Annotated in this window: 45 protein-coding genes and 5 pseudogenes (1 of these 50 running past the window's edge); 35 read left to right on the top strand and 15 right to left on the bottom strand. The window is 60.9% G+C overall.

Annotated elements, in window-relative coordinates; all coding sequences use genetic code 11:
- Nucleotides 1–2,389, bottom strand: partial view of a type VI secretion system ATPase TssH gene (tssH, locus tag NKK47_RS26690; RefSeq protein ID WP_352578844.1) — the 5' portion only. It extends 362 nt beyond the left edge of the window; 2,389 of the gene's 2,751 nt are visible here — the first part of the coding sequence; the start codon lies at nt 2,387–2,389; the stop codon falls past the left edge of the window.
- Between the two features lie 336 nt (nt 2,390–2,725).
- On the opposite strand from tssH, the gene tssA reads away from it, so the two are divergent.
- The 17 genes from tssA (at nt 2,726) to NKK47_RS26605 (ending at nt 22,877) form a co-directional block, all read left to right on the top strand.
- A complete protein-coding gene (tssA, locus tag NKK47_RS26685) occupies nt 2,726–3,904 on the top strand; it encodes a type VI secretion system protein TssA (protein ID WP_352578843.1) in 1,179 nt (392 codons plus the stop codon).
- A 6-nt stretch (nt 3,905–3,910) separates the two neighbouring features.
- On the top strand, nt 3,911–4,447 hold the full coding sequence (gene tssB / locus NKK47_RS26680; RefSeq protein WP_023678574.1) for a type VI secretion system contractile sheath small subunit: 537 nt from the start codon (nt 3,911–3,913) through the stop codon (nt 4,445–4,447).
- A 2-nt stretch (nt 4,448–4,449) separates the two neighbouring features.
- Nucleotides 4,450–5,952, top strand: coding sequence for a type VI secretion system contractile sheath large subunit (gene tssC / locus NKK47_RS26675; RefSeq protein WP_023678575.1), 1,503 nt, complete (start codon nt 4,450–4,452; stop codon nt 5,950–5,952).
- A 46-nt stretch (nt 5,953–5,998) separates the two neighbouring features.
- Nucleotides 5,999–6,460, top strand: coding sequence for an Hcp family type VI secretion system effector (locus NKK47_RS26670; RefSeq protein WP_023678576.1), 462 nt, complete (start codon nt 5,999–6,001; stop codon nt 6,458–6,460).
- A complete protein-coding gene (gene tssE / locus NKK47_RS26665; RefSeq protein WP_023678577.1) occupies nt 6,447–7,202 on the top strand; it encodes a type VI secretion system baseplate subunit TssE in 756 nt (251 codons plus the stop codon). Before NKK47_RS26670 ends, tssE begins: the two co-directional genes overlap by 14 nt.
- Before the next feature lies 1 nt (nt 7,203).
- Nucleotides 7,204–9,078 (top strand): type VI secretion system baseplate subunit TssF, encoded by a 1,875-nt coding sequence (tssF, locus tag NKK47_RS26660; RefSeq protein ID WP_352578842.1) that lies wholly within the window; start codon nt 7,204–7,206, stop codon nt 9,076–9,078.
- Complete coding sequence (gene tssG, locus NKK47_RS26655) at nt 9,042–10,103, top strand: type VI secretion system baseplate subunit TssG (RefSeq protein ID WP_023678579.1); 1,062 nt, start codon at nt 9,042–9,044, stop codon at nt 10,101–10,103. The genes tssF and tssG overlap by 37 nt, the downstream gene beginning before the upstream one ends.
- Nucleotides 10,100–11,569: a type VI secretion system-associated FHA domain protein TagH gene (gene tagH / locus NKK47_RS26650; RefSeq protein ID WP_352578841.1), complete on the top strand. Its 1,470-nt coding sequence runs from the start codon at nt 10,100–10,102 to the stop codon at nt 11,567–11,569. Before tssG ends, tagH (NKK47_RS26650) begins: the two co-directional genes overlap by 4 nt.
- Nucleotides 11,570–11,572: 3 nt before the next feature.
- Nucleotides 11,573–12,028: a type VI secretion system lipoprotein TssJ gene (tssJ, locus tag NKK47_RS26645; protein WP_352578840.1), complete on the top strand. Its 456-nt coding sequence runs from the start codon at nt 11,573–11,575 to the stop codon at nt 12,026–12,028.
- A 39-nt stretch (nt 12,029–12,067) separates the two neighbouring features.
- Nucleotides 12,068–13,402 (top strand): type VI secretion system baseplate subunit TssK, encoded by a 1,335-nt coding sequence (tssK, locus tag NKK47_RS26640; protein WP_352578839.1) that lies wholly within the window; start codon nt 12,068–12,070, stop codon nt 13,400–13,402.
- A 4-nt stretch (nt 13,403–13,406) separates the two neighbouring features.
- The gene (gene icmH / locus NKK47_RS26635; RefSeq protein ID WP_352452811.1) at nt 13,407–14,729 is read left to right on the top strand and encodes a type IVB secretion system protein IcmH/DotU; all 1,323 of its coding nucleotides are present in this window, start codon (nt 13,407–13,409) and stop codon (nt 14,727–14,729) included.
- Between the two features lies 1 nt (nt 14,730).
- Nucleotides 14,731–18,267, top strand: coding sequence for a type VI secretion system membrane subunit TssM (tssM, locus tag NKK47_RS26630; RefSeq protein ID WP_352578838.1), 3,537 nt, complete (start codon nt 14,731–14,733; stop codon nt 18,265–18,267).
- Nucleotides 18,264–18,791 carry a type VI secretion system-associated protein TagF gene (gene tagF, locus NKK47_RS26625; protein WP_352578850.1) on the top strand — a complete coding sequence of 176 codons (528 nt, stop codon included), beginning with the start codon at nt 18,264–18,266 and terminating at the stop codon, nt 18,789–18,791. The genes tssM (NKK47_RS26630) and tagF overlap by 4 nt, the downstream gene beginning before the upstream one ends.
- A 16-nt stretch (nt 18,792–18,807) precedes the next feature.
- On the top strand, nt 18,808–19,890 hold the full coding sequence (locus NKK47_RS26620; RefSeq protein ID WP_352578837.1) for a DUF2169 family type VI secretion system accessory protein: 1,083 nt from the start codon (nt 18,808–18,810) through the stop codon (nt 19,888–19,890).
- 182 nt (nt 19,891–20,072) lie between these two features.
- A complete protein-coding gene (locus NKK47_RS26615; RefSeq protein ID WP_352455467.1) occupies nt 20,073–20,906 on the top strand; it encodes a hypothetical protein in 834 nt (277 codons plus the stop codon).
- Nucleotides 20,907–20,909: 3 nt separating this feature from the next.
- On the top strand, nt 20,910–21,995 hold the full coding sequence (locus NKK47_RS26610) for a DUF4150 domain-containing protein (protein ID WP_352455466.1): 1,086 nt from the start codon (nt 20,910–20,912) through the stop codon (nt 21,993–21,995).
- A gap of 6 nt (nt 21,996–22,001) precedes the next feature.
- The gene (locus NKK47_RS26605; RefSeq protein WP_352455465.1) at nt 22,002–22,877 is read left to right on the top strand and encodes a hypothetical protein; all 876 of its coding nucleotides are present in this window, start codon (nt 22,002–22,004) and stop codon (nt 22,875–22,877) included.
- A 45-nt stretch (nt 22,878–22,922) separates the two neighbouring features.
- On the opposite strand, the gene NKK47_RS26600 is transcribed toward NKK47_RS26605, so the two are convergent.
- Genes NKK47_RS26600 through NKK47_RS26590 form a run of 3 tightly spaced genes read right to left on the bottom strand, consistent with a single transcriptional unit; the run spans nt 22,923 to nt 26,756 of the window.
- Nucleotides 22,923–23,993, bottom strand: a complete 1,071-nt coding sequence (locus NKK47_RS26600) for a hypothetical protein (RefSeq protein WP_352455464.1) — start codon at nt 23,991–23,993, stop codon at nt 22,923–22,925.
- Complete coding sequence (locus NKK47_RS26595) at nt 23,993–24,418, bottom strand: DUF6484 domain-containing protein (RefSeq protein ID WP_352455463.1); 426 nt, start codon at nt 24,416–24,418, stop codon at nt 23,993–23,995. The genes NKK47_RS26600 and NKK47_RS26595 overlap by 1 nt, the downstream gene beginning before the upstream one ends.
- A gap of 7 nt (nt 24,419–24,425) precedes the next feature.
- A complete protein-coding gene (locus tag NKK47_RS26590; RefSeq protein WP_352455462.1) occupies nt 24,426–26,756 on the bottom strand; it encodes a type VI secretion system Vgr family protein in 2,331 nt (776 codons plus the stop codon).
- 282 nt (nt 26,757–27,038) lie between these two features.
- Here NKK47_RS26590 and tagH (NKK47_RS26585) point away from each other — a divergent pair, with 282 nt between their 5' ends.
- From tagH (NKK47_RS26585) to NKK47_RS26540, 10 genes and pseudogenes are all read left to right on the top strand, one after another.
- The gene (gene tagH, locus NKK47_RS26585; protein ID WP_352578836.1) at nt 27,039–28,094 is read left to right on the top strand and encodes a type VI secretion system-associated FHA domain protein TagH; all 1,056 of its coding nucleotides are present in this window, start codon (nt 27,039–27,041) and stop codon (nt 28,092–28,094) included.
- Between the two features lie 289 nt (nt 28,095–28,383).
- Nucleotides 28,384–29,892, top strand: a complete 1,509-nt coding sequence (gene tssL / locus NKK47_RS26580; protein WP_352578835.1) for a type VI secretion system protein TssL, long form — start codon at nt 28,384–28,386, stop codon at nt 29,890–29,892.
- 22 nt (nt 29,893–29,914) lie between these two features.
- Entirely contained in the window at nt 29,915–33,478 is a 3,564-nt protein-coding gene (tssM, locus tag NKK47_RS26575) for a type VI secretion system membrane subunit TssM (protein WP_352578834.1), read from the top strand.
- Nucleotides 33,479–33,535: 57 nt separating this feature from the next.
- Complete coding sequence (locus tag NKK47_RS26570; protein WP_352578833.1) at nt 33,536–33,892, top strand: hypothetical protein; 357 nt, start codon at nt 33,536–33,538, stop codon at nt 33,890–33,892.
- 110 nt (nt 33,893–34,002) lie between these two features.
- Nucleotides 34,003–34,149, top strand: a pseudogene (locus NKK47_RS26565) (hypothetical protein); the annotation flags it as partial.
- A gap of 228 nt (nt 34,150–34,377) precedes the next feature.
- Nucleotides 34,378–35,151 (top strand): PP2C family protein-serine/threonine phosphatase, encoded by a 774-nt coding sequence (locus NKK47_RS26560; RefSeq protein ID WP_352455458.1) that lies wholly within the window; start codon nt 34,378–34,380, stop codon nt 35,149–35,151.
- 5 nt (nt 35,152–35,156) lie between these two features.
- The gene (locus NKK47_RS26555; protein ID WP_352578832.1) at nt 35,157–37,745 is read left to right on the top strand and encodes a protein kinase domain-containing protein; all 2,589 of its coding nucleotides are present in this window, start codon (nt 35,157–35,159) and stop codon (nt 37,743–37,745) included.
- Nucleotides 37,746–37,853: 108 nt separating this feature from the next.
- Nucleotides 37,854–38,264 (top strand): DUF1036 domain-containing protein, encoded by a 411-nt coding sequence (locus tag NKK47_RS26550; protein ID WP_352578831.1) that lies wholly within the window; start codon nt 37,854–37,856, stop codon nt 38,262–38,264.
- The gene (locus tag NKK47_RS26545; RefSeq protein ID WP_352578830.1) at nt 38,261–40,594 is read left to right on the top strand and encodes a M23 family metallopeptidase; all 2,334 of its coding nucleotides are present in this window, start codon (nt 38,261–38,263) and stop codon (nt 40,592–40,594) included. The genes NKK47_RS26550 and NKK47_RS26545 overlap by 4 nt, the downstream gene beginning before the upstream one ends.
- A 226-nt stretch (nt 40,595–40,820) precedes the next feature.
- Nucleotides 40,821–40,994 (top strand): annotated as a pseudogene (locus NKK47_RS26540) (HU family DNA-binding protein); the annotation flags it as partial.
- Between the two features lie 41 nt (nt 40,995–41,035).
- On the opposite strand, the gene NKK47_RS26535 reads toward NKK47_RS26540, so the two are convergent.
- From NKK47_RS26535 to NKK47_RS26525, 3 genes and pseudogenes are all read right to left on the bottom strand, one after another.
- A complete protein-coding gene (locus tag NKK47_RS26535; protein ID WP_352578829.1) occupies nt 41,036–41,473 on the bottom strand; it encodes a TA system VapC family ribonuclease toxin in 438 nt (145 codons plus the stop codon).
- Nucleotides 41,470–41,697 carry a CopG family transcriptional regulator gene (locus NKK47_RS26530; RefSeq protein WP_352458399.1) on the bottom strand — a complete coding sequence of 76 codons (228 nt, stop codon included), beginning with the start codon at nt 41,695–41,697 and terminating at the stop codon, nt 41,470–41,472. The genes NKK47_RS26535 and NKK47_RS26530 overlap by 4 nt, the downstream gene beginning before the upstream one ends.
- A gap of 146 nt (nt 41,698–41,843) precedes the next feature.
- Nucleotides 41,844–41,939 (bottom strand): annotated as a pseudogene (locus NKK47_RS26525) (cytochrome c biogenesis protein CcdA); the annotation flags it as partial.
- Between the two features lie 307 nt (nt 41,940–42,246).
- Between NKK47_RS26525 and NKK47_RS26520 the strand changes: the two are divergent.
- Nucleotides 42,247–42,654 (top strand): peptidoglycan-binding domain-containing protein, encoded by a 408-nt coding sequence (locus tag NKK47_RS26520; RefSeq protein WP_352578828.1) that lies wholly within the window; start codon nt 42,247–42,249, stop codon nt 42,652–42,654.
- Between the two features lie 94 nt (nt 42,655–42,748).
- Here NKK47_RS26520 and NKK47_RS26515 read toward each other — a convergent pair whose 3' ends face one another.
- A complete protein-coding gene (locus NKK47_RS26515; RefSeq protein ID WP_352578827.1) occupies nt 42,749–43,285 on the bottom strand; it encodes an OmpA family protein in 537 nt (178 codons plus the stop codon).
- A gap of 186 nt (nt 43,286–43,471) precedes the next feature.
- Here NKK47_RS26515 and NKK47_RS26510 point away from each other — a divergent pair, with 186 nt between their 5' ends.
- Entirely contained in the window at nt 43,472–44,065 is a 594-nt protein-coding gene (locus NKK47_RS26510; RefSeq protein WP_352578826.1) for a DUF6931 family protein, read from the top strand.
- A gap of 74 nt (nt 44,066–44,139) precedes the next feature.
- Here the strand turns inward: NKK47_RS26510 and NKK47_RS26505 are convergent, their stop codons facing one another.
- From NKK47_RS26505 to NKK47_RS26495, 3 genes are all read right to left on the bottom strand, one after another.
- Nucleotides 44,140–45,393, bottom strand: a complete 1,254-nt coding sequence (locus tag NKK47_RS26505) for a caspase family protein (RefSeq protein ID WP_352578825.1) — start codon at nt 45,391–45,393, stop codon at nt 44,140–44,142.
- A 10-nt stretch (nt 45,394–45,403) separates the two neighbouring features.
- Complete coding sequence (locus NKK47_RS26500) at nt 45,404–46,513, bottom strand: OmpA family protein (protein ID WP_352578824.1); 1,110 nt, start codon at nt 46,511–46,513, stop codon at nt 45,404–45,406.
- Between the two features lie 467 nt (nt 46,514–46,980).
- Nucleotides 46,981–48,063, bottom strand: coding sequence for a sensor histidine kinase (locus NKK47_RS26495; protein ID WP_352578823.1), 1,083 nt, complete (start codon nt 48,061–48,063; stop codon nt 46,981–46,983).
- 333 nt (nt 48,064–48,396) lie between these two features.
- Here NKK47_RS26495 and eglC point away from each other — a divergent pair, with 333 nt between their 5' ends.
- The 4 genes from eglC to NKK47_RS35245 all read left to right on the top strand — a co-directional run bounded on the left by eglC (nt 48,397) and on the right by NKK47_RS35245 (nt 53,284).
- Nucleotides 48,397–49,788: an endo-1,3-1,4-beta-glycanase EglC gene (gene eglC, locus NKK47_RS26490; protein ID WP_352578822.1), complete on the top strand. Its 1,392-nt coding sequence runs from the start codon at nt 48,397–48,399 to the stop codon at nt 49,786–49,788.
- Nucleotides 49,789–49,891: 103 nt separating this feature from the next.
- Nucleotides 49,892–51,637, top strand: a complete 1,746-nt coding sequence (locus NKK47_RS26485) for a type I secretion system permease/ATPase (protein ID WP_352578821.1) — start codon at nt 49,892–49,894, stop codon at nt 51,635–51,637.
- The gene (locus tag NKK47_RS26480; RefSeq protein WP_352578820.1) at nt 51,637–52,947 is read left to right on the top strand and encodes an HlyD family type I secretion periplasmic adaptor subunit; all 1,311 of its coding nucleotides are present in this window, start codon (nt 51,637–51,639) and stop codon (nt 52,945–52,947) included. The genes NKK47_RS26485 and NKK47_RS26480 overlap by 1 nt, the downstream gene beginning before the upstream one ends.
- Before the next feature lie 136 nt (nt 52,948–53,083).
- Nucleotides 53,084–53,284, top strand: coding sequence for a hypothetical protein (locus NKK47_RS35245; protein ID WP_502905049.1), 201 nt, complete (start codon nt 53,084–53,086; stop codon nt 53,282–53,284).
- Nucleotides 53,285–53,711: 427 nt separating this feature from the next.
- Here NKK47_RS35245 and NKK47_RS26470 read toward each other — a convergent pair whose 3' ends face one another.
- Entirely contained in the window at nt 53,712–54,137 is a 426-nt protein-coding gene (locus NKK47_RS26470; RefSeq protein ID WP_352578819.1) for a YidB family protein, read from the bottom strand.
- A 996-nt stretch (nt 54,138–55,133) separates the two neighbouring features.
- Here NKK47_RS26470 and istB point away from each other — a divergent pair.
- Together istB and NKK47_RS26460 are read left to right on the top strand one after the other, a co-directional pair.
- Nucleotides 55,134–55,691 (top strand): annotated as a pseudogene (gene istB / locus NKK47_RS26465) (IS21-like element helper ATPase IstB); the annotation flags it as partial.
- A 139-nt stretch (nt 55,692–55,830) separates the two neighbouring features.
- A complete protein-coding gene (locus NKK47_RS26460; RefSeq protein ID WP_352578818.1) occupies nt 55,831–56,013 on the top strand; it encodes a hypothetical protein in 183 nt (60 codons plus the stop codon).
- 164 nt (nt 56,014–56,177) lie between these two features.
- On the opposite strand, the gene xth is transcribed toward NKK47_RS26460, so the two are convergent.
- The 3 genes and pseudogenes from xth to NKK47_RS26445 form a co-directional block, all read right to left on the bottom strand.
- The gene (xth, locus tag NKK47_RS26455; protein ID WP_352578817.1) at nt 56,178–56,954 is read right to left on the bottom strand and encodes an exodeoxyribonuclease III; all 777 of its coding nucleotides are present in this window, start codon (nt 56,952–56,954) and stop codon (nt 56,178–56,180) included.
- 123 nt (nt 56,955–57,077) lie between these two features.
- Complete coding sequence (locus NKK47_RS26450) at nt 57,078–57,260, bottom strand: DUF3606 domain-containing protein (RefSeq protein ID WP_352578849.1); 183 nt, start codon at nt 57,258–57,260, stop codon at nt 57,078–57,080.
- Nucleotides 57,261–57,344: 84 nt separating this feature from the next.
- Nucleotides 57,345–57,558, bottom strand: a pseudogene (locus tag NKK47_RS26445) (transposase); the annotation flags it as partial.
- Nucleotides 57,559–57,671 lie beyond the last annotated feature (113 nt).

The following is a 57,671-nucleotide window of genomic DNA, read 5'->3' as shown; positions in this document are numbered from 1 at the left end:
ACGCGGCGTCCAGTTCGTCGAGCCCTGCCCGGACCGCACCATTCCGTGTCCGGTCCATGATCACTTCTGAGCCGACATTCGACGTGAGAAGGATCAGCGTGTTCTTGAAATCGATGCGTCTACCTTCACTGTCGTCCATCATCCCTTTATCAAAGACCTGGAAGAAGATTTCGTGCACGTCCGGGTGCGCCTTCTCGACCTCGTCGAGCAGGATCACCGAATAGGGTTTGCGTCGCACCGCCTCGGTGAGAATTCCTCCCTTGCCGTAGCCGACATAGCCGGGCGGCGCGCCCTTCAAGGTAGAGACCGTATGCGCCTCCTGGAATTCAGACATGTTGATCGAGATCAGGTTCTGCTCTCCGCCGTAAAGCGTTTCGGCCAGTGCCAAGGCGGTTTCGGTCTTGCCGACGCCCGAAGGGCCGCAGAGCAGGAATACACCCACCGGCTTTTCCGGAGCGCCGAGACCGGCGCGGCTGGTCTGCACGCGCTTGGCGATCATCTCCATGGCGTGATCCTGTCCGACAACGCGCTCGGACAGAGTGGCCGCGAGCCGCAGCGCCTTCTCGGTCTGACTCGACAGCATCCGCCCCGTCGGGATGCCCGTCCAGTCCTGGACCACGGCCGCCACGGCGTTGCGGTCGACCGATGGCAGGATCAGCGGTGTTTCGCCTTGCGCCTCGGCCAGTTCGCTCATCAGTTCGCGCAGCCGAGCGAGATCGGCAGCCGGATCGGGAGGAGAAGTACCGCCTCCCGCCGGAATCTTCGTCCCGGCGTTGGACCGTTCGGTCTCCGGCAGGTCCACGCTCTCTGTCTCAGTGGCGGCCTCCTGCCCTTTCACGGCATCGAGCGGCACGCCGTCGCCGCGCAGCCTGGCGCGCAGTTCGAGTATCTCGGCAACCAGCGCCTTTTCGCGCTCCCAGCGCTGTTGCGCGGCTGCTAGCGTGCGTTCGGTCTCGGCAAGCCCAGCCTCGACCCGTGCCTGCCGCTCAGCCACCTCGATGCCGATTGCAGCCTCGCGGCCGATGATGCCGCGCTCGACCTCCAGCGCCTGGCGACGGCGCATGATGTCCTCGACCTCGGCGGGCGTGGCGTGCTGCGATACGGCGACGCGCGCGCAGGCGGTGTCGAGAAGGCTGACCGCCTTGTCCGGCAACTGCCGCGCCGGGATGTAGCGATGCGACAGGGCGACCGCCGCGTCGATCGCCTCGTCCAATATCTGCACCTCATGGTGCTGTTCCAGGACGCCGGCCACCCCGCGCAACATGAGAATGGCCACCCCTTCCGACGGCTCGTCGATCTTTACCACCTGGAAGCGGCGGGTCAGCGCCGGGTCTTTCTCGATGTGCTGTTTGTATTCCGCCCACGTCGTAGCCGCTATCGTGCGAAGCTCGCCGCGCGCCAACGCCGGTTTGAGCAGATTGGCAGCGTCGCCGGTTCCGGCAGCACCACCGGCGCCTATCAGGGTATGGGCTTCGTCGATGAAGAGGATGACCGGCGCCTCGGACGATTGAACCTCGTCGATTACAGCCTTCAGCCGCTTTTCGAATTCACCTTTTACGCTTGCGCCTGCCTGCATCAATCCGACGTCGAGCATGCGCACGCTCACTCCCTGCAGTGGGGGCGGCACATCGCCTTTGGCGATGCGCAGAGCAAAACCCTCCACGACTGCAGTCTTGCCGACGCCCGCCTCGCCGGTCAGGATCGGATTGTTCTGGCGGCGTCGCATCAATATGTCGACAATCTGCCTGATCTCCGGATCGCGGCCGACGACCGGGTCGATCTTTCCGTCGCGGGCGCGCTGGGTCAGGTCGGTGGCATATTTGGCCAGTGCCGAATCCCCGCCCGAAGCCCGCCGCGGCGCCTCTGTCGCGGTGACCGTTGGCGCAGCGCCGGCTTCGAGTGAGCCCTCCGTAACATCGGCGAAGCGCGCCACGACGGCGTCGGCGTCGATCTTGTCGAACTCGCCGCTGATCTTCGACAGCAGGCCTTCCAGCACCGGTGTCTTCAGGCAAGCAAGCAGAACATGCGCGCTGCGGACCTCCTCCACGCCGAATTCCAGTGTTGCCAGATTCCAGGCCTCCTGGATGGCGTGGAAGATATGGTCGGAAAACTCTTCGATCGAGGTTGCGCCATAAGGCAGCTTGTCCACCGCACGCGTCATATCGGCCGTAAGTCGGCTCGCATCCAGTCCCGCATCGGCGATCATCATTTGCACATCCGAGCGGTCGGAGAGCACCAACTGCTCGATGAAGTGGACGAGTTCGACGTAAGGATTGCCGCGCAGTTTGGCACTGTCGGCCGCTGCCTTGAAGGCGCGCAACCCTAGAGGATTGAGCTTTCCGACCAGTTCCTTGCGCTTGAAACTCTGCGATGACCGGCGCTGTTCCATCGAAGTGCTCCTGCACTCTGCAAGTCGATAACCTGCCACATAAGCAGCCGCTTGACAAAGTACAGGATGAACAAAGGTTTCGATCCCCGATTATGCGGGCTCCCATCATTGGTGGAAGATCCTGCGTCGCCGGCTGCAAACAACCACGAGCCTGACATCCCAGGCACGACATTTCCGGTCCAGGGCTCGGCAATCACGCCTTTCGGATTCCACAATCAAGACAAGGCTGCATTAGCTTTTGTTAATTTTTTCCGCACTCGCTGAATTGTGGAAAAGCGCAACCGTGTGATAACGTAGGAGCAGGTCGGCCTCAGGGCCGGTGACTGGGGGATCGGTGTGATCGACGTCGCACTCTGGCTTGCTCCGCTCGACGGTGAAATTCCGTCGGGAGAGGATTTGCGTAACGATCCGGCGTTTCACGAACTGGAGCGCCTGACGGAGCCCCAGGTCAAGGTTGTCCATGACGGCAACAACAGGCCGGTCTCGCAAAGCACCATTCCCGTCGACTGGCCAGCAGTGCTCACCAAGGCCGAGGCATTGCGCGCGCGTGGTCGCGACCTGCGCCTGATTGTCATTGTCACACGCGCACTGGCCAACGAGCAGGGACTGGCCGGCTTGGCGCAGGGTCTGACGCTTATTGGGCGGACATTCGACCAGCATTGGGAATCCATGCACCCGGCGCTGCGGCCCAACACGTCGCCTCGCGAGGCCGCCTTGCGCCGCATCAACGCGCTGCTCGATCTTCAAAACGGTCAGGACGGGCTGCTGGCCAACCTGCGTCAAATGACTTTCTTTGCGCCACGCTCGATCGGGCCGATCAGCGGACGCGACCTGGAACACGCTGCACTCGACGACCGCGTCATGCTGCAAGAAGCAGCGTCAGGATTGAATGCGGCCGAAAAGGCAGCGCTTGTCAGTGCGCACGGACAACTGTTGAACCGGGTTCGTGCCGGGTGCGCGGCACAGGCGGATCAAGCCAATGAGGAAATGCAGTCGCTCATCGCCGATGCGCGCGCGGCGGTCGCGGCACTGGATACGGTCGAGACAGCCCTCAATGCTCGCCTTGAAGGCAGCGGCGGGACCACCATTCCGGAATTAAAACGGTTCCTGCAGCGTTTGCTGACAACCCTCGAGCGCAACTCGGCTGCCGGCGCGATGGCGAATGGCTCGGCAAAGCCGTCCCCTTTGCCTGCAGAACCGGTAATGCCTGCCCGAAACGGTCATGGAGCCGATACAATGGCAAGTGTGGCTAGCTACGCGGACTCGAGCACCGGACTCCCCGACCGGATTTCTTCGCGCGACGACGTGGTGAAATGCCTGGACCTCGTCGTCGCCTTCTATGACCGTACCGAACCGTCGAGCCCGATTCCCCACCTCGCCCGCCGTGTGCGCCGGATGGTGCATATGGATTTTGTTGAACTGATGGAAGACCTCGCCCCGTCGGGACTGAAGGAGTTCCGGCTTCTTGCCGGCGTTCCCGATGCCAAGAAGACGGCTCAGAAGGATGAAAGGTAGCAAGCAATGCCAGCCGAAAGCAAAGCCAAGGTCATCGAACGAAATCGCGCGCCGCGGGTGCAGATCGCCTATGACGTGGAAACCTATGGCAGTCCAACGACAATCGAGCTGCCGTTTGTCATGGCCGTCATGGCCGATCTTTCGGGGGCTTCGCAGACGAAGGAAGCGGCCAAGTCGGTGCTGGACCGCTCCTTGGTCGAGACCGATGCGAACCGGTTTCCGCGTTTCATGGAGGCACTTGGACCACGCGTGAAAGCCCGCGTGAAGAATACGCTGCCACAGGCTGAAGGCGCCGAGCGGGACGAGGAGCTGGCGCTCGACCTTACCTTCACCAAGATGGGCGATTTTGCGCCGGACAAGATTGCCGAGCAGGTGCCCCAATTGGCCGAAATCCTCAAGATGCGCCGCCAACTCGAGGAACTTCTCGGCTTCATGGACGGGCGCGTCGACGCCGAAAAGCGCATTGCGCAACTGCTGAACAATGAACCGCTTCTTGGCCAGATCGCCAGCCAGGCACTGGCGGACGACAAGGCAGGGGAATGACCATGGCCGAACAGCAAAAAACCGCCGCCGTCGCCGAGGCGGAAACCATCGATCTTGGAGAATTCAGCGGGCTCCTCGAGAAGGATTTCAAGGTCAAGAAGGACGACAGCGAAAAGCTGCAGCAATTGGTGCGCAATCTCGCACTTGCAGCGCAGACACGTTCCGATACCACGACCATCTCGTCGAATGCGATCAAGTCGATCAAGTCGCTGATTGCCGGAATCGACAAGATGCTTTCCGAACAGGTCAACGAGATCCTGCACGCGCCGGAAGTGCGCGAAATGGAGGGCACATGGCGTGGCCTGTGGTATCTCGTAAACAATACCGAGACGGATCAGAAGCTGAAGATCCGCGTGATGAACATCTCCAAGGAGCAGCTGGCCGACACGCTTGAGGATTATGAGGGCCAGATGTGGGATCAGAGCCCGATCTTCAAGAAAGTCTACACGGACGAGTATTCGATGCTTGGCGGCGAGCCGATCGGCTGTGTGATCGGTGCCTACGAATTCTCCAACCACCCGCGCGACGTCGGTCTGCTGCGCAACATCTCCGGCGTCTGCGCCTCAGCGCACACGCCTTTTATCGCAGCTGCCTCGCCTCGCCTGTTCCGCATGGATAGCTGGCAGGAATTGCCGAATCCGCAGGACCTGCAGCAGATCGTCTCCAACCCCGCCTATGCCTCCTGGCAGTCGCTGCGCGAGAGCGAGGATGCACGCTACATCGGCCTGACCATGCCTCGCGTTCTGGCGCGGCTGCCGTATGGTACCGATACCGTTCCGGTGAAGGGCTTCACCTTCGAGGAGGAGGTGCATGGCGACCACAACAAATATGTCTGGATGAACGCTGCCTTCCCGATGGGCGTGAACATAAACCGCAGCCACAAGCTCTATGGCTGGGGTACGCAGATCCGCGGCGTCGAAAATGGCGGCACGGTCCTCAACCTGCCAGTGCACAGCTTCCCGACCGATGATGGCTCGATAGCGATGAAATGTCCGACGGAGGTCGCCATCGACGACCGGCGCGAGGCGGAGCTGGCCAAGCTCGGCCTGATGCCCATCCTGCATCGAAAGAACACCGATCTCGCCGCGTTCATTGGCGCCCATTCGCTGCAGGACGACGAGACAAGGGCGGGACGGCTGGTCGACCCCGATGCGCAGGCCAACGAGCGGCTGAGCGCCAACCTGCCCTACCTTTTCCCGGTCTCGCGCTTTGCCCACTACCTCAAGGCGATCGCGCGCGACAAGGTCGGTTCGTTCAAGGAGCGCTCCGACATGCAGATCTGGCTGACCGAATGGATCAACCGGTATGTGCTGGCCAACCCGGCCTTTGCCGACGACAAGGCGCGCGCCAAGCGCCCGCTCGCCGCCGCCGAGGTTCAGGTGGACAGCGTGGAGGGACGCCCAGGCTACTACAATGCCCGCTTCTATCTGCGCCCGCATTATCAGCTGGAGGGTATCAATGCCTCGCTCCGGCTGGTTTCGGAACTTCCGTCCGTAAAGACTTGATTTGCAGCAACAACATCTTGGTTTTTGAAAGCGGTGGAGAAAGACAATGCCCACAAATACGAAGATTGATGGCTTTCTAAAGGTTCCGGATATCAAAGGCCCAAGCACTCGTGATGGCCATGAGGACGAAATCGAAATCCATGGCGTCGATTACAAGATGATCGCACCCTATGATCCAAACTCGCTCTCGCGCCGCGGTCGTGTGTCCTTGGGTATGATCAAGTTCACCAAGCATTATGACAAGTCCTCGCCCTACCTGAAAAAGGCGCTGTTCGAAAACAAGGCCCTGGACGAAGTCGTGTTTTCGGCACGGCGGACCATTGATGGCGAGACCAAGGATTACCTGGTCGTCACACTCACCGACGCCTCGATCATGGAATACGACATGTCGCAGGCCGAGGATGAGGAGGACCTGATCGAGGAAGAGGTCAGCTTTGCCTACAAGAAAATAAAGTTCGTCTACGACGACAACGACGAAATCGAAATGGATGTCTATGTCGGCAAGTGAGGCCCGGCGGCCCGGCGCGGACAAGTCGCTGGGTAGCGGCAGCTCGCGAGCAAAGCGCGAAGCCGTCCAGCCCTCTCTATGGGACCGCCTCGTAAACGATCTGCCGGGTATGACCTCCGAGATAGACGGGCTGCGCCAGGCACTGCAGGACGAGCTTGGCGCGGAGCGGCTGGACAATCTTGTTGCGGCCAGCGCGCGGCTCATCGACACCGACGCGGAGTTGACGGCCGACCAGAAGCGGCGTCTGCATCGCCTGGCCTTTCAGAGCCAGCACCGCGCTGAAATCGAAAGCCGCGGCGTGGTGGTGTCGGCGCGTGTGCTCAAGGAGGCCGTGCGGCGCGATGTCGAGGCTTTGTTCAATACCGAGCGCTTCGAGGCCGTTCCGCTGCTTTCCGACCTTGAAAGCGAACAGGCCACGGACAACCCACCGTCGCTCGCCGATTTTCCGGAGGTGCGTCGCAGCGTCGTCAATTACGGAGTGCCTTCCTTCTCGGGCCGTTCTTCCCGCGACTTTGATCGCGAGGCCCTTGCGCGCGAGATCCGCTCGGTGCTTGCCACCTTCGAGCCGCGTCTCAAGGACAGTACAACAAAGGTTGCGGTAACCCTTGGCGACAAAACCGTGGGCCTGAAGATCGAGATAGATGCGGTGTTGATCATGACGCCCACGCCCGAACGCATGCGCCTGCGCACCACGATCAATCTCGATAACGGCTTGGCTCGGACCGAATTTAGGGAAGCCTGAGATGGACCGGGTCTTCGTAGAATATTACGAGGAGGAACTGACCCATATCCGCGCGCTCGCGGCAGAATTTGCCGACATGCATCCCGCGGTGGCGCGCAACCTTTCACTCGATACGGTCCCCTGTCCGGACCCTTACGTCGAGCGGCTGCTTGACGGCGTTGCTTTCTTGGCCGCGCGGACCCGACTCAAGGTCGATGCGGAACGCTCGCGTTTCTCGCGCGCCGTCCTTGATGTTCTCTATCCCGATCTTGTCACGCCGGCGCCGGCAACGGCCGTGGTGGTGTTCAAACCCGGCCAGCAGGTCCAGACAATGATTGGGGGCCATGTCGTCAAACGCAATACGCGTCTGGTTTCCAGCCTCCAGCCAGGCCTGTCGACGCGTTGCACGTTCACCACCGCCCAGGACACCACGCTGTGGCCGCTTGCCATCACCTCGGTCGGCTATTTTCAGGATCGCAGCGCCTTGGCTGCAGCCGGCATCGCGCGGATCGGCGGTGTGGATGGCGAGGCGGCGCTTCGCATCACGCTGGCTCGTACCGGAAAAGGCAAGCTCGACGAACTGTCGCTCGACCGGCTTGATCTCTACTTTTCCGCGCGCACCAAGGCACCACTGCTTTTCGACGCGATTTTCGGCGCCTGCGCGGCCGTTGGTGCACGGCCGGAAGGCAAGGCCAACCCGATATCGCCGTTGCCGGTACCTGAAATGGTCGGCATCAACGATGACGAGGCGCTGATGCCTCGTACACGTCCGACCTTCGAAGGGTACCGTCTTCTGCGCGAATATTTCATGATGCCGGAGCGCTTTCATTATGCTCGGGTTTCGGGATTGCAGCCCATCGTGCGCACATGCACAGCCGAACTCGAGATCATCTTCATCTTCAGGCGTCCGGTGCCTGAAGTTGCCGATGTGACGGCGGCCGATTTTGAACTTTTCGCAACGCCGATCATCAATCTGTTCGAACGTGAGTGCAACGTCGTCGAGCTCGATCCACGCAAGACGCGGCAGGTGCTGCATGCCGACCGCACGAGAGCGCGGGACTTCGAAATCTATCGGGTTATCCGCGTCGAGGACGCCGACAGCGAGGGGAGCGACGCCGCAATCCCGGAGCTCTTCAGCCTGGGACAGAACCGCGGCAGCGGTTGGGTTTATTCCACCGAACGGCGCCCACGCCGCCCGACGGAGGAGGAACGGCGCGACGGCCTCACCCGTACTTCATACACGGGCGACGACGTTTTCCTGGCGATTTCGCGTCCCGCGGAAAGTCCTCCGAACCGGCCGCTGAAGCGCGTCGACGTCGTGGCGCTCTGCACCAACCGCGATCTGCCGATTCTTGACGACAACCCTACCTTGACTCTGGAAGCCGGCGATCCGGTCGAGACGATCCGGCTTCTCGGCGCATTGCGCCCGCCTCGCCCAGCCATCCCCGCAGCGCTGCCGGCGGGCGCGGCGGGTGAATCGCGAGCCGACAATCTCGCCTGGCGGCTTGTAGCGCAGCTCGCGCTCAACTTTCTAAGCCTTGCAAAGGAAGGTCGCGGCGTCGATCCGCTGCATGCGCTGCTTGAGCTTTACGCCGACAGGGGAGACCCGAGCCTGGCCCGCAATGTGCACTCGATCGTGCGCATCGACTCCCGGTCGGTCATCGAACGGCTACAGATCGATGGGCCGATGTGCTTCGGACGAGGCACGGAGGTGACATTGCATGTCGATCAATCGGTTCTGGCGGGGCAGAGCACCTTGCTGCTTTCGGCCTTGCTGGCACGGCTGTTTGCCCGTCATGCCGGAATAAATGGCTTTGTGCGAACCCGCACATGGCTGCTGCAGAAGCAGGAGGATGTGCCATGGCCGATGACGCCCGGCAATCGCTACCTGATCTAGACAAGCCTGGCCGGTCCGAAGAGCTGTCGGATGCATTCGACTTCTTCGAGTTATTGCGGCGACTCGAACGAAGAGGCGGGCTGTTCGGCTATTCCGGCCCGCCGGAGCGCGAGCCCTCGCGGCTGGGGCAGCATGTCCGTCTCAGCTTTTTCGCCAAGGACTTGGCAGAATTCCGCGAAGCGACTGACAAAGCGCCCGCTCGGGTCACGGTCGCAAACATTGGTCTGATGGGACCTGAAGGTCCGATGCCCCTGCATTTGACGCGCTGGGTACTCGATCGCCTGTCGCAACGCTGGTTCACCGGCGCCGATGCGCAGCAGACCAGCGACACGACGTTCATGGACTTCGTCAACATTCTTCAGAACCGCATGATTGCGCTGTATTACAGGGCGTGGGCGGATGCGCATCCGGCGGTTCAGGTCGAGCGCCCGGTAGGTGGGCGCGTTCGCGCCATGCTTGAAGCCATGGCGGGAATAGGACTTCCCGGCACCCACAACCCCGAACTGGACGCAGTGAAGCTGCGCCAGGCCGCTTCGCTTGCCAATCAGGTCGACGGCCCCGAGCGGCTGACGCTGTTCTTGGCCGAGGCGTTCAAGGTGCCGGTCCAGATCAGGGAGTTCATCGCTGCCTGGATGACCATACCAGCCGCGCTCCAGACCCGCGTTGGCAAAGCCTACGCAGGGCTCGGTCGGGGAGCGACGATCGGTCCGCGCGTCTTCAACCGTCAAAGCAGGATCGAGCTCCGCGTCGGCCCGCTGGGCTATGAGGAATTCAAGGCGTTCCTGCCGGGCGGTCAACGCCTCAAATTGTTCAAGCAAGCCGTTAGCGACATGGTCGGCGCATCGCTCGACGTCGATCTGCGCATCGTGCTGGCGCGCGATGCCGTTCCGCCGCCGCGTATTGGAACCGTGCAACTCGCCCGGACCGCGTGGCTTGCGCGGCCCGCTGAAAGGGGCGATGCTGACGACATGCGGCTGCGGACATTAGTCGGCTGGCGGCAGGAAGGGGCGGAGGTCGCGGCATGAGTCTGCTGCTGACGCTGGAGCAAGGGCCACGCACCCAGGCGGTACGGCAGACCCGGCTTGACGAGGGGGAACTGGTGATCGGCCGCAGCGCGGACGCCGGCTGGCAGATCGACGATCCCGACATGTTCGTTTCACGCGCCCATTGCAGGATCACTGGTGGGCGCGACGGATATTTCGTCACCGATACGTCGAGCAGCGGATTGTTCATAGACGACTCCGACAGCCCGCTCGGCCCAGGCAAGTCGACGCGTCTTCGCAATGGCATGCGGCTGAGATTGGGCGATTACATCGTGCATGTCGATCTGCAGACGTCGAGTGCCCAAGCCACAGCAGCAGCCGCAGCGCCGGTTCCGGAGCGCTCACCGCCGGCGTCGCGGGCGCCGGTCAGCATCGGCCGTGACGATTTCTTTTCAGCCGCCGTGGAAGAAGAGCCGCAGCGGCCACGTCCAGCCGAGCTGCCGAACCCGTTCGAGCAGCCGATCCCGGGTGCGTTCGAACGCGCCAATTCCAGACAGCGCAGCTCGCCTGCTTTCGACGACCCGTTCAGCCTCGATCCGATCGCAACACCAGTATCCAAAGACACCGCAAACTATCCAGAACCAGCCAGCGCACCCAAGCAGACAGACCCATTTGGCCTCGAGTCGGTGTCGTTCCCCAACGGCGCTACGGAGCCTGCGACGACAAAGCTGCCGGAATTCAACGACGACTTCGGTTTTGGTCCAGCCGCAGCGCCCAACCCGGGAAGCGGCGCCAGCTCAACCGGGCAGCGCGAGCGCGACGCCCAGCCACTGCAAGCGGCCAATCCCTGGGACGTGCCCGTGCGAGGGGCAGATGCCCCTCCCCCAATACGGGCAGGCGCAGCCGCCAGCCGCCAGCCGCCTGCGAGGCAGCACGCCGACATGGCGCTTCGCACCGCATTCCTGCGCGGTATGGGTGTCGCGGAAGCCGATTTTCCCGGGCGCGACGCCGTCGCCGAGATGGAAAAGTTCGGCCGCGAATACCGGCTTATGATGGAAGGATTGATGCAGCTGCTGCGCAAGCGTGCCGAAGAAAAGGGAAATGCCCGCGTTGCCCAGACAATGGTCGGAGCCTCCGAGGTCAATCCACTCAAGTTTCTGCCGACGGTCGACGACGCAATCGTGACGCTCATCGCCGAACGCAGCCCCGGATTTCTCGCCGGCGAAGCGGCTATCGCGGATGCGGTTCGCGATCTGGCACAGCATCACGTGCGCGCCTGGCGCGGCGTGCAGGCTGCCTTGCGGCGGATGGTCGACCGTTTTGAGCCGGCAGCCATCGAAGAAGAGCTGAAATCGAGTTCCGCGATCGGCACGCTGTTGTCGGGCGGGCGCGGCGCCAAGCTGTGGGAGCTCTACCAGAAACGCCATCGTGAAATCGCCGAGAGCGCGGAAAAGAGCTTTCTCGGCGAAATCGGCGCCGATTTTCGGGATGCATATGAGGAGGAGTAAGACATGATCGATCGACGCGAATTTATCGTTGCCTTGGGTGCGACCGGGCTGCTTACGGCCTGTCAAAGCGCCGGGCCGCCAAAACCGTCGGTCATCACCGTGAAGCTGACAGGGGCGGGCGGCATGAACCCTGGACCAGGCGGCGGCGACCGGCCAGTGACGGTGCTGGTCACGCGGCTGCGCAGCACCGGTAAGTTCAACTCCGCCGACTACTTTGCCTTGCAGGGGGATGCCGGCTCGGCACTGGCAGGTGATCTCATCGGATCCGACCAGATCGCCGTCGGGCCTGGAAAAACCGCGACCAAGACCATTACAGTTGAACCGGATGCGACGGCCCTGGGTTTCGTTGCACTCATCCGTGAGCCTGGCGGGCGAAACTGGCGGACGACCAAATCGGTTTCGCCCGGATCAGACTTTACGATCAATGTCACACTCGGCAGCGGCGGCATTTCCGCCTGACGGCCAAGGCAAGCGGAGCTCGATTGAGAGAGTAGCCGGATGAGCGATGCAAATAGGGTGCTGTGGTCCGAGGGCCTTTTTCTGCGGACCCAGCATTTCCAGCAGCAGGATCGTTTCTTCGAGGCGACTGTGCGCGGCGCGTTGCAGGCCGGCCAGCTGCATACGTTCGGCTTTCAGCAATTGACCCTGGATAAGGCATTGCTCGATGCCGGCCAGATCTCGATCCTGTCTGCACGAGGCATTTTCCCGGACGGAACTCCCTTCTCCATTCCGGATCTTATGGACGCGCCGCGTCCGCTGCCGGTCACCCCGGATACAGGCGCCGGCCCGGTGCTGGTCGCCTTGCCGCTCGAGCCGGCCGGCGGCATTGGCTTCGATCCGGCGCATGCGCCGCAAAGCGGTGCGCGCTATCATGGACGGATCGTTTCGGTGCGCGATGCCGTTCAGGGCGGTTCAGACCCCGAAGAAATCGAAATCGCCCGGCCGCAATCGCTGTTGCTTGCACCCGGCAAATCGGTCGGCGGCTATACCGCCCTGCCGATAGCCGACATCAAGGGGGTTCGTGCCGATGGCGGCGTTTCGCTGGACGAGACGTTCCTGCCACCGGCATTGGTTACTGGTGCAGTGGCCTGGTACCGGCAACTGCTTCTGGAAGTCGTCACAGGCCTCGACCAGATCGCCGAGGCGCATGGCAAGATGGTCATGGGCGGGCCAGGGCGCAGCGTCGAAGACCTGCTGATGCTCCACCTCGCCAACGCGGCGCGTCCGCGACTGGCCCATATGCTGGCGCAGGATGTCTTCCATCCGGCCGAACTTTACCTCGAACTGGCCGGGCTTGCCGGTTCGATGGCGACCTACGGCTCGAGCGCGCGGCGACTGGGCGAACTGCCGGCTTACGATCACATGGCGCCCGGCCCACCGTTTTCGGCGCTGGCGGATGCATTGCGCTCACTGATCCTGAGCCTGCGCTACATCGAGCCGAAATCGCGCGCGCTGCCCGTCATGCGCCATTCGACCAATGTTTGGAAAATCCGCATCGACAATCCGAAGCTGCTGGTGGCCAGCCGGATCGTCATCCGGGTCGGTTCGGAACTCTCGGAGGACGCGCTGCGCAAGATATTCGTCAACCAGGCGACCGTGGGCTCGGCCGATGAGTTCGAGGGCCTATGGAAGTCCCGCCTGCCCGGCATCCCGCTGAAACCGCTTCATTCGCAACCGCGCGAGATTCCTTACGACGGCGATCGGCTGTGCCTTGAGCTCGACCAGAAAAGCGAGCACTGGGCATCGCTGCTCGGTGCCCCAGGCTTCGTCATTGGCGTTTCGGGTGTGCTGCCGAGCGAACCGCAGGTGGACTGCTATTCGGTGAACAGGTGAAACCATGAGCCGGGATGATCCTTTCGGACTGTCGGAGGATCGCGAACGCACTCGCATCAGGCTGACCGGCACGCCGATGCCGCGACCCATGGCGGCATCCTTGCCGGGCGGGCCGGTAAAACGCTCGCGCACCCACCCGAACGGCCTTGTCAACGCCTTCGCGCCCCTGCTCGAGTTTGCGCCTGAGCTTGAAAGCGCGCTGCCACCGGAGAATCCGGAAGTGTTACGCACCCGGCTGCTCGAAGAACTGGTTCGGGCACGCGACACGGCAATGGCGGCGGGGTCGTCGATGGAGCGGGCCGATCAGGCAGCATGGGTGGTGGCGGCCTTGCTCGACGATCTCGCCCTGAACACGCCCTGGGGCGGGGCCAGCGCATGGCCGCGTCAGCCGCTTGTGGTCATGTTGCGCGGCGACGTCGACGCCGGCACGCAGTTCTTCACACGGCTCGATGAACTGGAACGCCATCCGAACCGCGATCGCGAATTGCTGGAACTCCAGTATGACTGCCTGGCACTGGGTTTTCGCGGCAAGTATCGCGTGCCCGGCCGGTCGGGCGATCGCTCGCTCAATGCCGTTCGTGTGGCCGCGGCACGTTTCCTGCGCGATGCCGACGCCGAGAATGCACCGCTGTCGCCGAACTGGAAAGGCGTCATCGCATCCGACGAGCCGCAGCGCTTCATCGTTCCGATCTGGGTGATGGCCCTGGCCGCGGCGGTCATCGCCACCGCGACCTATGTCGGGCTCTCGATGGGACTAAGCAGCCAGGCGGTTGAGCTTTCAGCGCTGGTCCGCGCCTTGCCGCCGCCGACCCGTGGCGACATCAGCCGCGTGTCGCCGACGGTCGATGTCCCGCCGCCGGAGACTGTGGATTTTGCACTACTGCCCGAATTTGAGGCCGGGGCGCCGGGCAATCTCAGATCGGCTCTCAGCGGCACGGAGAGCGTTTCGCTGGCCAAGCTGGTCATCCAGGCCTCCAACCCCGAACTGTTCCAGTCGTCGCGGCCAACACTGACGGAAGGATTCGAGCCGCTGATCGGCTCGATCGCCAAGGTGATCCTCGCCAATCGTGACCTGATCGGCAACATCACTGTGGTCGGACATACGGACGGGGTTCCTCTGCAAAGAACCAATCCGCTGTCGACCAACCAGCGACTGTCAGAGGCTCGCGCCCAGACCATTGCCGACATGCTGGTACAAAACGGAGTGCCGCAGGAACGCGTCCATTCCGAGGGCCGGGCAGCCACGGATCCAGTGGCCGATGACGGCACGCGCGAGGGCCGGGCCCTGAACCGGCGCGTTGAGGTGCTGGTGGAAAAGAGGCTGTGAGATGTTCATCCTGCGCTTCCTCTGGGCGGTCCTGACATCGCGCTGGCTGTGGACACTGATTGGCATCACACTGCTTTCCTTTGTGATCTGGGTATTCGGGCCGATCGTCAGGGTCGGACCCTACGACCCTTTCGCCTCCGACAATGTGCGCATCGTCATCATCGCGCTGCTGGTCATCTTCTGGCTGATCTGGCTGATCGCCGCCCAGCGTCGGGCGATCCGTGCCAACCGTATGTTCGTCGCCGAAATCGCCGCGCCGGCGGTAGAGAAGCCACTCAGCCCCGGCGAAGAGAATGTCGCTGCCGTCGGAGCCAAGTTCGGCGAGGTCATGGCCGAGTTGAAGCGCCGCAAACTGGGCGGTCGCAAGTTCCTGCGCGAGATGCCCTGGTACGTGATCGTCGGACCGCCGGCCACCGGCAAGACCACGGCCTTGCGCCAGTCGGGGTTGAATTTTCCGATCGACCTGACCGACGACCTGCAAGGGGTCGGCGGCACGCGCAATTGCGACTGGTTCTTTTCGGAGAGTGCGGTTCTGATCGACACTGCAGGCCGCTATGTCCAACAGGAGAGCCAACCCGACATCGACGCAGTGGAGTGGCTGGGCTTCCTCGACCTTTTGAAGAAGCACCGGGGCCGTCGCGCGCTCAACGGTGTGATCGTCGCGCTTTCGATCGATGTGCTTTCGGAGGGCGACGACGCCATCAAGGCGCATGGCCGCAAGATCCGCCGTCGGCTGGCCGAGCTCAACGACCGCCTCGAAATCCGCCTTCCGGTCTATCTGATGCTGACCAAAGCCGACCTGATCAAGGGGTTCGAGGCTTTCTTCGGCGGTTTGTCGACGGCTGCGCGCGAGCAGGTCTGGGGGACTACGTTCGCACTCGACGCGCATGTCGATGCAAAGACCATCGAGCGGGAAATCGCGACGTTAGCAACCGAGCTCGAGCGGCGGCTGGTGCCCCGGCTGGAGGACGAAGACAAGCTTGCTGCCCGCGCTGAAATCTTCAGGTTTCCCGCCCAACTCGCCAGCCTGTCCGAGCCGATCCAGGTACTGATCGAGGCGATGTTCGGCGAAAGCCGGTATGAGGAGGCCGCCTGGCTGCGTGGCCTTTATCTGACGTCGGCGACCCAGGAAGGGGCGCCCATCGATCGGCTGACCGCAGCGCTGTCTGCCTCCTTCGGCCTTCCGCCGCGCCGGGCGTTGGCCGCGCCGCGTGTCGAAAAACGCAGCTTCTTCCTAAAGAACCTGCTCACAGAAGTCATCTTCAAGGAAGCCGGCCTAGGCACCTTCGATCCGCTGGCGCAACGCCGCCGCGCCTGGATCTGGCGTGGCGCGGCCGCCGCATGTGCCGCAGCCGCCCTGCTGGTCAGCGGCTTATTCACCTGGTCCTATTACGACAACCGCAACGCAATCACGGCCCAGGCAAGCCAGTTCGAGGCGCTGCAAACGCCACTGACCTCGGCCGCGGCAAACCCGGCATCCGTAGAACAGCCTGCGATCGATGGCCCCCTCAGTGCGATGGATGAGGTCGCAAATGCCCGCACCCCGCCGCCTGGCGCGGCACAGGATTTGCTGGGGCCATCAGCCTCGGCGGAATTGGTGCGGGCACAGACCGACACTTACGACCATGCTTTGCGCAACGTTCTCGAGCCGCACATGGTGGCGCTGCTCGAGGCGACGATGTGGCGGCAGATCCGCGATCCGGACTTCATGCTTGGCGCGCTGAAGACCTATCGCATGATGACCGGCCTTTCTCAGATGGATCCAGACTTCGCCCAGAGCTGGTGGGTCAACAGTCTGCCTGAATTCGCCGCGGCTGCCCCCTTTCCGACAGCTGACGCCGAAGAGCACCAGCTTGCCGCGATCCGTCGCATGGCGGTTGACGCCAGTTATATCGCCCCGGACCAGGCGCTGGTTGCGGAGGCACTGAAAACCGTCTGCACGATTTCCTTGCCGGCGCGTGCCTACAAGCAGCTGCTGGCCGACCCGGCGGTGGCTGCGCTCAAGGAATGGATTCCTGCCAACTTCGCCGGCCCCAACGGCGCCAAGGTCTTTGCGCGGCGTTCCGACAAGACGCTTCGGGTCGGCATTTCGGGAGCATTCACCTATGCCGGCTTCCATGACGCCATTCTCGACCGGGTCGAGGATGTCGCCGCCCAGGCAGCACTCGACCGGGCGGTGTTCGCCGGCGGTTGCTCGGAAAATTCCGAAACCTCGGTGTCGGCGCTGTCAGAGGATATTCTGAAGCTTTATTACGACGACTATATCGCGCAATGGGACAGCTTCCTGCGCGACATGAGGCTCGCGCCATTGACCGACCTCAACGTCGCCAGTGAGAACCTCAAGGATCTTTCAAGCGCCGACTCCGCGCTGAAGCGCCTGGTTACCGCGGTGGTCCAGGAGACCGAGCTTACGCGATCCGATGAAGCGCCGGCCGACAATAAGGCAGCAGCGAAAGGCGGCTCGAAACTGCTCGGCAAACTCGGCAAGCTTGGCAAGATTGTGAAAACAGGGGCAAAGCTGTTGCCACGCGCAGGTTCCGCCGACGAAGTGGATCTTACTGGCAATCTGGTGGCCGAACACTTCAAGCCGCTCAAGGGCGCCATCGCCGAGGTCGACGGCCAGCCGCCGGCGCTCGACGCAGCGGTCGTGGCTCTTACGGCGCTTTCGAACGTGCTGCAGACGGTGACGGCCAATCCCGATCCTCAGGACGCCATCAAGAAGCAGGGCGGCCTCGCCGAACTGACTGGAGCGGTTGCCAGGCAGGCGCAGATCCTGCCCGACCCGATCGACGATTGGTTGGGCGGCATTGCCGGCGATGCCAGCGGCCTGACGCAGAAGGCGGTCACCTCGGAGCTCAACGCCATCTGGCGCGCCGACATCCTGCCGTTCTGCCAGGCAGCACTCAACAACCGCTATCCTTTCAGCCCGGACAGCGCCGTCGACGTCAATGTCCGCGACTTCGCCCGCCTGTTCGGACCGGCAGGACTGATCGACACCTTCATAAACGACCACCTGATCAGCTATGTCGACACGTCAGCGCAGCCGTGGAAATGGCGCGCCGATTTCGGCCTTGATCCTTCGGCACTGGCCGCGTTCGAACAGGCAAGGCGGATCCGCGACGATCTCTTTCCCGGCGGTACAGGCCCGCTGATGAGTTTCACGCTCGAACCGAAGGACCTGTCGCCCAACGTCGCGCGCGTGACGCTCAACCTCGATGGCCAGAACCTCGTCTACTATAACAATGCAACGAGGCCGCAGCCGATGACGTGGCCCGGCAAGGACGGCACAGGGGTCATCTCGCTTGCCTTCCAGCCGATCGATGGCTCGCCCGAAATCTTGCTCAACGAGACCGGCAGTTGGGCGTGGCTGAGAATGTTGCGCAGCGGTCGCTTCACCGGCACCTCGCTGTCGGACGTCTACAGCCTGCGCCTGGGCACCAAAGGCATGTACGCCGATTTCCAACTCAAGGCGGCAAGCGTCGAGAACCCCTACAATCTTCAGATGTTCAAGAAGTTCTCATGTCCGCCCCAGATATGATACTGCCCGGCTTTTACGGCAAAATGCCTGCTACGGGCGATTTCGTCACGCGGCGGCTGCCGGGAGACTTTGTGCGCGTCTGGGACCGTTGGCTGGCACAGCATCTTGTCCCGCTGGTGGGTTCGGCAGCCTGGCCGCAGAGTACGGCGCTGCGCTTTCTCGCCGGCCCTGCTTCCTTCGGCGCATCGGCGGGCATCATCTTGCAGAGCGCCGATAGAGTCGGCAGGCAGTTCCCGCTGAGCGTCGTCGCGCGGCTTGCCGAAGCTCCTCTCCAGCTTGCTCAGGGCGACGAATGGTTCGACAGCATCGAGGCTGCGGCCTTCGCCGCCCAACGCGGTGAGCTCACGCCCGACGAACTGGATGCCGCACTGACCGCCCTGCCCGCGCCGCCCATTGTGGAGGACGGAGATGTCATCGACGACATGGTGATGTGGACCGCCCGCTCGGACATTTTCGACATCGACCCGCAATCTCCGCAAGCGACGCTTGAACAAATCTTCGCCGCCAACTGGGAGACCAGCTGATGCAGGGGCAAATCTGATGTTCGTCAGCCGGAACACCACACCGTTCCTCGCCGAGACTTTTCCCTATCAGGACAAGCATTGCGTGAAGTTCTGTGTTGCCGTTGTCCGGGCAACGTTCGACGTCGATGCACAAGGCAATTGCATACCCGCGAAGGAGCAATCGCCTTTTGTATTTGCAGACACGCACTACGGCGACCCCGAGACGACGTCGGTACGCGTCGAAAGCGATTTCGTTCCGGTCAAGCCAAAATGCGAAGTGCTGCTGGACGCCCAGGCGGTCGCACCAAGCGGCCGTCCAGTGGAATCGATGGAAGTTGCGCTGATCGGGCCTGGCATCGATAAACGCGCCATCCTCACTGGGCAAAGGCGCTGGTTCAAGACAGGTCTGGGTGTACAGGCCTCACGGACTACGCCCTTTGTCAGCATGCCTCTCGCGTGGCATCTCACTTTCGGCGGAACTGACAGGACAGATCCCGAGAAGCCGCATGGCGATGGCGTGAACCCCATCGGCACCGGCTTCCTGGTGAGCCAGGCCGATCCCGACGGCGTCCTGTTGCCGTGCGTGGAGCACCCGCAATCGCGTGTCCGCATCTGGAACGACCGCGTGAAGCCGATTGGCTTCGGCCCGGTGCCGCGCTTCGCCAAACAGCGCGCGCAATATGCGGGCACCTATGACAAGCACTGGCTCGACAATATTTTTCCCTACTTGCCGCCGGATTTTGATGACCGCTATTTCCAGGCGGCGCCGCAGGACCAATGGCTTGGCCTGCTCAGAGGAGGAATGGTGTTCGGTTGCGTGGGTATGACCGAAAATGGCCGATTTAAAGTCCAGTTGCCGGGGCTCTCGGTGCCGGTCCGTTTTGTTTACGAGGACCGCATCGAGCGCAAGGCGGTCACTCCGGACACGCTCACCATCATCCCGCATGAAGGAAAGATCGTGCTTGTCGGGCGGGTCGGCACCAAGCTGCCCCGCAAGATAGTGAAACTGCAGGAAGTTCAGGTTGGCGTTAATCTCATCCCGGAAGATGACGACAAGCCACACTACCCTGGATTGGGCGCAGCGATCGAAGCTCTGAAAAGCCGACGGCGCCTGTCATGAGTTGCGTCGCCTGCATTAGCCTGGTCACCCCGGTCGGCTACACCCCGGCAAGCTCGATCGCGGCCATGCGGGGACGCATAGCAGCTTTCGCCGAGTTGGCATACGAGGATTCCGAGGGCGAGCCTATCATTGGCGCCACTGTCGATGCGGTGCCACCTCGTCTCCGCGGTCGCGACCGCATCTTGGCGCTCGTCAGACTGGCATTCGAACAAATCGATGCTGATACCGTAACAGGTCTGCCCTGGGGGCAGATGCCTCTCCTCTTGTGCACGCGTGAGAATGAAATTCCTGGAGGCCGGCTCAAAGGGATTCTGGCAGGCATAACTTTGCCGAACGGACGTGGGCTAACCGGACCGAAGCTGCTGCATATCGCGGGCGGACCCGTCGCGGTTTTCACCGCATTGTCGCATGCCGAAACGCTTTTGAAGAGCGAAGGATATCCCGCATGCATCATCGTTGCCGTCGATAGCCTGGTGGATGCGCGCACGTTGTCGTGGCTTGATCTACATCAGCGATTGAAAACCAGTGCAGTCACCGACGGACTGGTTCCTGGTGAAGCTGCCGGGATGCTAGTGGTGACGCGCGATGCCGCGACGTCGACCGCGATCGATATTCTGGGCGTCGGATTTGGCGTTGAAGGATCGACCTTGTTCAATGAGACGCCGTTCCGGGCTGACGGATTGAGCGCCGCGCTGAGAGATGCATTGGCAGCCGCGCATATGCCGATGCACAAAGTATCATTTCGCCTGTCCGACGTTGCAGGCGAAGCCTACGCTTTCGAAGAGTTGGTGCTGGCCCAGATGCGCAATATGCGTGAAGTCCGGCCCTGCCAAGACGTTTGGCACGCAGCGGATTGCATTGGCGACAGCGGCGCCGCCGCCGGCATCATCCAGTTCGCCTGGGCCGAGCAAGCCTATGCGCGCAACTATGCGCCGGGAAAGCTCGCTGCGCTTCATGCAAGCTCTTGCTTCGGCCCAAAGGCCGCAGCGATTGTGGCGCCCAGAAGGCTGGGTTGACCGATGACAAAGGACGTCTTCGCCGAGAAGTGGGAAATCGCCGGCAAGAATGGTATGAACAAATCATTGGCGCGCTTTCCCGACGTGTGTCTGTCGCCGCCTTCGCCGCCAGCCGGGCCTATCCCGGTTCCCTATCCTGACACATCGTTTTCGAAAGACCTCAAGGAAGGGTCCGAGACGGTCAATATCGGCGGCAAACCCGCCGCGCTGGCCCAAAAGTCCTATTACAAATCATCGCCTCTGGGCAACGAGGCGGCCACCCGAAGCTTTGGCGCGTCTGTCATAACCCACCAAATCACGGGCAAGACCTACTTCCAGGCCTGGGCGATGACGGTGAAGTTCGAGGGCAAGAACGTTTGCCGGCATATCGACATAACAACAAGCAATCACGCCTCGCAGATCGGCGCAACGCCACCGGCGCCTACGAGTGAAACACAAGACATGAAACAAGCCAAGGTGGCCATCAAAGCCGGCAAATGCCCCTGTTGCGGCAACCCTTTGCATAAGTGGCAGAAGGACCCCAAGACCAGAAGACCGTATCCGGTGATGACGGCAGGCGCCTTCTGGCGAAAGCAGATCAGCTTGATCAAAGTGCCGGACAAGCAGGCCGACAAAGATCGACTAACTGCGACGCTCAAGCGGATGAACAGAAGAAAGGCCAGGCAGCGCAAGGCAAGAAAGGACGGTCAGCCGAGTTGCCCGAATGTTCAAACGAAGGAAAACCAGGGCTGCGCACTCCATTTTGACATACCTCAACACCGTGATGCGCCTAAACGATATCGTCCGACCGTGAATCGACCGAATGGTCCAACAGCGGCCCAGGCGGCGTACGACGCTTTCAGCTCGAAGAAGAAGAGCGCGGTTCTGAGCATCTGGAGCAAGATGAATCCGTCGAATCCGATTCCAGCTTCTTATCCTCCGCCAAGCACGAAGCGACCGGACAAACTTAATCATAAGACGCCGCGCATGGCGGGTGGCTGCAACGATCAGGGAAACGTCGTTCCCCAGCACTACATGAACACCAAGGCATGCAACGATATTGAAGATGACCAGAGCGAACTGGAAAAGGTCGCCAGCCTTATTTATTGAGTAGACATGGAACACTATCCAAAGATTGCCAACACCGCATTCGAGGAACTCAGCTATGGGTTTCATCCCAAGTCGTTCGACCTCTATGCGTTGGACCTCGCCCGCCTCGAAACGAGCACACGCGCATGGGAGCGGATAGCAGCGGTCGTGCTAGGATGCTCGCGCGGAAACTTTTCCAGGCTTCCGGAACTCGGCCCGTTGATGCGAGACAATCCGCTTTACCTACTTTGGCACGCGATCGCCAACATTTCCGGTTATGCCGGCACACTTCAGTCGGTGCGGCAGACTTTCGATCATATCGAGGACAAAAGCGGAGACAATTTTCTCTCTTTCCTGGCAATTGCACTGGGAGCCACATCCAACCTCTCTGCAGTCGACTACCTTATGGAAGCGCACAAACGAGCTGGGGACATCGACCCGCTAAGACAGATCGAGCAGGAAATATCCTTCCTGCTCGAAGCTGAGGATGGCCCTTTGATGGCGGGGTCCATGGAGGAAGTCTTGACGGATGAGGGCTGGGTCGAGAGAGCTAACCGCGAGAGATATTTCGAACAAGTGAAGCAGGTGCACGATGCGGTGCTAGAGCGCGTAGGCTCCAAGGATATTCCGATCTATGGAGGCGAGGCGATTGACATCGCCAAGATTGCGAAGCGCATGTATCGCAACCTGGACCAGGACGAGGAGCGGGCGCAAAGGCTGGCTCGGGAAGCGACGCTGTTCGAGGCCACCACAGGTATAAATTGTTCGAAAATGTTCGATCGCAACGGCAACTTGAAATCGTTGCATGCAGCCGGGATCCTCGAGGCATTTTTCGACGGCGACGAGATTGAGAGCTTTAGGTCCGGTCAGAGATACTTTTTTGGGCACCCGATAGCGACCTGAGCAGCTCCACGCGTGCGCGGAGAGATCGCTGCTGCGAGGTTGGCCCTATCCGACAAATCCACTCGCCTTGGCCCACTCCATGACTCTGTCAGCCAGCGGGATTTTCTGCTCGCCATATTCGAAGCGGTGGACAAATTCCAAACCGGCTTCGGCTGGGTCGATGGTGAACAAATCATCTTCTTGCGCAGCGTCGGGGAAGAGTTCCAGAAAGGCCGCACCCGCCGCGGCGGCCATCGCCGGTTCGCGCATGCGATCGACGAGCCAGTTGAGGTGGGTCTTGTCGTTGAGCATCCCAACTGCGCGGACAGCCGCCGGGTTCGCGGCGCGCATCAGACCTCCCAGCCAGGATCGGACTTCCCGCGACTGCGTTGTCTTGATCAAAGTACGCAGCGCGGTGAGTGCGTTAGCGTCGTCTGATGCGGCTACGACCTCAAGGTCGGGCCTAGCCCGCTCCCCAAATCCAAGCTCTGCGAGTGCGATACCGGCCCAGAAGCGTACCTGAGCGTCGCGATCATCGAGCAGCGCGGCGACAACCTGGACAAGCTCGATATGTCGAAGTCTCGCCGTGAGCCTAAGACCGATACACCGCGTCTCTGCGCCAGAGTCCTTTAGCAAATGCAAAAGCGTTCTGCCGGGGTCCATCTTGTGCACGTCGATCGCGTGAGCGGCAAGTTGCCGCCTAACGGGATCCTCGTGCGACACCCACTGCCTGACCCACCTCGCGATCTTGTCGGCTCGATGGATTTCCAACGCGCCAACAAAGCCGTAGGCTGCGTTTCTTTCAGCGCGGAAGAATTCAATCGACTCGTTCAGGCTTTTTTCGTCTTCCAGCTCAATTGCGAGCCATGCACACGTGAAAAGTTCGCCTTTGTCGGGAAAATCGGCCCATTGTTCGATGGCAAATGGCCAAGCTGCCGCGCCGGCGATCCGCAGCGCGTCTAGATGCACGTCAAGCCGCTCGCCAATGCTCTTTGCCACCTGAACGTCCGGCGGGTCTGCATTCAGCAGCGTACCTCGTTGCGCCCAAAGGAATGCCACCAATTCGACATGCTGACGGAGCACGTCATTAGCCACTCTGTTGGGCCGCGCCTGCGTTGTGACCTGTGGCGCAGTCATCAGTTCAGATTCACGGAGCCACCGCGGATATTGTTCGCACCGCTGGCCTGGCTCACGATGTATTTTCCGCGAAGCGAGATATGTCCATCACTGTCAAGTATGAGACTGGACTTTCCGCAGCGAAGTTCGATCCTCTTCGAGGCCTTCAGTCGGACATATTCACCATCGCGGATAACGCGCTGGGCCGCGCCCTTGCGGGCTGGTTCGACGATCGGTCCCATGATGAGCGGACGTCTCGGGTCGCCGTCCTGAAACAGCAACGCCACTTCTGATCCTATCATAGTCTGATCGAGTTCAACCAGGCTTCTGGCCCTCAGCGCCACATCCTCGGGATTGCCGGGAAATACAACCAGCGGACCCTGATCGTCGAAACCAAGGAACAGCCCGATGACCACCCCGTAGATACGTTCGACAACTTTGCCCATCGCGACCTCAATTCTCGTTGATCTTCGAGCCCTTCAGGATGATGTCACCGGAGGCCTTGGCGTTGATCTTACCAGATGCCTTCAAGAAAATGTCCTTTCCCTCCACGACGATCGTGCCATCCTTTTTCATGACAACCTTCGAACTTCCGCATGTCAGGGTGATGTCGTCCGTCGCTTCGATCGACAGGCTTTTGCCAGACTTTGTAACCGAGTCTTCTTTGATGTCGGTAAGGCTGCCCTTTGCAATCTTGAGCATGAAGCCGCCACCAACATCGGTGGAGTCGTTCGACGTGATTTTGGCTATGCGCGAAGCGCCGACATCGGTTGCCTGCGATGATCCTATGGTCACGGTCTGACCTGCCCCGATGCTGATTGTTTGATCAGCCGCGATCGTCCATTTGTCGCCCGACCCGATACTATGGCTTTGGCCCGCCCCCACCGTCACCGATCTCGACGCTCCGATCGTGTTCGTCTGAATAGCTCCCACGGTCCGCGTCTCGGCCGCCCCCACCGAGTCTATCCGCGCGGCGCCGACGGTGATCGTCTGCAGCAGCGCTACCGTCTGCGTGTGATTTTGGCCGATCGTTTCGGTGGAGTTCGAGCCAATACTGATCGTCTCGTCGACGCCCACCGTCAGCGACCGGTTCTTGCCCACCGTCTCGGTATCGTTCGAGCCGATATCCGTAGTCTGGTCGACGCCGACCTTGACCGTCTTGTCGTTGCCGACCTCCTCGTCGAGGTTGTGGCCGACGGAGTGCTTGGCATCATGGTCTATGCGGTCCGACTGGTCGTGCTGGACCAGCTTGGTGCGGTCGTTTTTGATCAGAAGGTTATGATCCTTCTGCGCCTGGAAGTTGACCAGTTCGGAGCCGGCCTTGTCCTCGAACATCAGCTCGTTGTAACCGCCGCCACCTTTCGATGAGTCGGACTTCCAGCCGGATTGCGTGGCGCTGCCCGGCAGCCCGTAGGGCGGCATCTGCGAGGCGTTGTAGACCCTGCCGGTAATGATCGGCAGGTCGGGATCGCCCTCTATGAAGTCGACGATGACCTCCTGCCCGATGCGCGGTATCTGGATAAAACCCCAGCCGCTGCCGGCCCAGGTCTGCGAAACCCGCACGAAGCAGGAACTGTTCTGGTCTTTTTTGCCCAGCCGGTCCCAATGGAACTGCACTTTCACCCGCGCATATTTGTCAGTGAATATCTCCTCGCCGGACGGACCGACTACCGTCGCCGTCTGCGGACCGCGCATGATCGGCCGTGTCGTGACCCGCGGCGGACGATAGGGCAAGGCCGTGGGTGCCACACCAAGGATTACCTTGAAGTTCTCGCTGTCGACGTCGGCATGGGGCCTGTAGCCCGGGTCGAACAGCCTGTATTCGGCGCTCACCACCAGATACTCCTGGTTCTGGTCCTCGCGCGGAAAGCCATCCAGCTTGAAGGTGCAGCCTGAATACAGGCCGCGCACGGTTCCGACCGCGGCGATGCGGTGGTGCACCGCCTGGATTTCCTCGCGCCGGATCGCCGCCAGGCTATCACCGCGGCCGACTTCCAGGTGGGCGCCGGGCTGACGGTAATTCTCGCCTGCGGCCAGCTTGTGATTGAACGGCTGGGCGGATTTGGCCATCAGGTCAGCGCCCGGCTTCTTGAAATCATAGTCGGTATGGACATAGGCGCCCGGCCGCACCGAACTCCCCGGAATCCATTCGGTAATGTATTCGACATCGCGCCGGGAGCCCTGCCCCTCAAAGTGGTACGGCACTTTTTCATAGCCCGGCGCCGGCTTGAGCTTGCTCATCGCATCAGCAAGCACAAGCGTGTGCTTGCCCTCGCCATGCTCGAAGAAATACAGGATGCCCTCGTGCTCGAGCAGCCGCTGCACGAAATCGAGATCCGTCTCGTCATATTGCACGCAATATTCGCGCGGCGGATAGGATCCTTGCAGGCGTTTCTCGAATTTTGCCGTGCTATATTTCGAAAATACCTCTTCGACGATTTCGATGACGCTCATGTTCTGGAAAATGCGGCAGTCGATCGTATTGCCGAGAAACCAGAGCCATGGCCGGACGGCTGCTTCGTAATAGGCCAGCCGATCCTCGATCCGGGTGAGGCGAAACTCCGACACGATGCCGCTGAACCAGCGCTGGGGGTCGGCTTCACCTTCGATCGAGACGGGGCCACCCAGCATCTTAAGCGGATCAATATCGTGGCTGGGGCTCACGAACCCGACCGTATAGGCCAGACAACGACTGATCTCATCGCGCCCGACGAGATGTGTAAAGGTCAACAGCTCAGCGCCAACTGGCGTTTGCACCACCGTGGCACGTTGTTCACTTGGCATGGGTCGTGCCCCTCCTCGGCCTGGCCGCCAGCGTGGTGGATTCGAATCTCCAAATCAGGAACTCGAAATCACATCTAACCTCGATGAATGCCAGTCCATGTCGAGCGTAACACATGTTGTTGTGCTGGCCAAAGAGGACCATGAAGCGCCGCCCGGCCCTGCGCTACCAAGAATTCGCTCGCTGCGTTGCGCCAAACGTTATGCGAATTTGGGGTTAGCCACGCTAAAAACATGGAGTATCGTGTCGGCAAGGCCGCCAGCGATCACACAGGCGATTTTCGCATGTTAATCAGTCTGCAGATCAGCAATGTCGATGCCCTGCCCACTGGCGTGGCGCCTGGCTACCGATCGCGTAATCGCAGCTTCAAAATCGGCCGCGAACATTGCGACTGGATCTTGCCTGATCCTGACAAGTTCATCTCAGGCCGGCATTGCCAAATCCGATACGAGGCAGGCGCGTTTTGGCTGCACGACATTTCGCGCAATGGCACTTTCATCAATGGATCGAGCCAACGCATCACCGGTCCGCGCCGGCTAGACCACGGCGACAGGCTCCTGGTCGGCCGCTACGTCATCTTTGTATCGATTGACGACGAGCATGCAACGCCAAGTCATCCGGAGGCCGACCGAAGTTCGACGCAACGACACATGCCGGTCGCGGCCGATCGGCTGCTTGATTCCGGAGGCGAGCCTCTCTTCAGTTCGGCAGAGCGATGGCTCGGGCAAGCACCGCCATCGACATCGTCGCTGCCTAGGTCCGTCCCCTCGACGACAGACGAGGCGCTGCGGGAAATTGCAATCGGCGCAGGCATCTCGCCGGAATTGTTCCAATTGCGTGATCCGCATGAAGTCGCTGCCGAAATCGGCGCAGTGCTTCGCACGGTGGTCGACCAACTGGCCATGCTGCTGAAGGCACGTGCGGCTGCAAAGACATTGGCCAAGAGCCCACACCGAACGATGATAAGCTCCGCTGAAAACAATCCCCTTAAATTTGTCCCGGGGACCGACGACATACTCGAAATCATGTTCGCGCGGCGCAAGGCTGGCTATCTCGATGCCAGGCGCAGCGTCGAGGACGCGTTCCGCGATCTCAAGGCGCACGAATTTGCCACCTATGCCGCCATGCAAGCTGCACTCTCGCGACTGCTTGACGACCTGTCGCCGGAAGCGATCGGCAAAAAGCTCCCGCCGACATCGTTTACCTCGAAGAAGGCCCAAGCGTGGGACGCTTTTGTCGGCACATGGCGGAGCATGGAGGAAGCCCACGAAAACGGCATGCTGGATATATTCTTGGCCTATTTCAGCGAGGCGTATGCCAAGGCCGACAAGCACAAATAGACCTGCGCAACATACTGCACCGCTGTAGCTGACGAAGAAAAGAGCGTCGGCGCAACGCATCATGTTCCAATCGACAACATCTGGGACTACGATCACATACGACAGTTCGCCAAGCGGGTAAGCCTGATTGACCTGGGGGTCTGCGGCAAATGTCACATTGCGGCGCCATAGTTTGTTGTAGCTCCGGACCGCCTTACCGGAAGGACCATTGCCTGCCCTATCCAGCCAGGAAAGATCTGGCGCCTCTCGCACGCGAGCGCGGACACTGCACGGCAGCGGCATATCGGCGATGAGCTCGAAGGACGATCCTTTCGGCCCGGTCGGCAAGACCGTCATCCGCACCAATCCACGACGCGGGCAGAATGCGAAATCAGCCGCAAACGAACCGATTGCGAAGGCCGTCGCGCCCCCGCATGTCAAGGAATCGACAGTTTTCGATCCTGACATAGGTCGGCATATGCCGCCGGACTGGACATCCGGAACCATTCTTTATCAGGGAGCATCGTCCGGTACAGCGGCCAGAGCCCAGGCGGCCGGGTCAAGGCCGAGCATTCAGCAGGAGGTGCTGCTCGGCGCCGCAGACACGGTAAAATATTCGACGGCAAATCCGATCCTCGCTGGGTCAGCACCGTTGCTCGTCCTGTTCGGGCATCTCAGGCTCGTGCCGGTCGAAAGACAGGCGGCGCCATTGGCCGAACATATCGCCGATGCGATCGAGAGGTTCGACTGGACGCTGGAGAAGTCAGGGGTTCCCGAAGAGGATGCGCGGATCGCGAAGTTTGCCCTTTGCGAAACGGCCGACGATCTTGTGGGCAACCTGCCTTGGGCCGGCGAGGACACCTGGGCACAGCACAGTATGCTGTCGCGGTTCTTTCACATCGAGCCCACCGGCGCCGGCTTTTACGAAGCACTGAATAAGGTGCTGGCCAATCCTGAGCCACACTTAGACCTGCTCGAGCTGATGCATGTCTGCCTATCCCTGGGATTTGAGGGCCAGTATCGTGGCCTGGCGCGCGACGATACCAGTCTCGAACGTGTGCGGCGCGACGTCTACGAGACGCTTCGCTACTTCAGGGCCCGCGCCGGAGAGGACATCTCCCCCCGCTGGCAAGGCATGGCCGCTATGATGGTGCCGTCTTCGACCCGCCTGCCGCTCTGGGGTGTTGCTGCAGCGGCGTCAGCCCTGGTGACGGCCGCGTTCTTCACGTTGCGGGCGTTCATGACCGATGAAGGCGATGCTGCAGCCAGACAATTGCTGGCGCTCAATCCCTCGACGCCTGTGACGATCGAGCGCGCCAGTGTGGAACCCCCACTTGCCAAACCGGTGACAGCCGCCTCGCCTGCCGTGACCGGCCAGATCGACCGCATCCGCTCAGCACTGTCCACGCAAGTCGAGCGCGGCGGGATGACCATCGGCACAAAAGGCGACTTCATCGTAGTGGAGATCAACAATCAATTGTTGTTTCAGCCAGGCAAGACCGAAGTGAAGCCCGAGTTTCTGCCACTGGCCACACAGATTGCCGCAGCCCTTGAGCACGAGCCAGGGCCAATCACGATCGTTGGCCACACGGATAATGTGAAACCACGGAAATCAAGCACGTTCAAATCGAATTTTGACCTTTCGGTCGCCCGCGCGAAGGCTGTTGAGACAATGATCGCCGCGAAGCTTAGCGATCCCTCGCGAGTAACCGCCGAGGGCAAGGGCGAAGATGAGCCAATTGCCGACAATGCGATGTCCGAGGGCCGCGCCAAGAACCGCCGTGTCGACGTGATGATCCCCAAGGAGGAAACGCTGTGAACACCGCCGGTGGGAAACGCCAATGATGCGTTGGCTGCCGCGGATATTCAGCACGGCCGCGTTGGCCGGTTTCGCGGCGGCGATCTGGTTTGCTGGACCTTTGATCCGCTTCGCCGATATCCGGCCGCTGGGACCTGTCTGGTTGCGCGCGATAATCATCGGCACGATCGTGGCGACCGCGGCCCTCGTTTACGCAGTGCGCGTCTGGCAGGTGAGAAAGGCACAAAAAGCGCTCGAGACGGTCGTTGCCCGCAACGACGGGGGCAATGACGATTCACCGGTGCTCGAGGCGCGCATGAGTGAGGCCATCGCAGCACTCAAGCGGTCGAGCGGCAAGCGCAGTTTCCTCTATGACATTCCCTGGTACATCGTCATTGGCCCGCCGGGCGCCGGCAAGACGACGGCACTGATCAATTCGGGTCTGAATTTTCCGCTCGCCGGTTCAGGAGACGCCCAGCCGGTGGCCGGTGTTGGCGGCACCCGCTCCTGCGACTGGTGGTTTACCGAAGAGGCCGTGCTGATCGACACGGCGGGACGCTACACCACGCAGGATTCCAATGCTGGAAGCGACAGCAAGAGCTGGCTTGCGTTTTTGTCACTGCTCAAGAAATACCGCACCAGACAACCGATCAACGGGGTTATCCTGGCCATCAGCCTTGCCGATCTCATCAGCCTCGATGACCAGCAGCTGGACGCCCATGTCGTTGAAATACGCAGTCGCCTGAGGGAGATCCACGAGACGCTGAAAATCCAGTTTCCGGTGTACCTGCTTTTCACCAAGGCCGATCTTGTTTCCGGCTTCATGGAGTATTTCGGCAGTTTCGAGGAGCCCCGCAGGCGCAAGGTCTGGGGCGCAACATTCCAGACCACCGACCGCAACAAGAACATGGCCCGTGAGGCTCCGGCCGAATTCGATGCACTGGCGAACCGATTGGCGGACGAGATAGCTGACCGCCTGCAGGAAGAGCCTGATCCGGTCTCGCGCATATCGATCTTTGGCTTTCCGGCCCAGTTTTACGCGCTCAAGGGCCGAATTGCCGGTTTCGTGACCAGCCTGTTCGATCCGGTCCGCAGCCAGGTGAATGTCAGCTTGCGTGGGCTCTACTTCTCGTCGGGGACCCAAGAGGGAACGCCGATCGATCAGGTGTTGGGCGCAATCGGCCGCAGTTTCGGCAACAATTCCCGCCCCCATCTGTCCGGGACCGGCAAGAGCTTCTTTTTGCACGACCTCCTGACTGATGTCATTTTCGCTGAATCCGGATGGGTTTCCTATGACCGAGCGACCGAGAAGCGGGCGGCGGTTCTCCGATATTGCGGCTTTGGCATCATAGCCTTGATCACAGCCATAGCCCTTGGCACGCTCGGGATGAGCTTCATGGCCAACCGCTCGCTGGCCGCCTCCACGACGCAGGCGATGGGCCAATATCGCGTGACAGCGGACGCCCTGCTCAAAAGCACGACGGTCACCGATGTCGACCTTGAAAACGTCATCGGGCCGCTCGACCAGTTGCGCAACATGCCGGCCGGTTTTGAAACCAGTGACTTACCGACCCCGATCGAGGAAACGGTCGGCCTTAGCCAGCGGGAAAGGCTTCTTTCGGCATCGACAACGGCCTACCGGCAAGCGCTGGAACGAATGTTGCGGTCGCGTCTGCTTGTTCAGGCGGAGCGGACCGTCCAGGCGACGATGGCTGAGCCCGCCGCGCTCTACGAACCGCTCAAGATCTACCTGATGCTCGGCGGCAAGGCACCCAAGGTCGATGACGCATTGATCATCTCCTGGATGAAGCAGGATTGGGAACAGAACCGGTATCCAGGCGAGAGCAACCGCGAAGGACGCGCGCAGCTCGAAAAGCACTTACGCGCCATGCTTGCGTTGGACGATGCCTATGATCCAGTTTTCGAACTCAACCAGCCGCTTGTGGAAGCCGCTCAGCGTTCGCTCGGACGTATGAGCCTTGCGGATCGCGCGTCAGCATTGATCAAGTCGGCGGTGTATGCGGCTGCGCTGGACGATTTTGCTGTCTCTCAAAAAGCTGGAACCGAAGCGCAGCTTGTGTTCGAGCGCGTCGATGGCGGCGATCTGTCGAAGCTTCGTATTCCCGGTCTCTACACCCATGCCGGATTCAACAACTTTTATCTCGGACAGCTTTCGCGCATTGCGCAGACACTCGACGACGACCAGTGGGTTCTGGGAGGTGGCGGCGAGCAAGGCGGCATCGATCAGGAGTTGCTCAAACTCGGCCCCGAACTTCTCGACCGCTACGGCAAGCAGTTCGCAGCCGCATGGAACAGCGTTCTCGATGGCTTGAAATTCAAAGCCATGCTGAACGACAAGCCGCACTATGTCGCGCTTTCCGCCGTTGCCTCACCAAGCTCGCCGATCGAACAGCTTTTTACTGCGATCGCCGAGGAAACAGCCCTGGCGCGCGACTCTGTCTCCGGCGAAGACTCGGGCACTGGGATGCAAGCTGGGACCGTTATGCGCCAGTCCCAGGACGCCGCAGACATGGCCAAGGGCCTGGCTCGCATCGGCATTCAAATTAGCTCCGCAAAATCGCAAAGCCGTGCTGGTACCGGGTCCGCGAAATTTCAAACCCAGAGCCCTGGGGCAAACATCGAAGCTCAGTTCAGGTCCTTCCAGGCTCTGGTAAGCGGGCCTTTTGGACACCGACCGATCGATGCGCTGACCCAGAATTTTCGCGATATCCACCAGAGCCTGCAACTGGCAACCGAGGTCCCTTCGCAGACGGAACATGTCAACGCCAACCTGCAGCTGCAGATAGCCACCCTTCGCGCCAATGCATCGCGTCTGCCCAAGCAACTCGGCAGAATAGTCAACGCAACCGCAGACGAATTTGAGGGCAACGCGGCTGAAATTTCGTTGACGAATTTGAACGAGATGCTCGACCAGGCCGTCACGCAGACCTGCGAGGAGGCGGTCAACGGCCGCTACCCCTTCGCCGGCGATGGTGCCAAGGATATTGCGATGGCGGACTTCGCCAAGTTGTTCTCTCCGGGCGGCCTGATGGATCGGTTCTTCGCACAAAACCTTGCTTCCTTGATTGACATGAGCGGCCAGGACTGGAGCTGGAAACAGAATGCGCGCTTTGGACGCGACCTGTCGAAGTCGACGCTGAAAAACTTTCAGCTGGCTGCGGAAATCCGCGGCGCATTTTTCCCTTCGGGCGGGTCAATGCCGTCGGTCAACCTGACCTTTACCCCGTTCTCGCTGAACGGTGATGCAGATACTGCGGTGCTCGACGTCGATGGCCAGATCGTCCAGAGCAACCAGGCGGGTAACACGCCAAGCACTGTGTCCTGGCCGACCGGTGCGGCCTCGACATCCGCCAGTCTGAGGCTGATGCCAGAAATGCCGGGCCGCGAATCCGCAATCAGGTTCGAAGGGCCGTGGTCGCTCAAGCGGTTGCTGGACAAGGCGACGATCACCAGCAAAGACGGCTCTGTTGAGGCGCGCTTCGTAATCGGCGGACGCGACGTCAGCTATACGATCCAGACCGGTTCCGGACCCAGCCCCTTCCTCCTTCCCGCACTTTCTGCATTCAGCTGTCCGAAGGCGTTTTGAGAGGATTTGAGCCTCACCTGGTGAGCTTTCCCATGACGCAGGTTCACACACAACGCAATGGTCTCGGGCTCCGTTGACAGCCTTCAGCAGCCTCGGACCCCCTATATCTCGCCCCAACGCCTGTCGAAGGCCCTAGGTGTGAAGATTGCCAATCTGGCGCAGCTGACAGGCGTCCATCGAAATACGTTGCGCAACCCTTTATCCGAGCGCCTGTGGGGCAGGATGCGCGAAATGGTGAAAGTGATCTCGGCGGCGACGGAACTCACTGGCGATATTGACACGGCCTTTTATTGGTATCGCAACGAGCCGATCGGCGACTATGGGCATCGCACGGCGGCCGAACTTGTCGCCAACGGCCAAGTCGAGGCGGTTCTCGCGTTTGTTCGCGATCTTGAGAATGGCGCGCGCGGGTGAAAATCTCTCGCGGCGGTCCCGACGAAATCTTTCATCGCTACAACACCCAAATGGGCCTTCCTCCCGACCAGCGGTGCGGGCGCAGCTTCCGAAGATGACGCTTCAATCGGCCAGGGGTCGAAGCGCTGTATCTGTCGCGAGCACCCCAGACAGCGCTCGAGGAATATAAGCAAGGCGCCAGTATCACGCCGCCGGCGACGCTCGCTACCTACGATCCCGATAACCGCCTCCCGCACAATCAGTCGTCGTGGTCGTAATCCGCCAGTGCCTGCTGCAAAGACTACAATCCGCTATTGGGTTCAATGATGACAGCCACGTTCCGCCTCGCGTCGTCAATGACCCTCGCCATCAAGGCTCTTCCGAAAAGCGTCACGCGCTCAAAGCTAAATTTCGGTACTTTAATATTGCAGCATATGGCAAAGTGGCGCTAGCGAGCGCCTGAGAGTGCGCTGCAGAGGACGCTTCGAGAAGCGCTTGGTGGCAAGTTGAGCGATGTCGCCCTTTCCTTTGAAAGCTTCGGCGTGAGCCACAATGGCTGTGTCCGTGAGCACAATGAAGACAACTATCTGGTCGAGCCACGGACCGGCCTGTGGGTGGTGGCCGACGGAATGGGTGGGCATGAAGCCGGAGAGGTCGCTTCAGCCAGCATTGTCGATCATCTGGCCACGATCGGCATTGCCAGTTCCGCCCCGGATCTTCGTGCGCGCTTCGAGGACAGGCTGAGCCGCGCCAACGCCGAGATCCGCAAGATATCCGAATCCCGCGGCATAACCATCGGCTCCACCGTTGCCGCCCTGTTGGCGATGGATGGGCGATTTGCCTGCCTGTGGGCAGGCGACAGCCGGGTTTATCTGATCCGCAACGCCTCGATCTCGCAGATATCGAAGGACCACACCGAAGTTCAGGAACTTCTCGACCGCGGTATGATCAGCGCAGCCGAGGCGCTCACCTGGCCGCGCCGCAATGTCATCACGCATGCGGTAGGCGTGAGCGACGAAATCGTCATCGATTTCCAGCAAGGGGAAATCATGCCGGGAGACATCTTTGTGTTGTGCACCGATGGGCTGACGGCGCATTTGACCGATGCCGAAATCGGCGCCGCGGTCGTGACTGCAACACCTCAGGCGGCCTGTGAGGCTCTGCTGAAAACGGTGCTGGAGCGAGGCGGGACAGACAATGTCACGATTGTGCTGGTAAAATTCGCAAACAGAAGCAATGGACACCCCCCCTACCCTGATCTGTCCAGAGCGGAGGGTTGAGGCCGATGAGCGCCGACGACAAGACGCGAATATCGCCGCAGCTGGCCAACACCGCCGTCGGCACGCAGCTCAGCGGCATCTACGAACTTGACGAGCGGATCGCATTCGGCGGCATGGGTGAGGTCTACCGCGGCCACAACATCCAGACTGGCGACCATGTCGCGATCAAGATCGTCCTGCCCGAATTTGCCCGTGACCCGACGATCTTGTCCTTGTTCCGCAAGGAAGCGTCAATCCTCAATCACCTCTCGCATGATGCGGTCGTGAGATATCACGTCTTCACGATCGATCCAGGGATCGGTCGTCCCTATCTTGCGATGGAATTCGTCGACGGCGAGTCGCTATACGACATCATCCGACGTGGCCCGATGCCGACTGAAGAGGTACGCAAGCTCTGCCATCGCCTCACGTCGGGTCTGAGCGCCGTGCATGAAGCGGGAGCAATTCACCGCGATCTCTCCCCGGACAACATCATCTTGCCGGGAGGTCGGGTCGATCGCGCCAAGATCATCGATTTCGGAATCGCGCGATCGGCGACCGTCGGCGGTGAGACCCTGATCGGCGGAAAATTCGCGGGAAAGTACAACTACGTTTCCCCCGAACAGCTTGGGCTATACAGCGGCGATGTCAGCGAGCAGTCCGACATCTACAGCCTGGGGCTGGTGCTGGTTGCCGCCCTGCGCGGCAAGCCGATCGACATGAGCGGGTCGCAATTCGAGATCATCGAAAAGCGCCGGACCGTGCCCGACCTGTCCGACATCGACGCCGATTTTCGCGGCATTGTTGAAGCCATGCTGCAGCCGGATCCGCGAGACCGCCCGGTGAGCATGGCGGAAATCGCCAGGATGACGCGTGACGAGGACGAAGGGACAACGCCGCCGACGTTTACCCCAAACCGCGACAGGCCGGGTTTGCCACGAGCGGGGCAAACCCTTGCGCCCGATCCGAAGGCCTCATCCCCGCAATCCAATGTCTTGGGCCATGACGCGCCTTTGGCAGGCTCGGGCGGGCAGCGCTTTGTCCCGCATGTCCGGCCAGCGCTTTTGTCCGAACCGCGGGCCTCACCGGTCGCCGCGCCGCCACGTGCGGTCGTGGGCGCTGTTCCCGGCAAATACACAAAGGGCCGAGCCATCGCAATCTCTGCCTTCGCGACATTGGCACTGGCCTCAGCTGCCGGCCTTTATTTCAGCGGCTTTACAACGCCCCCCGCGCCGAGCGCCGGCAAGACCTCGCTTTCCGCGCCAGAGCCACCACAACCTACACCACAAGCAACAATGCCTGTCCCCGAAGCATCAATTCCTGAGGCAGAGGCATCAAAGCCGCTGGCGACGGACAATGTTGCGGACTCCCCTGAGCCGCTACAGGAAGTTCCAGCCCCAAAGCCGCAAACGGAGGCCACATTAGCGCCAGCCGAAAATCAGGCGGAGGCCGCCGCGGCTCGAACGCCGCCGCCGGCAGCGTCGCCCAAGATGCTCCCGAAACCCGAGGAAACGTCGATGCCGTCGGCAAGTGGGGCGCAACCGCCCGCGGAAAACGCAACGCCATCAGTTCAGCCCGATACGCCCCCGCCGCCTGCCAAGATTGCTCCCGCCCTCCCGCCGGTCGAAAAAGCTCCGACGGCGCCCGCGACCCAGTCAGGTGCCGCGGCGAGCCAGAAGCCTGAACATCAGGCAAGCCACCAGGCGGAGGCGGAACCGGCCACGCCCGCCCCCAAACCGGCTGCAGACCAGGCAGATGCGACGAACGCACAGGAGCAGCAGGCCGACCTCCCGCCGGCCAAACACCAGGCAAGCCGGCCGGCGAAGGCGATACCAGCAGCGCCCGTTCCAGAGCCGGCTGCACGCCAGGCGGATGCGACGAGGGCAAAGGAGCAGCAGGCCGACTTGCCGGCGGCCAGAGAACCAGACCAGGCCATTGTCGCCCTGAACCTGCCTAAGCCAGAAGTTGCCCCGGTAATCGACGATATAGCGCAACGTGTCTCGTGGGTTCGCGACTTCAGCGGCGGCGACTGTTTCTACGCCGCCGTGACTTCGATAACCGACAAGACCGCTGCCATCGAAGGATTTGGAACCGCGGTCCAGCCATTCGAGCAGATGCTGGCTGATTTCCAGGCAAAGTTCCACGTTGAGCCGGACATCAACGTGCGCCTCATTGAGCCGAGCCAGTGCGAAGTCACCAACTTCCTGCGCTTTCTGGGGCAGGCTGCTGGCGACAAGCCGCAGCTTGTTCTCGATCGAACATCGGTGCCAAATGGTACGCCGATCAGCGGTACGCTGGTGACGCGTGGCGGGCTCATTTCCAGCGTGCTGCTGATCGACCACAAAGGCATGATGTTCAACCTCGATGACCGCATGGTCGTTCAATCGGACAAGGCCACCTTCAGCATCCCGATCGGTCTCGGCGCCGCCGACAGGGCTGCAGGCAAGGCCGTGCCGCAGATCATCATGGTGATCACCGGCCCCCAGGATATCCAGGCGGCTGCGTTCTCCACGCCAATGCCAGCCTCGCAGCTGTTGCCCAAAATTCTCGAGGAAATCGAGGCCAACGGATCCAAGTTCTCGGCCAGTGCCAAGTATTTCCGGCTCGGCGGGTAGCATGGGCGTCCGATGGAACCACGTAGCTCGCGTCTGCCCCGCTCGTCGTCTGACCTGCCCGTAAAGCAGCGTGGTCGGCTTCGGACCTTGCTTGCCTCGAGGGGTCGCATGAGGCTTGCGGTCGTTTCGGCCGCCGCGTTGCTGGCCGTGCTCTCATGCAACGAAGCGCGCGCCGAATTCACGGTGTGCAATCAGACGCTCGACGTCGTCAACCTCGCCGTCGGCCAGGAGGTCGATAATGCCAACCAGACCGATGGCTGGTGGACCATCGGCGCAAATCAGTGCGTGAACGTCATCCGCGAGGAACTGACGAACCGCTACATCTACCTCTACGCCACTGACGTTTTCGGCCACGCCATCCTGACCGGATCGACCGAAATGTGCATTGAGCGGCGACGTTTCTCGATACGCGGCATCGACGAATGCTGGCAGCGCGGCCATATTGCCGCGCGATTTGTTGAAGTCGATACGCTTGAACAGGTGCGGTGGACATTTTTCCTGAGCGGAAGCAGTCCGTGACGCACGCTATCGACACCAGCTTCAAGGAAAAGAAGCAAGCACGCGCTGCCCTTCGCCGGCGCACGTTTTGGCGCAGGCTTCTTGCCGGCTTCGCCACGGTTTTCCTGTGTTCGATTGCCGCCGGCTTCTATCTCACCGCAAACTATTGGTCGTTTGGCGACGAAGACGAGGAGCTGCATGCGGTCGAAGGAGCCGACGATGTGCCCGCTGATGCCTCTGTTTATGTGCCTGCCATTATCGGCCTGGCGGGGGACCCAATGTGGATCACGCTCGCACCCGATAACGGCGCAGCAACGAAAGGCCACGTGATTCCGCGTCCGGCAGAACTCGACCAGGCCGGGGTTTCGCCACAGATCGAGATCCTGTCCGACGTCATGCTTAGCGCCAGCGAGAAATTCATGACGACGATACCGTCGACGCAGGAGGATTTTGCATTCTTCCAGGCGCAACGAAAGACCGCCCCCGCGCCCTCCAGCGATCTGCAGAACGATCTTGAGCCATCTCCTGGCGCGGGTGAGCCCGCGCCTGCTGCCGATCAACTGGCCGAAGCCGACGACCCGGGGGCCGGCTGGGGTGAAACAATCGATGCAGGCGATGCAGCTCTTCCGGCGTTCCACAAGACCCAGATCGAAAACAACACCAGCGTCGCAACTGTGACGAACGAATATCAGCGGTTTGAGGCGACGGAAGACACGTTCGTGAAGATCCTCAACGATCGCAGTCTGGATAGCGTTGCGCTCGATGCACATTTCTCCGCCGACGACGCCAAGCAGGCAGGCGAGGCGCTGAAGGCCCTCTTCGGCCGGGACGGCCTGGAACCGGGGTATGTCGTGGCCATGCGTGGATACCGGCCCAACCGCGAGACGACAACGATGTCCCTCATGCAGGTGTCGATCTACGCCAAGAACGTCTTTGTCGGTACGCTGACGCATAATGCCGCGGGCGTGTTGGTATCGGGCGTTGACCCTTGGGTACGCGAAGATCTGTTCAACTACTCGGGCGCGCCGGCGGAAGGCGGCCACAAAAGGCAGTATCGTCTGCTCGACGCGATCTACTCGACTGCGGCACGCAACAGCGTTCCAACCGGCGTGATCGGCGAAGCCATCATGTATCTGTCGAGAGGACAGGATCTGGATGCCTTTGCAAGCGAGGACCAGCGTCTTGTGCTGATCTATTCTCAGTCGCCGCGCGGCAAGGACGAAGGCGCCGGCCGCGTGCTGTATGTTGGTGTCCAGGGCACGACAAAAAGTCTCGACTGTTTCGTCTTCCAGCAGGGTGATGGCCAGTTTGCATGCGTGACAGGCGACGATCAGGTCCGTTCGCTGACGGTCACCAATGGCATGGTCACACCGGTCAACGGGGTCTTGACCTCGACCTTCGGGCCGCGCAAGCATCCAATTCTAGGCACCGTTCGCATCCACAAGGGCGTCGACTGGGCGGCGCCGGTCGGCACGCCGATCGCAGCCGCCTTCGATGGCGAAATCAGCTTCCAGGGCGATGGGGGCGGCTACGGCAATCTAGTCAAGGTTTCGCACGGAAGCGGGCGCGAGACGCGCTATGCGCATATGCAGAAATTCGCAATCGAGGGCGGCGTCGGCAGCAAGGTGAAGGCTGGCGACATCATTGGCTATATCGGCACCACCGGCCTTTCGACCGGACCGCATTTGCATTTCGAACTCTATCAGAATGGCGCGGCGATCGACCCACTGGGCACGGTTACCGCGGTCGCTTCGGATCTTTCCGCCGTGGAAACGCTCACCGACCGTATCGTTCATGTCGAAAGTGGCGGCAGCGCCCGTGCCAAGAACCCAAATTCTTCAGCGACCGGCGCCGGCCAATTCATCACAAAGACCTGGATCCGGATGATGAACACTTACCGCCCCGAACTTGCACGCACACTCTCGACTGCCGACCTGCTCGCCCTGCGATATGACGCCACGATCTCGCGCGAGATGGTTCGCAATCTGGCGCGAGAAGGCGAAGCCTATCTTCGGGCGCGCGGCCACCAGATCACAGCCGGCCGGCTCTATCTCTGCCACTTTCTCGGCATGGAGGGCGCGCATCAGGTGCTGTCGGCATCGGGTTCCGCGCAATTGAGCGCCGTGCTCGGGTCAGCCGTCATTCAGGCCAATCCCTTTCTGACGGGCAAGACCGCCAGCTATGTCGCGGACTGGGCCGAAAGAAAGATGGGTCGCAAGCTGAGCCCAGCCACAACCACGGCGGGCCAGCAGACGACGACCACCACGGAGGTCCGGCAGACGTCGCCCGAGTTCGCAAAGTACAAACAGGTGATCACGGCGATGCTGAGCTCTGTTCAGAATGCGCTTTGAGCCTGTGCATGGCCCCGGCAAATCGTAACCGCTTGGGTGCACGCAGACGACCGGTTTTCGGTCCAACGAGTGCTGTACTTCGACCTTGTTAGCAGATGTTTTTCTGGTCTGCGCACTATCGAACCGTGGCCAAGATCACGTACGCCACGGCGGTTGTATTCGTCACGTTCTGCAAGAATGGCCGGCTATTTTCGAGTAGAAGCGTCCGGCACCGAGAGAATTCAAGGCGATCGCTGATGCGGCCGATGGCGGTGCTGAGCCGAGCCTGCCCGGTGTCGGCAAGTTCAAGGTGAAGGAAACACCTGAACGCGAGGGCCGCAACCCGTCGACGGGCGCGACCATCAAGATCTCCGCCTCGAAGAAGCTGTCCTTCACGCCGGCTAAGGCCACCAACGGCTGATCCTTTGCCGGTATGTACCCTGACACAAAGACCCCCGCGGTCTACCTTGTGGGGATCAGGTGCAGTGTAGTCTTCCCGGCCTTCACCGCCGCCCCCGACAGCTTGCGGTCAAAGCTCGCAAGTTGGCCGCCATGCGCCTTGGCGAGCGCAAGAAGATAGGTATCGGTGACCTGTGCCGAGGTCAGGATTTTCGCCGCATCGATGTCGCCGGAGCCAACCAGGCTCACATCGTCGGACCAGAAGCTGTGCCCATGCAGGGCTCGCAACTTGGTGACGACTTGCGCAACGATGGCGGGCGAACCGGGAGAATTAGGATATTTTTGGTTGCCGACGATGCGCAGGACGCCGTTTTCGGTGATGGGGCAGGTAGCCCATGCGGCATGACCGGTCTCTTCGAACCAGCCATGCGCGTCGTCATGGGCGACATGGCCAGGATCGATCAGCGCGATCAGCACATTGACATCGAGCAGGAAGGTCACAGCAACTCGTCTCGCAAGGCATTGACCGTCTCAAGCGTGACAGGAGGTGCATCCGGCCGAGGCGACAATAGAGGAATCCCGTTGCGCTCGCCGCCGGCTTGTGGCCGGCGCAGCGAGCGCCGGGCGAGATCGGTGATGACCTCGCCGAGGCTGCGATCCTGCTGCCGGGCCATGGCCTTGGCCGCGACCAGGACGTCGTCATCGATCGCCAGTGTCGTTCTCATGTCGCCCTCCTTGGCGCGCATCAAACATCACGCATCATATAGAGTAGCGACGACGGATACTCAAGCGGTACAATCGCGCACGAAATGGAGGCTCGATCCCGCCGCCGATAAGCGGGCCTTCCGACCGGCGCCGCATCCCTTGCGAGACCGGCGACATACGAAACATAGCCCGGCACCAGCGGCAGCATGCAGGGCGAAAGAAACGACACGATGCCCGTCGCGAAGGCGGCCAGCCCGCCGATATTCGAATTCGGGCATTGGTCAGCACCACCCCATCGTTGGGTTCATGCTCATTATCGACCAGTTTCCGAACGGTCGCTTCGCCGCTGTGGCGCGGCTGAGCATCGATAAGTTGAACACGCCCAAAGCCCAAAACTAACAGATCGCGGCGCGCGATGAGGACCAGGCGAATGCCAGCTCGGATTCTGCGGTGCGCACATCGGTCGGCGTTTCGGACCAGGTAAGCAAACAGCGGGCACCGAATTGACAGAAAGTGCGATCGGTCTTGACCGCCAAAGCCGCATCGACCTGCAACTGCGCATCGAGGGGTTGGGCAACGAACTTGGCCGCATCGACGGAAACATAGGTCCGCAGACCCGCCGGGCGATCGGCATCTGGCAAGCCAAGAATGGTCTTCCGCCGACCACCTATCTGCCGCGCGAGCAACTTGCATTCCTCGTGGTTCGGACAGATCCGACGATGGAAGCCGTGCGTGCCGGATATACTGCCGATCAAGCCCGTACGACGCAGCCGAAAAAGCAGGTTGCGCAGAAGGTCCGCACCCAGCGGCCGGTGGCGCAGAAACCCCGCAAACAACAGCAGGTCGTTCAGAAACGGCGCTTCCGCAAGACCGTGGTGCGGCGGGACGATCCTCCGCCGCCCCAGGATAACGACTTCCTGACCAAGGCGTTGCTCTTCGGCTCCGGTGTGGTGGTGGGCGGCGTGCTCAAGAACTGACCGGGGTCGTTCCAAGCCTATTCGCCTGACTGCCGCTGCGCTTGCCACTCAGTTCCTGACGCACTGCTGCACAGTTTCAGGCGGCATCCGTACGCTACTCGGCCTTTATACGCATTTCCACGCGGCGGTTGACGGCGTCGTATGGATTCGGGCTACGCGGATGCGCTTCGCCCAACCCGATCGCGTTGATGCGGTCAGCCTCGATGCCACTGGATGTGAGGAAGGACGCCACCGATTGCGCTCGTCGCTGCGACAGCCGCTCATTGTAGTGCGCCGGACCGGAAGCGTCGGTGTAGCCTTCGACGACGAAGTGGAAAGTACTGATCCGGCTGTCCTTCAGGGCCTTGGCATACTCCTCGAGTTCAGCGCGTGCGGTCGCGTCGAGTTCGGCCGAATCCAGCCCGAAATTGATCAGCATGTCGAGACTGGATTTGTCGGCCGGCCCCTCTTTTGCCTTGGTCTTGCTCTTGCACTGCTCCTCCGTGCCGACACAAATCCCCCGAGACTTGCCGAGGTCGGCCGCGCCAGCAAAAAACTTGACGATGTCTTCTGATTTCTGGACAGGGTCGGCGGAAACATGGGTCGAGAAAGCCACGACCGCCAACACCAAGGGTGAACTGGCCCACCGCATAGCGGTTACTCCTGTTGAGCATCCGATATTACCAAGCGTGAATATACCACATTCCCACGCGTTTGTCTGTCAATAAACGCCGAGCCTGGCTGTGTCGGCCGATCTCCCGTCCCCACGAGTTGAGACTTGACCGGCGCCACGCCGGGGGCTTGAGTACCGACTGGTCCTCGATGAAGGCGTGGCGTCATGGCCAATGGGCTCCGATTCAAAACGGCACGGGATCTTTTTGTGGCTTGTCCCGCTGTCGCCAGAGACATGAGAGCCCTTCCAACCGAGCAGCGTTCGATCGAGTTTTGCCGCGATCTCCTCGCCGGGCCCATTCCCGAAGAGGCGATCACGTTTTGTGCCTACCTGCTTCCTGATCGGGCTGCGGTCTGGTGGGCCCATGAATGCCTGGGGCATCTGAGCGAGCTGCTCGATAAGACAGATCAAGAGCTGCTCGCGCTTGTTCGCGACTGGGTCAGCGAACCGGACAGTCCCCGCCACCGCGCCGCAGTAAGCGAGGCTGCGGCAACCCCGCCGGCAACGCCGGGCGCCTGGATTGCCTTGGCTGCGGAATGGCGTGACAATGGTTTTGGCGTTGCCGGATCTGTCGTCGGCGCAGCCGCGCCAACGGCCTTGCCGCGACATCCTGCCGCCCATGCAGTCAATGCCGGTGTTCTAGCAGGGCTGGCGCGCGTCGCACTGGCGGACCGCTTTGGCGTTCTCTCCGCCTTTGTTGAAATGGGCCTGCAGTTGGCCGAGATCGAGGCGCAGCGCCAATCGGCTGATGCGTATTAGACCCGAACCATTCCAATAGACGCAGCTCCATGGTCTTGTTTGACCAGGGGTTTTCGAACCGAAGGGCCCAGATCTCACTTGCAGCCGCCTTGCGCCCATTTGGCCAGCGCCACCTTGAAGCGTGTCCCAAGCGGATGTTGCAGGCGTAGAACGGAGACATCGTTGGCGGCGAAATTTTTCGCCTGTTCGCATAGCCGATCCTCACTCCACTCATGACAGCCGTTGCAGTGCTTGCCCTCCCACACCGCCTTGTCGAGCCCTTCCACGGGAGTGAAGAGTGGTTTGCCTGTGATCAGCTCGGCGATACTCTTGCCGTCGATTGCTGGATCTCCGAAATCGACAGGTTGGTCGAAAAAGATCGGCTCGTCCGAAGCCAGTCTCGGGATTTTCTGACGCAGCACATTGAGCGCAAGCTGGGCATCGTCAGCGCCAGACGGATTTGCGGCGGCGTTGCGCCCGCCCGAGGCGCCTAGCGATTGTTGCGGAGCGGTCGCCTCACCGACGATCAGTGGCGCGTTCAGATCCACCTCGTGCAGCACGACCTCGGTGGTGAGCGAGACATTGATCCACGGGCGCTGTTTGCCGGCCGTTGCTTTGAACACGTCGGCGGTAACCCTGTTCATTGCGTCGGTGATGGAGACGTTCGAGGCCCCGATATGGGCAAGCAGCGCCGACGTGAACGGCGAGTGTTCGCTCGATCCGTCATAGGCGACCTGATTGGGACTGGTGGAAAAGGCGACCAGCGTGCCAGCGCCGGCATTCTCGATCGGGATTTCGGCAAGGCCACTTCTCGCTCCCTTGACGCCTGCGGTCTTTGCCAACACCTCGGCCAAGGGATTGTCGCGACAGGCGTCGAGAAAAATCAGCCTTATGCTGGTCTCGCGCGACATTTGCCGCAAAACGAAATCCACCGGCACCGCTTCGAAGTCGAGCGAGGTCTCGTCTTCCAGTGCGGCATCGACCGGAAGCAGGTAGTTGCTGCCTGAAACCTGCAAGCCGTGGCCGGCGTAAAAGAAAAGGGCAATATCGGCGCCGCGAACCTGCTTTGCGAACTGCGCAATGGTCGTCTGGGTCTGCAATTTGGTCAGATCGAACCCGGAGACGACTTCAAAATCCAGGCTTTTGAGACGTTCGGCAACAGCCTGCGCGTCGTGTACCGGGTTGGTCAGCGCCGGCGCATGCTGATACTGGGAGTTGCCAAGGACCAGAGCAACACGACGTTCGGCGTTGGCCGCCGTCAAGGTCAACAACAGCGAGAGCATCACCAGCCCGACCGCGCCTAGGACACCAATAAACCAAGCAATCAGATCGAAGCCCCGCCGGAACAAAGGCCCTTCCTCAGTTGACGAGCTTGGTGGCGGAAAACTCTATCCGCCGATTGAGCGCCTTGTCCTTCGGCGTGTCGTTGCCAGCAACCGGCCGCTCCTCGCCATAACCGATCGCCGTGATCTGCGTGTGAGCAATACCTGCGGCAACAATGGCGTCAGCTACGGCCTGGGCCCTCCGCTCCGACAGGAGCTTGTTGCCGGCGGACGACCCATCGGAGTCGGTGTGGCCGGAAACCTCCACCTTCAGGCCCGGGCACTTGCCGACGACGCCAACGACCTCCTCCAGTAGCGGACGGCTTTGGGTGTCGAGCCGTGCGCTCGCCGGCCGAAAATAGATGGCTCCGGTGCGAGAGAGCACCTCGAACCGGTTGAGGCACTCCTCGTCGCTGAAGTTCGCCTTCGCAGCATCGGTGGCAACGGGCCCGACGTCGGCGGTGCTTGCCGCGACGGTCTGGACGGCCGCGGGCTTGCTGCCATCGGCGTTGAACACGAAATCGAACGATACCGAAGCGGTCGGAACAATGTTGGCCACATTGGCGGCCTGCTGCAGCTTGTCGACATTCGGCAGCAGTCCGAAGTCCTCGACATGCACGGCGACGGGGGCTTCCGAAGCGACGGAAACCATGCTGTCGCTGATCAAGGTCACGACGACATTGGCCTCGAGATCCTTGTCGACCCCGTGCAGGTTGAGGCGGAATGGAAGCACTGCCTTCATCCTTCGCTTCGTCGCAAGGTCGGCAAACGCCGCAGGGTCCACTTTTGCGGTCAGTTCGGCGGCCGGATACTTGAATGTCTCGAAGAAAAGGAACCGCATGCGGACGTTTCGAAGGTCGACGCCGGTATCGACTGAATTGAGGTCGAACATGATTTTGGCCTCACCCGTCGAAGAAAGGGTGCCGGCGATGTTCCTGATCTTGTTGGTTTCAACGATCGTGTTCTTCTTGACCGACTGGTAGGTGAGCACCGAAGCGGTTGGATCGAGTGTCCAGTTCGTCTGTGCATTCGCGCTTTCCAGTCCGGGTAAAAACAGCACCGACAGCGCGACCATGAAGCCGAAGATATTTGTGGCGAGCCAGCTTCCTGGCCTCGCTTTCCTGCAGGATGCAACGACTTCGAACATGGCCCCCTCCCCTGCCTAAAGCGACAGACCGAGCATCGATACCTTGCACTAAGCGATGCCGCCAGAGACCATAGAACACTTGCCCCCGCTTGGCGAGTATCTGTCCAATTGACCGCAAGGGGTGCAAATTCCGCTCAGGCGCGAGATGCGGAAGTCCAGCAAAATGGCGATGCACGAACGCTGCCTCCGCAGCAGCCCTTGTTGGCGGATATTGTAGCTTGCTGGAGAATATGTATTACGGCAGAACGCCACCTGCCGGCTTTTTTTAAGGCCGGTCACGCTAAACAAGCCTAACGAGCGAAACGCCCGCATACTTCATCCTGCTTCCCCCGCGGACGTACCTGCCGGCTCTTCGATGGAAGATTTCGATCGTAGAAGGAGGCCGTTTCAGGCTCGTCCGGGCCAGCACCTGCCCAAGGCCGCGGCATGAAGCCAGCTGTCAGCCTGGTATGTTCGACGGCAATTTTTCAGCTTGCTGCCGCCGATCGTTTGAAGATGATGGTCACCTTCGTCCCTTTGCCGGCGCTAGAGTCTACCGCGAACTGCGCCTTGGCGTTCTCGGTCAGCGAGCGCGCGATCAGCGCTCCGAGCTTGCCTGGCTTGGGCCACGTCTCGCCTTCCGGCAGGCCGATTCCGTCGTCCGCCACTATAACCCGGCAGCCGTCACCATTGACGATGCTGTGCAGCGTTATCGTGCCGCCGTCGCGTTCCCGGAACGCATGCTTTAGTGAATTGGTCAGCAATTCGTTCACGACCAGTCCCGCCGGCATGGCGACGTTTATTGACACGGGATATGTATCCACCTTCATATCCAGGCGGATCCCCTCGACTGCATGCGAACTCATCACCGCGGACGCGATCTGGCTGAGATAGACGCCAAGATCGACCTCCTCCTTCGGCTCGTCGGCCGTTAGCGTCTGGTAGAGGATCGCCAGAGCGTCGACGCGACCGGCGAGCCGCTCAAACCGTCTCCGGTCGGCCTCGGGCGCGTTGCGGCTTTCCAGCCGGATCAGTGCGGTGATCATCTGCAGGTTGTTCTTTACCCGGTGCTGCAGTTCGCGTAGCAGCGTGTCTTTCTCGCTGACACGCTCCTCCACCGAGCGCTCATCTCCCGCCTCGCCATGGGCCGATACGTCGACCAGCGCCACCAGCCGGAAGCACATCTTGCCGTTGTCGTCCTCGATCACGTTGGAATAAACGTCGACGATCGTGGGCTTATCCTCGTTGCGTTCCAGCCTGTAGGTGCCGACTAAATCGGTTTCCTCGACCACGGCCTCGGCAAGCGGCCGGTCCTTCTGCTCGTGGAGGCCTTTGCCCAAAAGGGCTGCCCAGTTTTCTCGTGTGAGCCTGGCGGCCACCAGGCCTGAGAGCTTCTCGAATTCGGGATTGGCGTAGACCACACGCTCCTCAGCGGCAAGGTCCGAAACGGCTATGGCGATCGGCACCTGGTCAAGGAATTTTTTGAACTGTTCGCTTTCCAGTGCGGTTGCAAGCTCAGGTGTATCGAGCAACTGCTCGACCGCCGCGGCCTTCTCTGAATCAGATGTCATTTGCGCGCCTGTTCCGTGCGTACAATATCAACAATGCAGCGCCCCCGCCATCGCCAAGGCTGCATTTCGCACCGCGTCATGCACCTGACAACAGGCCTTGCGTCGTGTGCAACGGCCATACGTCTAATATTGCGACCGGCCGAAGAGAGCGGCAAGCGCCGGGGTGCCACGCCTTGTGCCCTGAAGGGGTGAGGCGGCCCCGGGCAAGTGGCTGCGCTGCGTATTAAGCTTTTGGTAACTCTCCAAACTCGAAAGCTAAATGGTACTGGCTCCTTTTGCTCTCAATAGGTGTTAGGCCCGATATCGAGGCGAGAAAGAGGAGAAAGGACCAGAATGGCCTACGTACTGAACGGCAAAGGTGTTCCACTCCCCTACAGCGGATCCTCCGTAAAGTGGTATTCGGCGACGAATTCCGGCCCGACACTTTATGGCAGCATCTACAACGACTCAATGTACGCCGACGGTAGCGTCACCGTGACGATGTACGGCGGCAAGGGCGATGACATCTATTATCTGTATTCCTCCAAAAACAAGGCGGTCGAGCTGCCCAACGAGGGTGTCGACACCATCTCGACCTGGATGAGTTACAAGCTCCCAGCGAATTTCGAGAACCTGACGGTCACCGGCGACAAACACTATGCTTTCGGAAACGAGCTAAACAACATCATTACCGGCGGCTCCGGCCAACAGACGCTCGACGGTTTGCAGGGCGATGACGTTCTCAAGGGCGGATCCGGTGCGGACATTTTCGTCGTGACCCCCGGCAACGGCAGTGACCTGATCCTCGACTTTGGCGCCGATGATACCGCGCGCGTCGGGAGCTTCGGCTTCACCTCCTTCGAGGATGTGCACGCCAACATGGTCCAGTCGGGGGCGAACGTCAGACTTAACCTGTCCGATGACGAGTTTCTCGTTTTCGCCAATAAGACCATCGACCAGTTCACCCCAGGCCAGTTCGATCTGGCCCTGGACAGGTCGCATCTGGAACTCACCTTCTCGGACGAGTTCAACACGCTCGACCTGTGGAATGGCTCGAGCGGCACCTGGGACTCGAACTTCTGGTGGGGTGCCGCGAACGGCAGCTCGCTCACGAGCAACAAGGAGCTTCAATGGTATATCGACACCAACTACGCCCCGACGCGTTCCGTCAGCCCGTTCAGCGTTGAGGACGGTGTTCTCACGATTACCGCCGCCCGGGCTCCCGCGGCAATCCAGCCCTACATAAACGATTACAAATACACGTCTGGTTTGCTGACGACCTATGAGTCGTTCGCACAGACCTACGGCTATTTCGAAATTCGGGCTGACATGCCCGCAAAGCAAGGTGTATGGCCGGCCTTCTGGCTTCTCCCGGCTGACGGCTCCTGGCCACCGGAACTGGACGTCGTGGAAATGCTCGGTCAGGATCCAAACAAGCTCATTCTGACAAGCCACTCCAACGAGACGGGAACTCATACGACAGTGTCCTCGACGGCCTATGCCGCAGATACCGAAGGGTTCCACAATTACGGAGTGCTGTGGACAGAAGACGAACTCGTCTGGTATTTCGATGACGTCGAAGTTGCTCGTGCCGCAACGCCTTCCGATATGCACGACCCCATGTATATGCTGGTCGATCTGGCGGTTGGTGGCCTCGCGGGAGCGCCCGCCGACGGGCTTGCTACACCTGCGGAAATGCAGATCGACTACATCCACGCGTACGCGCTGAACGATTGGCATATCTAGGCGCAAAACCTGACGCTGGCTGCGGTATGGAGATGTCGTAACCAAGCCTGATTGCGGGCACGATCCTTGCGCCCGGGACTGAACTGGAACCGATGTGAAGGCGATGTCGCATTCCCATTCGTCCGAGCCGCCACGAACAACCCTCGCTGCGGTTTTGGCTTCTTTCCGCCGCGCCTTCGCTGGAATTGCCCTGATGAGCGGCGTCGTCAATGTTCTGGCGCTGACCGGCTCGTTCTTCATGCTGCAGGTCTATGATCGGGTCGTACCCGGCCGCAGTGTGCCGACGCTTGTCGGGCTTGCCGTATTTGCCGGCATGCTGTTCATTTTCCAAGGCGTTCTTGAGCTTATCCGGTCGCGGTTGCTTGTGCGCATCGGGATGGCTTTGGATGGGCGATTGAGCGGGCAAGTCTATACCGCCCTTATGCGTTTGCCGTTGCGCACCAAGCTCCCAGGCGACGGCCTTCAGTCGTTGCGGGATCTTGACCAGGTGCGTTCGTTTCTGTCGAGCACTGGCCCGACTGCGCTTTTCGACCTGCCCTGGATGCCGCTGTATCTGGCAATATGCTTCCTGTTCCATATCTGGATCGGCATGACGGCGCTGGCAGGCGCCATCCTTCTCTCGAGCCTGACTCTGCTTGCCGAAGTTCGCACCAGGGAGCCTGCGAAGAGGGCAAACAGCCAGGCGGCAGCGCGCAATAGCCTTGCTGAGGCGACGCGTCGCAATGCAGAGGCTCTGCAGGCGATGGGCTTTGGCGCGCGCATCGCCGAGCGCTGGTCAAGCGTCAACGCCGACTTTCTCAACACGAACGCAAGAGCCAGCGACCTGGCTGGGACGCTCGGCACGATCTCGAAGATCCTGCGCATGATGCTGCAGTCGGGTATACTGGCGATCGGCGCCTATCTGGTCATTCATCAAGAAGCGACAGCCGGTATTATGATCGCCAGTTCGATTATGATGAGCCGGGCGCTCGCACCGGTCGAACTGGCTATCGCCCACTGGAAGGGTTTCGTCAGTGCTCGCCAGGCATGGACCCGGCTGAGCCAGCTTTTGGCCCTGCTTCCTGAAATTGCCACGAGTGTCTCGCTGTCGGCACCTGTATCTGCTCTTGCGGTAGAAAGCATCTGTGTCACGCCACCCGGCGAGCGTCGTGTGGTTGTGCAGGATGTCGGGTTCGCGCTAGAAAGGGGTGCGGGCCTTGGCATTGTCGGACCGAGTGCGTCCGGAAAATCATCGCTTGTCCGAGCAATAGCCGGGATATGGCTTCCAGCCCGCGGGACCGTCAGGCTGGACGGAGCAACGCTCGACCAGTGGTTGCCACAAGAACTGGGCAACCATGTCGGCTATCTGCCGCAGGATGTGCAACTGTTCGATGGCACCATTGCCGAGAACATCGCACGCTTCGAACCTCAAGCCTCTTCGGACAAGATACTGGCGGCTGCGCGCGCGGCCGGCGTTCATGACCTTGTCGTCCATCTGCCGGAAGGCTACGAAACGCGGATCGGCGAGGCCGGGTCGGCGCTTTCGGCGGGCCAGCGACAGCGGGTTGCGCTCGCACGGGCACTCTATGGCGATCCGTTCCTCGTTATCTTGGACGAGCCCAATTCCAACCTCGATTCCGAAGGGGAGGCCGCGCTGGCGGCGGCAATTGAGGGCGTGCGGGCGCGAGGCGGCATTGCTGTCGTCGTCGCCCATCGGCCGAGCGCGCTTGCAAGCCTGGATCAGGTACTCGTCATGTCTAACGGCCGTGTCCAGGCGTTTGGCCCCAAGAACGAGGTCTTGAGCAAGGTAACCCGTTCGGGCGGCGTTCCCCTGAAGGTCGTCTCCGGCCCTGAGGAGGCGACACACTGATGACGCAACACGCGGCATCGGCGATCGACCGGACCATTCGACGCTATCTGTTCGGCGGCCTCGCGGTCTGCATGCTCCTGGTTGGTGGGGCGGGAAGCCTGGCCGCGGTCACGGAGCTTTCTGGAGCCGTCATTGCTTCGGGAAGGCTGGTCGTCGATTCCAGCGTTAAAAAGGTGCAGCATCCAACGGGTGGCGTGGTCGGTCAGATCCTCGTGCGAGAAGGCGACGCCGTGAAGGCGGGCCAGGTTTTGATCCGTCTCGATGAAACCGTGACCCGGGCCGATTTAGCCATGGTCACCAAGAGCTTGGACGAATTCGAGGCCCGTCTGGCCCGCCTCGAAGCCGAGCGCGATGGCACTGACACCATCGCCTTCCCATCTTCGCTGACGTCGCGGCAGGACGATCCTGAGATCCGGCGTGCGATGGCCGGCGAGCAGTCCTTGTTCGAATTTCGTCGCCAGGCACGCGCTGGCCAGAAGGCTCAGTTGAGAGAGCGCATTGCTCAGCTCAGCGAAGAAGTTTCCGGCCTGACCGAGCAAAGGGCTGCTAAAAGCCAGGAAATCAAGTTGATCGGGCTTGAGCTCGAGGGCATGCGCAAGCTCTGGGAACGCAAGCTGGTTTCAATCGATCGCATGACGACGCTTGAGCGTGACGCAGTCCGGCTTAACGGCGAACATGGGAAGCTGACTGCGTCCATAGCGCAATCGAAGGGTCATACATCCGAAATCCGTTTGCAGATCATTCAGATCGACCAGGATTTGCGCAGCGAGGTGGCAACCGAGCTCCGTGACGTCCAGGCAAAGCTCGCCGAGTTGGTCGAGCAAAAGGTCTCGGCCGAGGATCAGCTCAAGCGGATCGATATACGCAGCCCGCAGACTGGCGTCGTCCACCAGCTCGGCGTGCACACGGTCGGTGGCGTCATATCTGCGGGAGAGCTCATCATGCAGATTGTCCCTGTCACAGACGACCTGACCGTCGAGGCACGTGTGGCTCCGCAGGACATTGATCAGCTGATGCCAAGGCAGAGCGCAACCTTGCGATTTTCGGCCTTCAACCAGCGGATCACGCCAGAGCTGAATGGTGTCGTCAGTGAGATCTCCCCCGATCTCAGCATCGATGAGCGAAACGGCGCGAGCTTCTATACTGTGCGTGTCAGCCTGCCGCGCACAAAGCTTACAAGGCTGAAGGGCCTGACCTTGTCGCCCGGTATGCCTGTCGAGGTGTTCTTCTCGACCGGCAGCCGCACAATGCTGTCTTACCTCGTAAAACCTCTGGCAGATCAAATCCAACGGGCATTCAGGGAGGATTGAGTTCGCGTGACGGACTCGGCCATAACCCATGCCGTGCTTAGAGCGTGATGATTAGGTTGCGGCATACTCGGCCTCGGTGAAGGAGTTGGCGCATTCTTTGATGTGAGAGTGTCGTGGATTTTCCCGATGCTCGCAGATGGCGTCGGTGTTGCGTCTGGCGGCCGTTCTCAGCACGTGTTTGGTTTGGCGAGGAGCATCTCGATCGGATCAGGTCTGGCGAGTATTTCGGCAGGAAGAAGAGCTTGGCGCCGGCGTTGCTGACGGCGTGCCGGACGGCCTTGTCGATGACGACGACGTCGCCCGGCTGAGGGTCGGCAAGAGCACCTTCTCGACATAGAGCCGGAAGCCATTGATCGGCCCGTCTGTGAGCATGGGGCGGCGGCCCGGTCCACTGCGCCCGCCGACGCGCCAAGTCGGGCCGATCTTGCGCGCCCCCGCTGGATGATGACGAACGGCTATTCGACATCTTCTTCGTTGTCGCTCCAACCGACGGTTGGTGGACGCACTGCCGGTGAGAGCCTAAGGCTCCTGGACGGTACGCGCGCACCGGGCAAGCCCGCCCCCGCATCCCCCATGCATCCCCATGCCCGGTGCAAAGGCGCTCCGATCGGTCCCGCCGTCCTGGCATGTACGGCGGGACTTTTTGCCATAGGCCTTGGAACCCGCGGTGAAGGCCAGCAACTTCCCCCTCACACGATTGCTGCCAGGTCGGTGGCCCCGAAGCCGGCGTCTCCTAGTTTCAGCCTGCTTTGTCGCAGATGGCGCTAAGTACGGCCAGCTCCCGGTACCTCGTCCAAGAGATCTGGACCGTTACCCGCGGGCATCTGGCCGTCGGGCGTAAGCTTGTCCACCGCGTCGGGCAATTCTCTTGTAAGCCGGTCGAGAAGTTCCTCATGGGACAATCCGGTTTGCTCAGCCAGATCGCTCAATGTTTGCGGGTCGATTGCTTTCTCAACCTGATCGCGCTGAACGGGCCGGTTTGATCCTTTACTTACCCACGAATCAACCTGATCGCCCGCACCCGCATTTCTGAGACGGTCCAGGATGTCGCCGAGGCCGCCAGGGGAGCCAGCGCTAGCGTTGGGATCTGTCGATTTCCTACCAGCGATCAACTCGCCGATCTTGTCCCTATTCTTGTAGGCAAGCAGGCCAAGCAACGCTATGGCGACCTTTCCTATATCAAGGCTCATTTCGCATCTCCTTCTATAAGGAAGGGACAAGGCATGCGGGATTGAAAGGTTCCATGGTTATGCTGCTGGGCCGATATTCGATTCGGTTTTTAGCCGGACCATTGCGGCTTCTCGGCTCGTTCTGGCTACACTTCAGCATCCGTGCCTCCGCAGGGTCAGCTCGCAGCTCGCGTCGTCTCTCCGGAGGCGCGGGCTTTCTACATTCCGTCACCGATTGTGAGCGACACGCTCATTCAAAATCTTGCATTAGAAACTTGGAAGATAAGTGCAGCGGAAAACACTGTTGGCGCCATGGACAAGAACGATGGCGACACAATCGTCCTAGTTGGCTTCCGAGCCGCCTGCTCGGGGATCCGGTGATCCGAGCAGATAGGGCGACAAGGATTTCGAGAGAGAGACCGACGGCAAAATGGGTCGGACGATAGCGGTCACGAAAGCCAGGTGGGATTACAATCTGGGCGAGGAACAGGAAGAAGCTGACACCGCCCTCGACAGCCGACCAGCCGTGGTTCCGTTGCTCTGGTTGTGTATGTGCTCTCGATCTTGAGACTGATACGTAGGTGCTCGCTCCTTCGTAATTTCTATGTCGCCCGCTCACCTCCGGCTCGCGCTGCTCTTCAGTATTCACGCCTCGCGCAGCAATGATGCATAGTCGGTGCGATCATTTCGATCAGCTCGCGCGCCTGTGCCTGCGCAATGCCGGTTCATCGGCTAAAACTTGGACCTGCCCTCCTTCAGTCGCTCGCGAGCAAACGGAGCAAACTTGTCTTCTCCCATGTTGAAAACCTGTTTATGTCCGGCCCTTTGGAACCCAATGATTGGCAAAGCGGCTTGTTCCTTGAGCTGCCAGCGCCCAAAGGCTAACTCGGCTCATCGGGCTCGGAATTGTCGCGAGTAGCCGATCAATCGAGCGTAGCGGTTTGATAGGAACGGCCTGGCAGCCAATCGGGGGGTGACCAGCGGCCGCCTGGCGCTAACTAGCGGCAATTGGGTCGGCAGCCATCGCTGGATCAGGGACAGATCAGGGAGCTTGCGACCTGCCGCTGGATCGCCCACGGCGACACAGTCCTGTTCCTTGGCCCTCCGGGCACGGGCAAGACCCATCTTGCAGTGAGCCTTGGCCGCGAGGCAATCCGCCAGAATTACAACGTGCAGTTCGTCACGGCAGCCACGTTGGTGGCGATGTTGGCCAAGGCCCACAGCGACGGCTCGCTCGACAAGCAGTTGACGATCCTGTCACGGCCGAAATTGCTGATCATCGACGAGCTCGGATATCTTCCCTTCGAGGCCAATGCCGCCCACCTCTTCTTCCAACTGGTGTCCCGGCGCTACGAGAAGGGATCGATCCTGATTACCTCCAACCGTTCGGTGGGTGAATGGGGGAGCGTTTTTGGAGATCCCGTGGTGGCCACGGCAATCTTGGATCGCCTGCTTCACCATTCAACGGTGATCACCATCAGGGGGGACAGCTACAGGCTGCGCGAAAAGCGACGGTCCGGCCTTCTGCAGAATGTCGGCTCGGTGCCCGAAACAAACGAAACACCAAACCAATGAAGGGGGTCAGTTCTTCAGTTCGCCAAAGGGGTCAATTCCTGGATTCGTTTGACAGACATCGCGGTGTCGGATTATTTGCATGCAAACGAGTGTTGCGACGCTATCCTCCCTCCTCAACGTAAGATTCTGGGAGGAATGCATGACTCCGCATGAGCGACATGCCGTTGAAATCGTCAGAGACAAAGACTGGTCGGTTCGCGTGACGGTCAATGGCACCACGACCACCGTCCCTTTTACATCCGAGAGCTACGCGCGCTCGTTTGCAGATGGTCAGGCGTTCCGGCTGGGCGTTCAGGTGGCGGACCGTAAGAAGGCAGCCTAGCTGCGCGCCCGACGCGACCCGGCACAATATACTCGTCAAACGCCGCTTCGAGTTCGCTCGTGCAGGCGACATCGCCCGGCTGGACAACAGCTTCCCGGTCTGGAACGGCGCGCCAAGCCTGTCATTCGAGAGAATCCGGTTTAATCATCTGTGTTCCTCGCGGTTCAATAGAGCTTGATCCAGGCCGGCGCATGGTCGCTTGGCTTCTCCCAGCCGCGCATGTCGACATCCACGCCGGCACTGCGCAGCCGGTCGGAAAGGGAGGGGCTCACAAGGAGATGGTCCATTCGCAGGCCCGAACTCCGATCGTAGCCGCCCCAGTAGGAGAAATTCCAATAGGTGTAGATGCCCTTCTCCGGATGGATGCGCCGGACGGCATCGATCCAGCCACCTTCGAGCATTTTAGCATAGGCCTGCCGGCATTCCGGGAAATAGACCGCATCGCCCAGCCATCGCCTGGGCACCACGGCGTCGATTTGGGTTGGAACGACGTTATAGTCGCCGCAGAGAACACTGGGTGCCCCAACTTCGAGCAAGTGCTGGCCGTAGTTGATGAGACGATCGAACCAGCGCAGCTTGTAGTCGAACTTTGGGCCAGGCGCTGGATTGCCATTGGGCAGGTAGAGACAGCCCACAACGACCCCATCCACCTCGGCCTCGATATAGCGGCTGTGAGTGTCGTCAGGATCGCCAGGCAGGCCGCGTCGGCGTTCCACAGGTTCCATTCCTCGGGCCAGGATCGCCACACCGTTGTAGGATTTCTGGCCGTGCCAGATCGCGCCGTAACCCGCCTCTCTGATCGCATCGATAGGAAACTTGTCGTCCGACGTCTTCAATTCCTGCAGGCAAACGATGTCGTAGTCGCCTTCGCCTAAACACTTCAGGAGCACAGGCAGTCGGCCGTTGACGCCGTTCACATTGAAGGTAGCGATGCGAGTCATGTGCATGCCCCCTCGTGAGATATTTGCTGCAGTCGGCGCGCAGCGCGGAGTGGTGTTTCCCCCTGCGCTGAACCCTCAGCTCTTACTATCGTCAACTTAGCCGGCATCCTGTGCGGCCGAGGCTCACTTTTTGCCCAGCTTGTCTTCGACCTCCTTGCGACTGTTGCCGACCGACTTCACCGCCGACTTAACGTCACCTTTGCTGGCGCCGGTCTTGCCCGCCTCATATTTCACTTCATGCTGCTGCCCACCAGCGACCCTGGCACGGTCCTGATTGCGTCCACGTGTTGTTCCAGTGTTTGCCACTTCTTCCTCCAACGATTGTCGTTCCAGTGCCAACAACGCAGCCGGACTCTTCCGGTTCAATCCTTCGACACGTCCGAACGCGCCGCGGCGGATGAACTCGCCGGGATCGAGCGTCATGGTCCGGTACCGTTCTTTCCCGTTGCGGCGGTAGTCCTTGGGGCGGAAGGTCACGCCGGCCTCATCCAGCGCTGGAGATTGCGACGCCATGGGTGTAACGCGACAGATAGGCCAGCACGGCCTTGGGCCCGGCGAAGGGCGGCTTGGCACAGACGACACAGTTCTTCTTGCGCAGCGGCGCCCAGGAACGCTAGGCGACCCTCCCGCGAAGCGGGTCGTCTAATCGCTCGAGCGTCAAGGGGGTGAGTGCAAGGCTGTCGTCCTTTCTGTCGATTCTCGTTCGTCCGCATGCCG

The organism is Mesorhizobium sp. M0019, assembly GCF_040323975.1.
GTDB lineage: Bacteria > Pseudomonadota > Alphaproteobacteria > Rhizobiales > Rhizobiaceae > Mesorhizobium.
This window is presented reverse-complemented; position numbering and strand designations above follow the sequence as displayed.

Coding starts and splice junctions, on each gene's coding strand:
- tssB (WP_023678574.1), top strand. CDS start 3,911: ATGCCAGCCGAAAGCAAAGCCAAGGTCATCGAACGAAATCGCGCGCCG.
- tssC (WP_023678575.1), top strand. CDS start 4,450: ATGGCCGAACAGCAAAAAACCGCCGCCGTCGCCGAGGCGGAAACCATC.
- NKK47_RS26670 (WP_023678576.1), top strand. CDS start 5,999: ATGCCCACAAATACGAAGATTGATGGCTTTCTAAAGGTTCCGGATATC.
- tssE (WP_023678577.1), top strand. CDS start 6,447: ATGTCGGCAAGTGAGGCCCGGCGGCCCGGCGCGGACAAGTCGCTGGGT.
- tssF (WP_352578842.1), top strand. CDS start 7,204: ATGGACCGGGTCTTCGTAGAATATTACGAGGAGGAACTGACCCATATC.
- tssG (WP_023678579.1), top strand. CDS start 9,042: ATGGCCGATGACGCCCGGCAATCGCTACCTGATCTAGACAAGCCTGGC.
- tagH (WP_352578841.1), top strand. CDS start 10,100: ATGAGTCTGCTGCTGACGCTGGAGCAAGGGCCACGCACCCAGGCGGTA.
- tssJ (WP_352578840.1), top strand. CDS start 11,573: ATGATCGATCGACGCGAATTTATCGTTGCCTTGGGTGCGACCGGGCTG.
- tssK (WP_352578839.1), top strand. CDS start 12,068: ATGAGCGATGCAAATAGGGTGCTGTGGTCCGAGGGCCTTTTTCTGCGG.
- icmH (WP_352452811.1), top strand. CDS start 13,407: ATGAGCCGGGATGATCCTTTCGGACTGTCGGAGGATCGCGAACGCACT.
- tssM (WP_352578838.1), top strand. CDS start 14,731: ATGTTCATCCTGCGCTTCCTCTGGGCGGTCCTGACATCGCGCTGGCTG.
- tagF (WP_352578850.1), top strand. CDS start 18,264: ATGATACTGCCCGGCTTTTACGGCAAAATGCCTGCTACGGGCGATTTC.
- NKK47_RS26620 (WP_352578837.1), top strand. CDS start 18,808: ATGTTCGTCAGCCGGAACACCACACCGTTCCTCGCCGAGACTTTTCCC.
- NKK47_RS26610 (WP_352455466.1), top strand. CDS start 20,910: ATGACAAAGGACGTCTTCGCCGAGAAGTGGGAAATCGCCGGCAAGAAT.
- NKK47_RS26605 (WP_352455465.1), top strand. CDS start 22,002: ATGGAACACTATCCAAAGATTGCCAACACCGCATTCGAGGAACTCAGC.
- NKK47_RS26600 (WP_352455464.1), bottom strand. CDS start 23,993: ATGACTGCGCCACAGGTCACAACGCAGGCGCGGCCCAACAGAGTGGCT.
- NKK47_RS26595 (WP_352455463.1), bottom strand. CDS start 24,418: ATGGGCAAAGTTGTCGAACGTATCTACGGGGTGGTCATCGGGCTGTTC.
- NKK47_RS26590 (WP_352455462.1), bottom strand. CDS start 26,756: ATGCCAAGTGAACAACGTGCCACGGTGGTGCAAACGCCAGTTGGCGCT.
- tagH (WP_352578836.1), top strand. CDS start 27,039: ATGTTAATCAGTCTGCAGATCAGCAATGTCGATGCCCTGCCCACTGGC.
- tssL (WP_352578835.1), top strand. CDS start 28,384: ATGAGCTCGAAGGACGATCCTTTCGGCCCGGTCGGCAAGACCGTCATC.
- tssM (WP_352578834.1), top strand. CDS start 29,915: ATGATGCGTTGGCTGCCGCGGATATTCAGCACGGCCGCGTTGGCCGGT.
- NKK47_RS26570 (WP_352578833.1), top strand. CDS start 33,536: ATGGTCTCGGGCTCCGTTGACAGCCTTCAGCAGCCTCGGACCCCCTAT.
- NKK47_RS26555 (WP_352578832.1), top strand. CDS start 35,157: ATGAGCGCCGACGACAAGACGCGAATATCGCCGCAGCTGGCCAACACC.
- NKK47_RS26550 (WP_352578831.1), top strand. CDS start 37,854: ATGAGGCTTGCGGTCGTTTCGGCCGCCGCGTTGCTGGCCGTGCTCTCA.
- NKK47_RS26530 (WP_352458399.1), bottom strand. CDS start 41,697: ATGAGAACGACACTGGCGATCGATGACGACGTCCTGGTCGCGGCCAAG.
- NKK47_RS26515 (WP_352578827.1), bottom strand. CDS start 43,285: ATGCGGTGGGCCAGTTCACCCTTGGTGTTGGCGGTCGTGGCTTTCTCG.
- NKK47_RS26510 (WP_352578826.1), top strand. CDS start 43,472: ATGGCCAATGGGCTCCGATTCAAAACGGCACGGGATCTTTTTGTGGCT.
- NKK47_RS26500 (WP_352578824.1), bottom strand. CDS start 46,513: ATGTTCGAAGTCGTTGCATCCTGCAGGAAAGCGAGGCCAGGAAGCTGG.
- NKK47_RS26495 (WP_352578823.1), bottom strand. CDS start 48,063: ATGACATCTGATTCAGAGAAGGCCGCGGCGGTCGAGCAGTTGCTCGAT.
- eglC (WP_352578822.1), top strand. CDS start 48,397: ATGGCCTACGTACTGAACGGCAAAGGTGTTCCACTCCCCTACAGCGGA.
- NKK47_RS26485 (WP_352578821.1), top strand. CDS start 49,892: ATGTCGCATTCCCATTCGTCCGAGCCGCCACGAACAACCCTCGCTGCG.
- NKK47_RS26480 (WP_352578820.1), top strand. CDS start 51,637: ATGACGCAACACGCGGCATCGGCGATCGACCGGACCATTCGACGCTAT.
- NKK47_RS35245 (WP_502905049.1), top strand. CDS start 53,084: ATGGCGTCGGTGTTGCGTCTGGCGGCCGTTCTCAGCACGTGTTTGGTT.
- NKK47_RS26470 (WP_352578819.1), bottom strand. CDS start 54,137: ATGAGCCTTGATATAGGAAAGGTCGCCATAGCGTTGCTTGGCCTGCTT.
- NKK47_RS26460 (WP_352578818.1), top strand. CDS start 55,831: ATGACTCCGCATGAGCGACATGCCGTTGAAATCGTCAGAGACAAAGAC.
- xth (WP_352578817.1), bottom strand. CDS start 56,954: ATGACTCGCATCGCTACCTTCAATGTGAACGGCGTCAACGGCCGACTG.